The organism is Bacillus sp. UNC125MFCrub1.1 (assembly GCF_000701305.1).
Classification (GTDB): Bacteria; Bacillota; Bacilli; order Bacillales; family Bacillaceae; genus Bacillus; species Bacillus altitudinis.
The window spans coordinates 115,344-171,830 of sequence record NZ_JNIG01000011.1; the positions used below are offsets into that span (position 1 = coordinate 115,344).

Below are 56,487 nucleotides of genomic sequence, written 5' to 3' on the forward strand. Positions count from 1 at the left end.
TCTCCTGTCTCCTTATTCATCTCTAGTTCCCGCTCGTCAGTTACACCACCCTTTGTCTCGATGTTAACCAAGAGGCGGACTAGCTTTTTTCTGTCATCACACCCAATTCGCTTCAACGTCACTCGACCTTCTTCTGTGAAAATTGGGCTCAATGGCTGATCACAAATACGATTTAATTTGTTTGCAGCTTCACTTAGACCTAAACGAAATAACTGCTGTTTTTGATAAAAAGAAATCGTGAGCTCTGCACTTTTCAACTCTTTTTGAAACCCAATGGTCATTGAGCCTAGAATCAATAAAAATAAAAGAATGACAGCAAGTACGTGAGGATAAATAAACCCGTCTTCTCTTTTCACGTTTTAGGAATCACTCCTTTGTAAGTGAAAAAAACAGCTTCATGTACTTGACCAAATACATCTGTGACTTGGAGAGTGGTGGTTTGCTCTTTTGTTCTTACATGGAATTGTTTCACCTTTTGTAATAAAGGGAGATGGCCTGCCTGATCCGTTCGTTTACGAAGCATCTCTTGATACGGCTCAATCGTCACCACTCGCCCTTGATTAGAAATATACTCCAGTGCTGTTCCATTTTTCACCGCTCTTACAGCGACAGCACAATTTAGATCCTCCTCTAATTGCAGGACCGTTTGTTTCCACTCCATTTGCGAAAATTTGTTGATTTCTGCAAACGGATGAGCTTTTTCAACAATTGATAAAAGCAGCATGCAGCCAAAAGAAAGCAGCAAAAATAGCTGCAATTGCCATATTGCTTGAGCGAGTGTAAAGCCTTGTTCATCGCTCCAAATGTCGAAAGCAAATCGTCTTCTTTTTTTGTACTTTGTATGAAACACATCCCTTCTCCTGACCCCAAATGAATTCATATGTGATCTGGCCTCGTTTCTTTGTACTTGTTTTCTTTTGACCTTCTATAAAAGCTTTATTCATATACTCATGTAAAATTTGATAAGCTTCCAGTTTGGCTCTTAATTCTTCTTTCCCTATTGTCAGTTTTTCAAAGGATGGCACGAGCACAAGAGCAGCAAATAGAAAGAGGTGGCAAGAAAAGAGCATCTCAAACGTACTAAATCCTTTATTGTTGCTGAACATGAATCCGCCCGCTCCCTAAGTAAATCGTGAGTTTATATATTTGACTGCCAAATTGAACAATGAGAGAACCACCGCTATTTGGATGTCCGTTTTTATTAAAGTGAAGGCCTTTTTGAAATGTGGATTGCTTGATGATGCCTTTTTTATGTGGATTAGAAGCAATGATCTGCTCACTATTCTGCTCGATGACTTGATAAGATACATTAGGCGGGTGAAACTCAATAGTTACTCGTGTTTTTTTAATAAATGCAGTATAAGATGCCAATTGAAGATCTTGTTTTAGCAAGTTCACTTGCTTTTTTGCTTCAGCACTTTCTAATATTTTGGGAACTTTTCCACCTATTATCGATAATAAGATAGAGAAAATCATGACGATCAAGAGCTGCTCAATGAGTGTAAATCCTTTCTCCTGGAAAAGCGATTTATTCATTTTTCACATCCCCATTTTGAATGAAAATTGCCTTTCCATTCGGACAAGTTAATCCCTTTTTGACATAGCCTTCTTTTTCTAATTCAGCTAAAGATGGCGTCTTGCCATCATGCTCTAATTCATATGCCATTACCTGTGTACTCACCATTGATTTCAGCCCTTCACAGCCCTTTGCTTGAATGCTTTGATGATGCCGAGTGATATTTGGAATGGTGATCAATAAAAGAATGGAGATCACAAGCATAACAATTAACATTTCTAACAGTGTAAATCCTTTATCATTCATGCTTTAGTCCTCCTTTTCACACTTGTTCCATTAGTTGATACATTGGTAAAAGAATAGATAAATACACAATGAGTATAAGAAATGCTGTTAAGCCATAGATGACAGGCTGCAGCCATGAAACCCATTTTTCAATTTTCAATTCTGCATTCTCTAAAAGAAATTGACTATATGTGTACATTTCTCTTGCTAGCATCCCACTTGCTTCCCCATGCTTAATGACAGCCGCAAAATGCCTTTCGAAAAAAGGAGACCGGCTTATTTGATGTTCCATACTCTCACCTTTTCTTAACTCTCCTATCATTTGTTCAGACATTTCTTGAAGGAAGGGTAAATAGGTCTGCTGTTTAAAAGCTTGCAAACTTTCGTAAATCGATAACCCAGCTTGAAGAAGTCCGCTTAGTTGAAGGGAAAAAAGATACGTATGCGTCAGCTGCACCCCTTTAAATAACACCGGCAGCCTGCTGATGACTTTCAGTTTCTCAAGGGTCGATTTTTTCTTAAAAAAGAGCTCATAATATCCAAAAAGACAGATACATATACAACCGATCATGAGCAGCAAAGCGTGTAGGAATTGGAAGAGGCCAAACATTCCTTGAATGAGCCATGACATACTTGTATTCATAGATGAATATAATAAAGAAAATTGAGGGACGATCATTTGCTGAACAATGATGAGCACAACAAAAACCGTAAACATAAGAAAAATCGGATATCGTAACATACGCTTGAATGTGTCTACCTGCATGATTTTTTTCTCTAAAAAACGGGCGCTTTGTTCAAGAGCTCGCGCTAGGCTGCCATGTTTCTCTGAAAAACAAAGAATAGCGACGGCTTCCCGCTGAAAATGAAGTCGCTCAAGTACAACGTAAAAAGGCTCCCCTTCAAGCAGCCACTGAATACCTGGCGTTAATCGCTGTTGCTGTTTTTTTGATAATTGAATATTCACCATCGTTAATGCCTCAACCAATGTATATCCAGCTTGAATCAATTGAGCCAGTTTCGATAAGAATTCAGCTTGTTCTTTTTTAGACCAGGCTTTAGAGGTTCGCTTCTTCATAAACCCAGCGATGATATGTGCTTTTTGATAAATAGCCGAGTGCCACTCCTTTCCGAATTAATCTTTGCAGTGTTTCGTATGACGAATGAGCGTATTCTCCTTTTGCCTCTTTGATACACTCACCAAGCTCCTTTCCGTAAAGCAATTCAAATACATTTGTTCGTCTGACTGGCCGATTTAGTTTGCAATAAAGCTCACACGTTTCGCCGCAAAATGGACATGCGAGTTCGATTAACCGCTGAGCAGCAATGGCAACCATTGTTTGTTCGAGTTCATTCATCGTCACACCAAATTCCAGCATTCGATAAAGAGCTCCTTTTGCATTTTTTGCATGCAGTGTGCTCATGACTAAATGGCCTGTCAAAGCTGCTCTAATAGCTGTTCTGGCTGTTTCCGCATCTCTTATTTCTCCAAGCACAATCATATCTGGATCATGTCTTAAAATAGCGCGTAAACCTGCCGCATACGTGATACCAGCTTTTTCATTTACTTGAACCTGCAACACTTCTTCATTTCTTGTTTCCACAGGATCTTCAAGGGTAATAATATTCCGATTAAAATGTTTTTTGGCAAACTGAATCAATGAATAAAGTGTTGTCGTTTTCCCTGAATTTGTTGGTCCTGTAAATAAAATGAGCCCATGCGAATGATTCAGAAACGATAATAATCTCGTTGAAGCTTTCGGGAACAGTGACAAATACTTTGTTTTAGGCACATGATCCTGCGGTAAAATCCGAATCACTAGACTTTCATCATTTACAGTTGGTAGTGTAGAGAGCCGAACAAACACTTGACCACGTCTTAGCATCACAGCCAATGATCCATTTTGTGGTCTCCTTCTTTCACCAATATCCATAGAAGATAAAAATTTGAAATGAGCAATGAGCCGCTCTCCGCTCTTTTTGTCAATGATCCGCTGCTGAATGAGGTCAGCGTCTACACGAAAAGAGACTGAAGCTTCCTTTTCTCTCGGAACAATATGCACATCAGATGCTCTCATTCGGCACGCCTCTTCTAACAGCTCTTGCCCCAAATATTCAATACCATACAAGTGGTTCACTCCTTTCAGTGACCATATTGTATGATGGCGTAACGTGCCTGACAAAAGCGTATTTCATGATTTTCATGACTGAAAAAGGTTAAAAATGTTCAATTTGAGGTGTATTTCATCTATAAATAACAGAAGGACATATCAAAAAATCTGACTTTTACAACAACGGGTTCCGTTCAGAGGAGAAAATAAAAAAGAAGTGCTATTGGCACCTCTTTTTGATGATTATTTCATTTGGTTCTTTCATTATGGATAATCTGTTACAAGGAGGTGTCTCCAAATTTAATCCTCCTTAATAGATTACTGATTTGAAGATAAAGAATATCCTTTCGTGTCTGATTTATGGGTAAAAAAAGAGACCAAATCTGTATGCGAATTGGTCATCTCATTCATATGCTCATTATATTGTTTCTCCTTGTCAATGGACCCGTTACTTTTACTAGTAACATTTTTTGGTTCACGTTGCTTCTTGCTGCTGCTCTTCAAAGATACGAAATCCTCTTTTTTCTAAAGCTTTTGCAAGGCTGTGTTCAGTATTTACTTTTGAGAAATCAATGCCCAGTTTCACTACAGTTTGAGCGATTTCTGGGCGAATGCCTGATATAATCGTCTCAATTCCTAGCAACTTCGCACTATCAACCACTTTAAACAGCTGATAAGCAACCATCGTATCAACAACGGGAACGCCAGATATATCAATAAATAAATGGGTTAGACGCAGTCTAGATGCCTGTTCTAGTACTGATTCCAAAATGATTTTTGCCCGGTACGTATCAATTTCACCAATCAGCGGCAAAATACCGATCTCTTTTGAAACTGGAATAACAGGCGCACTAAGCTCTTGAATCATTTCTCTTTGTGCATTAAGCTGATTGATCGTCACGCGGTCATACTCTTCTGATAAACGTGCAATCATGTCATCAAATGTTGCGTGAAAATGCTGATTCCAATCGCACACATCTTTGAGTGTCACTTCAAGCTCCGTTTGTTGTGTAAAGGTCTCAATTCTGGAACAAAAAATGTGACGGAACACCTTAAATTGTCCGATGATTTCATATAAAGGTACTTCATGAACAGCTCGATCGCGGGCAATATCAACCGACCACTTTTTTAGGTGGTCTTCTACTTTATCTGATAGCGTGACTAACGTTGCTGCAATGGTTTGGATAAATGCTGTGTTTTGTTCTTTCAGCTTCTTTTCTGTCTCCTCTGAAGCATGTTTGGAGTATAATGAGCCTTCTTCTGTTCTTGTTTTCAGCCATTCTTCGGTCATGACAGGGGCTTCTTTAAGAATAAATTCATATAATTGCTCAGATTTTTCATTTTTCATTTCTGTCGTTCGCTCCTTTTTCACTTACAACTAGTGACAACCAACTTTTTATGTATAAATGACCGCAGATGGTGAACAATAGCATTACACGTTTCATATTGGGCTATAGCCAAGTGGTAAGGCAATGGACTTTGACTCCGTGATCGTTGGTTCGAACCCAGCTAGCCCAGTTCAGCACAAAAACGAAGACGGCTGAAACATCATTCAGCTGATCTTCGTTTTTGATTAGGAAACCGATTGATGAATCGCTTTCTTTTTTGAAATTTTCATGAGTTCTCCTGGATTATAGCCGACCACTAATTTATTTCCATCAATGATAATAGGTCTCCGGAGCAGCTTTGGCTTTTCAATGAGAAGCTGAAGTACCTCATTTACTTTTAGATCATTAATATTTAAGTTTAAGCTTTTAAAAGCTTGGCTTCGAGTAGCTAAAATTTCATCCATTCCTTCTGTTGTTAAGGAAAGGATTTTTTTCAATTCGTCTAGAGTTGGCGTTTCTCTGAAAAGGTGACGCTCTTTAAAATCAATTTGATTCGCCTTTAACCAATGTTTTGTTTTGCGGCAAGACGTGCAGCTTGGGTATGAATAAAAAGTAATGTCACTCATTAGTCTTCCTCCTTAGGTCGTTAACCTTTTCTCTTATGGACTAAGTACCCTCATAAATTTAGGCATAAACACTTTTTCATCACTTTTTCAAAAAAATTTTTTCTAACGAAAGAATGAATGTTCACACGTTGTCAAAAATGTAAATGTTTACATAACAAGTGATCATCAGCTATAATATGAATCAAAGGGGTTTTTTAAGGGGAGGGAAAGAAATGAATCGCATGTTCCGCGTTCTTGGGTTTTGGACGGGTATTTTTGCTGTCATGTTCTATTTAGGACATATGAAAGATGCATCCTTGCTGTTCTTCGGTCAAACCGTTCTTTTTGTATTTTTATCCTACTTGAATTTATCCGAAAGAATGTATATTTACATTTTCGGAGCGTACTTGACGATTTTCTTTGCCGGATTTACATATTATTCGATTTTCATCATGGTTCCCGGTACCGGACATTAATAGAAAAAAGCATCTCCTTTGAAAGAGATGCTTTTTTCGTGCGTGCGATTATAAAGAAAACCCATTGATAAACGGATTTTGCTCCTGTTCTGTAAGCACAGTTGTTTCCTCGCCATGTCCACTTAACACAAGAGTTGATTCTGGCAATGACAACAATTTGTCATGTATCGATTGAAGTAGCACGTCTTGATTACCGCCCGTTAAATCAGTTCTCCCGATACCGCCTTGGAATAAAGTATCACCAGAAATCACAAATCCCTCTTCCGCTGAATAGTAAGACACACTGCCAGGTGAATGACCTGGTGTGTGGAACATTTCTAATGTAAACGATCCAATTTGAAGAGGTCCTTCTGACGTAATCAATTGTTCCGCTTCTTTGACCGTAATTCCGTTACCAATTAGTCGAGCTGAACCGTTTAGCTGAGCATTTGTCAGCCATTCTTTTTCCTTTTCATGGACATAAAGCGGAATTCCCCATTCTTGACGCACCTCATCTGCTGCACCAATATGATCAAAATGGGCATGTGTCAGTAAGACTGCAAGTGGTTTCAGCTGTTTTTCTTTCACATAAGAAATTAGCTTTTGCGCTTCGCCGCCTGGATCAAAAATTAAACATTCTCCTTGTTCATTTTTCCAAATATATGCGTTCGCTTGCACATAGCCTAGTGGCATTCTTCTCCAATTCATTTTCATCACCTACTACTTTTTTCATTCTTTTTTATTATGAAGGCTATTCAATAAAAATTCAAACAATCGTCAACTTGAATGTACTCGACAAGCTTTATGAAAACGGTTAAAATGAAAAGAAAGGAAATCAAGGGGATTGATGACAAAGGGGGACTTTCATATGATGCTCGTCATTATTTTTGGTCTAGTCACGATTTTAGCCGCTCTCGGCATCTATCGCTCACTCAAAAAAGTGAACGTACTGGCCATTGCTTTCGCTGGCGCCACATTTTTGGTTTTTGGATGGTTTACCGTCATGACCATCATCTATAGCGGTTATCCAACTGCACATTAAAAGCCTGCAATCAGCAGGCTTTTTCTATTGATTCAAATGTTTATTCACGCTTTCTAATTTGCTTGAAAGGGTGGTCGTTTGATCTCTTCTGTCATCTATGCGGATATTGGTTGCTACTCGGTGTAAACCCTTTTCAAATGGAGCTTCATGAATACGCTGAATGACCTCAAATAAAACGGATAGCTCCCCTTCAATTAATGTATTCATTGGTGTGAGCTGATATTTGATTTTCCCTTCTTGTTGAAAGCCCTCTAACAGTCTTTGTACGTCTGCTACATATGCACTCACGCTTGGTGTATCAGTGCCTATTGGAATGATGGTGACATCTGCTATCGCCATGGTTCTTGCTCCTTTCAATGACATCCTATTTCTTTCTCGTTCTCATTGTAACCCATCGTGATTCAAAAATGCCATGATCATGTGGCGTTTAAGCTTGGTTTGTCCCGTTCTATCGTCAAATCTGCTCTCTCTACCTTCCCAATATTTGTGAAAAGGAGCAAGCATATACCTGAAATAGCCTCTATCAGTCCTCCTGCTGCAATGACATAACCTGAACCGAATAACGTCGCCATATAACCACCAATGAGAGCGCCTAACGGTATCATTAAATACGAGATCATGTTAATAATCGCATACACTTGCGGCTGATCCTCCGCTTTTGCTGACAATTGAATCATCGTATGTTCAGGTACATTGACTGCACTGATGGCTGCACCTAAGGCAAATGCAGATATAAACACAAGTGGTAATAAAGCATTCATCCCTGTAATGAAAAATGCAATTCCATCAACGATCCCTGCCCCGATAAACAACAGACCGTATCGATTCACTTTCACCTTTGTTAAAACGAATCCCATCAAAAATGCACCTAATGCCGTGGTCACTTTGATGAATGAATATACTACTGGTCCACTATGTAAATCTTCTGTTAAATAAATAACCGACAATGCCTCCCACGGTGCCGCAGCAAAATTGGAGCAGACACAAAAAATGGCTAATGGAAACAAAATATGATGACTTTTCACAAGTGAAAATCCTCTTATTAATCGTTTTCCGTATGATAATCCTTTTTTTCCTTTATCCATGATCGCTTCCGTTTTATATGTAATCAGCAAAACCAGCAAAGCAGACATGAGGTAAAGAGGAATAATGACAAGCATTGTATATCCTACCCCTACAAATGCAATCATGACACCACAAATCGTCACAGTCACAAGCCTGACCACATGACTGGCTGATTGAATGGTTGCATTCGCCTTTTGTATCACATCTTCATGCACAAGCTTTGGAATAATGGACACGGAAGCTGGTTCATAGGAACCACCAGTCGCTGAATGCAGCAACATACCGGCAATGATGAGTGCCAAAGGAGAAAAATCATAAAAGTAACTCACCACAATCACAAGTATAATCGCCGCCCGAGTTAAATCAGCAAAGCACATCCAAAATTTCAATTGATGCGGCTTCATCATTGGGGTAATAAACGGCCCAATAATGGCTTGAGGGACAAAACTAACGGCAATAAAAAATGCTGTTCCAATTGCTCCTTTTCCCCCTAGCACTAAAAGCCACAAAATGGTGTTAAAAGATAAACTATCAGCAGTAATTTTACACATTTTAGAAACAAATAGATAAGTAAAATTCCGTTTCCACAGGCTTTGAGCATTCAATCATCGACATCTCCCTAATTCATATCCTTTTTTTTACAACCACTCTTTCACAATAGCTTACAGGGATGCTCTCGTCAATCACATCAGCACGGTTTTTATTGACCATAAGAAATTGATTGGTTTGAACGGATTAAAAGATTGTTGACAAAGGGCGAAAATGAACTTAATTTTAGCCCTTTGTCTTCTTTTCAGCGTGATAGAAAACCTTTGCAGCCCTAGGAAGGACGAGTACTGGTGCGGAGAGACTTTTACCTTCGTGAGCACCGGCACGCAGGACTGACAAAGAATGCGAGGGTTTGTCTACACGCTGAAAGCACCAATTAGGTGCTTTTAATACTTACATGCTTCCCACAATAACCGCTTTGTTTTTTCATAGATCGAATCAAATTGACTCATAGAAAGCGGGTTCTTTCCTCGCCCAAGTTCCACCGTATAGCCCTCACTTTTACATTGATAAATAAACCAATCTCGATAACCTGCATAGCTATCAAGATATTGAATCGCTTTGTAACCGCTCACCCGTTCTAACCGTTCGACCGTCTCTTTTGAAATGGCCGGTTCGTGGCCAAGAAACCCCCAGTATATCTCTTCTCCTTGTGTATGAAGGGCAATTAGCCGGTCAAAGCGTTTTCGTAAGGCGAGATGTGCCATTGCTTTCGCTTCTGGTTCTGTTAACGGCTGATGCCCTGGGAAATCCCTATAAGACGGTGCCTTCGGCTTATTACGATAATATTCGATTTCCCAATAGGCAGGAAATTGATTGTTTAAATCAATTCCTCGAATATTCGCCTTCCATTCTCGATAATCGGAAAATCCACCATTTAGCGGCGCGAACTCCTCACGGCACAGACCTAAAGATTCTGGGCCATTGCGAACCAAATCAACACCGTCTGGATTTACCATGGGTACAATAGACAAAGCAGTGGTCTGCAATATACGAACCGCTTCATGATGTCTTGCTTGCACTGGGTCCGAGGCCGCTAAACAAAGTGATTTAAGCCATTTTAATAAAACAGAGGTCGTGATCCATTCATTTGCATGAAAAGAGGCATTAACATGTATGGAATGTAAATGTTGTACAGGCTCCGTACGGATTTCATAAATGGGCGTATTAAGCACTGATTGACCAATCACACTCATCTGAAGAAAAGGAAAAACAGCTTTCAAATATTGAAGCTCTCCTTCTAAGTGAGCGCTATCATATTCAAATGTTCCGCTGATCCATTCATCTGATTGCTGGAGCCGGTAAGGCGCAATGAAGCTTTGCACATCACCTACCGATTGAAATGAATGGGTCCCTTCTGGAAGTCTATACCCCGGTAAAAGGAGGTGATCCGTATTTGACTGATTGGATAAACGGAAAGCTTCTTTCCCTATACCAAGCTGCTTTGCCACATCCTCCTTCCTTGCCTCATCCAGATGCCATTCAATTGTGCCAAACGACTTTTTCATTTACATCCCTCCCCTCTCACACTATATGAACCAGTAAGTAAAAAAAGAAAACCTCTGCATGTAAATAGCAGAGGTTTCTGTTAAATTAAGACGCCTTTTTTAGCTCAGTGTCATCTTCTTTTTTAGATGGTGAATGGTCCGAGTTGTTTCGGTCATAAAATCTAAGGAGATCTCCATAGATAATTTGATCAGAGAATTGAAGCTCTTGTTTTGCCTTTTCTTCATAAGACTGACAACCAGACTCATCTTCTCTCGGCTCACCCGTTTCTTTGTTGTAGCACACACCAGCTGTGAAAACACTGTCCTTCGTAATAAAACTTCCATCTCGAAGCACTGTGAAGTCATTTGTATCTTTTGATAATAGGTCATGACCAAATTGAATTTGCTTACTTGTATCGATTCCTAGAAGGTTCATGACTGTTGGACGGATATCCACTTGGCCGCCAACTGTATCAATCTCTTTTGGATGTTTATCCGTGATACCAGGAATGTGTACAACAAATGGTACTTTTTGAAGCTGAACTTCTTCAAAAGGTGTAATGTCTTTGTTTAAGAATTGTCCCATTGCTTCGTTATGGTTTTCAGAAATCCCGTAGTGATCCCCATATAACACAAAAATGGAGTTATCGTATAACCCTGCTTCCTTCATTTTTTTAAAGAAAAGCTTGAGTGCCTCATCTTGATAACGCACTGTAGGGAAGTATTTGTTCAACGTTTTGCTCTTTGAGTCATATTCATCAATGAGCTTATCTTCTTCATCTAAGTCGAATGGAAAATGGTTCGTTAATGTAATCAATCTCGTATAGAACGGCTGCGGGATCGTTTTCATTAAATCCACTGACTGCTCAAAAAACGGACCATCTTTTAGTCCCCAGCCAACTGAATTTTCTTCATTTACATCGAATGATTTAATATCAAAAAATTTGTCGTAGCCAAAGCTGTCATAGATCAGGTCACGGTTCCAGAAACTTTTGTTATTCGCATGAATAACAGAAGAATGATAGCCTTCCTCTTTTAACAACTCAGGTGCGGCTTTGAACTCGTTGCTTGGATTTGTGAAAAATACAGCTCCTCTTCCAAGCGGATAGAGTGAATTATCAACAATAAACTCGGAGTCGGATGTTTTCCCTTGACCCGTTTGATGATAGAAATTACTGAAATTGTAGCTTTTCTTGATCAATTTGTTTAAGAACGGCGTGATCTCTTTCCCATTCAATTTTTCATTGATCACAAAGCTCTGAGTAGACTCAAGCGATACTAGAATGACATTTCGTCCTTTTGCTTGACCAAACGTCTTTTCATTACGGTCTGTTTGATTTGCGCTTACATAGTTTTCAATTTCAGTTAAGCTATTGCTGTCGGCAAGTGCTCGCTGAGCGGATTGCTTCGATTGCAGAACCCCATCATAAATATGGAAGTTATATAAGCTGATGTTTTTCACTAGCATCTCACGGTCAAATGAACGAGTTAACAGCTCTGGTCTTTCTGTTTCAGCCAAACCAAGGTTAAAGAAGAAAGTGGCTGCCACAAATAAATAATAAGCTGCACGTCCCTTACGTGAAATCGTTACATCTGTTCTAAAGGAAGGCTGTTTTTTATAGAGCCAAATTAAAATGATGATATCAACAAACATCAGAAAATCAACTGGTTCAATTAAAGAGGTAATACTTGACCCGAGGTCACCCATATTGTTTGTTTGAAATAGGACGGGGATGGTTAGAAAATCACTGTAGAATCGATAAAATACAATGTTAGCTAACAAAATAAATGTCAGAACAAAACTCGTCACGATGATATATCGATTGCGATTTTTTTCTTTAAAGAATAAACCGATACCGAAGATAAACAAGAGAAAGCTAAGCGGATTAATAAACAGGATAAATTCCTGCATGAAATTTTCAATTTTGATATTAAAACTAGATTTATAGATAACATAGGTTTTCACCCACATTAACAAAGTCGCAATCAGTAAAAATGAAATCGCCTTTAATCTTTTCTTTCGCATTGTAACCTCCTTATGCTAAAAACGCACTCAGGTTAGGGACATCCCCAATTATTGGTGCTTCTTCAAAAATAACTAAAGTATATCTTATCCTGTCTATGCTGGAAAATCAATGTCTTTTTCCCCATGACAAACTTATGAATATGCTAAACATTCAATTTCATGCCTATCTATCGCTGATTTTAATAAAAATGACATCATTATGACATTTTTGTTCAAGACAGCCACTTGTTTTTTGCCATCCATGCACCGCCGATCACGCCTGCATCGTTTCCTAGTGAGGCAATTACCACTTCAACATCCTCAGCACATGGCGGGAAGGCATGATGTTTGACGACACGCTCTACTTTACTGCGAAGAAGCTCGCCCGCTTTAGATACACCCCCGCCAATGACGATTTTTGTTGGGTTTAAGGCACTAGCCAGATTCGCAAGGACAAGACCAAGATGGGTTGTCACTTCATCTACGACACGCATCCCCAGTTCGTCTCCGTTTTCTGCTGCCTCAAATACATCCTTTGCAGACAGCGAAGTAAGTGAGCCAAGTGATGATGTATGGCTCTTTGTTTGTAATGAATCCTTTGCGATTCGGACGATACCTGTGGCAGACGCAATGGTTTCAATACAGCCTGTTCTCCCGCAGTTACATGGTGCTCCTTGAAATGGAACGGCACAAATATGACCAATTTCTCCACCAGCACCTGTTTCGCCTTGAACCACTTCTCCATTGACAATAATACCGCCGCCAACCCCTGTGCCCAGTGTAACCATCAGGATGTTTTTGGCGCCATCACCTGCACCCTTCCACATTTCACCGAGTGCAGCAATGTTTGCATCATTTTCGATGACAGATGGAAGTCCTGTCTCTGCCTCTAAATGGTCTTTCAAGGGATAGTTTGTCCAGCCCAGATTCGTTGTTTTATAGACAATTCCGGATACTTTATCCACTGGTCCAGGTGCCCCCATACCGATCCCAATTAGGGCTGATTTCGGCATGCTGATCTCAACTAGTTTATGGTCAATTGACTTGGCAATGTCGACTGTAATTGTCTGCCCAGATTTATCCGTAGGAATCTCCCACTTATGCTGAATTTCACCATAAAGATTAATAAACGCAAGCTTAATTGTCGTACCGCCAAGATCAACTCCTACAAACCAATCCCCTGTCATATGTCCTCCACCTTCACATTGTTTTTCGGTTTAATTTGGCTAGTTCCATTTGAAGGATGGTCATTGCGTTTGACCATTCAGTTCGATCGATGATGCCCGATGTGTACATTTCCTTCAATTCATCTGCCATAAATTCTAATTCCACTTCACGATCTCCGAAATACACGTAATTTCCAAATCTCATGAGCAGCTGCTGTACATCATATAACGTTTTCATTACTTTCACCATTTCTCTAAATCAACAGATAGGATAAGCGTATTCATAAATACGCTTTCAGTCAAGTCATTCAACGTGTTTGAGTGTTTTCAATATATTGTTTCAACTTTAAAAATTGGTCATTTTGCGGATCTTGTTTTAATGCTTTTTCGATGAAGTCGTCTGCCTCCGCTGTCTCGCCTTTTTCTACATATAACAACGATAAGTGATACAATTTATTCGGCTCATTAGGATCTTTTTCAAGCGACTTTTGCAAATACTCAATGGCCTTGTCAAGATGTCCAAGCTGCGCTTCGGAAAGCGCATAAATATGAAGTGCTTCAGCTGAGGCATCCTTTTGCTTTACATATTCCTCTAGACGCTGACTTGCTTCGCTATAGTTCTTTTCATCAAATAAACTCGCTGCCTCGCTAGTTGCCGCCGCTTCTTTTTGATCGTCTGAATGAAACCCTGTATACAATCCAAAGCCGCCAATAAGGAGGAGAAGAAGACTAGCAAGAAGCATTTTGACAGGCTGAAACTGTTTAGGAAGACGGACCGCTAAAGCGGCTAAAAATCCGCCAGCAAGCCCCCCAAGATGCCCTGCATTATCAATCCCTGATACAGTGAAACCTATCCCTAAATTGATGAGGATAATAACGATAATATTTGTCCCCATCGTACGAAAGAAGAGCTTCCGGTTAGAAATCGCTAAATATAACAATGCGCCTAAACAGCCAAAGATCGCACCTGATGCTCCTGCTGCGATGGCTGTATTAAACACAAAGCTCGCTATGGAGCCAAAGATGCCGGAAATTAAATAAATGAGCAAAAATCTTCCTGAACCATAAATTCTCTCAACAGCCGCTCCAACGGACCAAAGAGCAAATGTATTAAAGAGTAAATGCGTCAAACCAATGTGTAAAAACATAGGTGTCACAAAACGCCACCATTCACCCTCTAAAATCAGCATATTATTTTTCGCACCAAATGCTGTTAAAGTGGCTGTATTGGTACTTCCACCAGATAATTCAAGTAAAAGAAACATCACCACTTGGACTGCGATTAACATATAGGTAAAAATCGGTCTGCCATTTTGAAAAACGGCCCGTTCTCGTTCACGCTGCTTTTCCTGATCTTGAAATGCCTGAAGCACGTTCATTTTAAGCTGCATCACATCTTCGGCTGTATCTGCTTTCGCCTCTTCTACATCAATCGAAAGTGATGTATTCAGCCATTTTTGCAGCTCGTGTCCATCGTTTTGAAGGGTTTCTTCATTCAGTAAAACAGGTGTCACCGTCACCTTTTGCTGTTTTTGCGGTTGACCGTTTATGTCTTCCCAATCATCTACTGGATGATCAGCTGTAAATTGTAGCTGCAGGAGATGGAGAGAACGTTTACGCATGGCTTCTCTCAACTGATTCATCCGAAAAGCCTGCTCTTCCATATCTCGAACGATCTCCTGTCTAAAATTCACATCTCTTCTATATAGACGGATGAGATCATATCCTGAGTTTCGTGGTGCTTCAAAAAAGATTTCATCTTCTGGGTACGGGCTTTGAATCATCTCGTATCCTTTTTGTCTGAGTTCATCAATCACTCGCCAAAATAGACTATCTATGACATTCATTCATTCGCGCTCCATTTTTTACATTATTATAGCAAGAATTACTCTTATACGCATTTCTCAACAAAAAAATCCCGGCTTTTGCGGGATTAGAATGCTTGGCGAATAAATTTCGTCCGAAAATATGGGATTTTCATCAGCCATTTAATAAAAAAGTGACGCACTTGGTTTTGACCTAAGATCAAATTCATGAGCCGATAACGATTTTGCACAAGAACGAATGCAAACAGTGTGAACACAATGCTCCAAATCATTTTATTCATCATATTCCCTCCTATGTTCGTATCGTGGCTTAAATAGGATTTGTTTATGCATGAACCATCATTTTTATCTCTTACCATGCGATCTACTTTCACACTCTAATCCCTTGTTCTTTTGATTGGATATAATAGACCTCTTCACACTCTGATTGATCATAAGAACCGCCAAATTGATGAAGGTCGATTAAATCTTTGAACGCTTTGATATACTCTCTTCTTATTTTTCCGACTCCAAAAAAATCAAGGTGTGTATGCCAAAAATAAACCCATGAATCATGTTCGAGTTGTAAGTCAAAAGTATTCACTTCCTCCCACAAATTACGGAAGTATCTTTTCTTTCCTCGAAATTTTTTCAATATATGACTCCTACTAGATAAAATGCCCTGAGCTAATGAAAAGATCTCAACACAAAAAGCCCGTTTTTGGACAATGAGCGGGCTTTCACTTTTGATATAACGTACCTTTTTCACTGACAATCATAGATACCGGTATGTCGTGCGCTTCAGCCGGAATATGCCTCGTCTGCTGTAAAGACAAACAAAGGGCAATGGTTACGCCGTGGTAGTCCGCTAAGTAGCGATCATAATAGCCCCCACCAAACCCAATCCGGTAGCCGTTCTGATCGAAGCACACCCCAGGAACAATGATCAAATCAATGGCTTCTTTATGTACAGCTGTAGACTCAAGAGGGTCTGGCTCCAATAGTCCAAAGTAGCTGGATGTCATCTTTGTTTCAGGTGTATATTCATAAAACACCATCTCTTTTGTTTTCGGAAAACAGGTGGGAATACAAACTGTTTTTCCTTCTTCCCACGCTTTTTCAATCAGAGGCATTGTCGGTATTTCTTTTCCCCTAGACATAGTCAAAGCAATCGTTTTCGCCTGTTTCCATTCTGACAGCTGCAGCACGTGTTCATGAAGTAGAGAAGCATAGCGATTGAACTCTTCAGTGCTTAACTGCTCAAGCATGGCCAATGTTTGAAGGCGGAGCTCCTTTTTCATACAGGTTCATCTCCCATCATAAAAAAACAGCAGGAAAATTCCCTGCTGCTTACTTTGTTTCACGATGTAAAGTTTGTTTTTTATCACGTGAGCAATACTTTTTGAATTCAACGCGATCTGGATTGTTTCGCTTATTCTTTTTAGTAATATAGTTACGCTCACCGCATTCAGTGCAAGCTAGAGTAATATTTACGCGCATGTTTTTCCCTCCAAACTAAAATCAATTCACATTCAGACCTAACTATAATACCACTTCTAGCTAAGGAATGCTAGAATGTTTTTTCACCAATTTCATTTTTCAATGCATTCCACCCGCATCCTGATCCATATTGTCTGGTCATGTGATGAAAAATCGCCTTCTCCCCTATAAAAACACGTTCTTTGTCGTACTGTATACATGAGAACCCCTTCTTTGTTCCACAGCTTTTTTTCATCTGATCCGTCTTCTTTTATTTTAACAGCGGGCAAGGTTTTCATACTTGGTTTCCCTATAAAAAGAAAAATGATGAAAAAAAGGTGATTTTTTCAGCAATTCCTTTTGAAACTAGCTTTTTTATGGTATAAAAAAGAAGGGTCGAAAACTGTCTGAAACAATCATGAGAGCCTTTTTTGGCTTTCAGCATTAAAATATGAATAAAAGGTGATGAAACATGGAAATTGCAATTATCGGATTGCTTGTTGTCAGTATTGTACTGATCGCATTCTCATATTTTCAAAGAGAGCCGATTAAAGAAGTCGAACAGGAACTTGAAACACTTCAACTATCTGCAATGCAAGAAATCTATAAACTGAAAAAGAAAATGAAGGTTCTTGAAGAAGAATTGCTTGAAACAAACATCGTTGTCCGCAAGCATTCAGAAATTGATCCATCTATTGCAAGACAAATCATTTCAAAGCATCAAAATGGCATGTCTCCTGAGGCGATTGCGCGCGCTGAACATGTATCTGTAGAAGATGTGAACATGATCATTAAAGACAACGAGAGGGTGCTTGTATGACGAAAAAAAGCATCCAAACGTTTGCAGCAGGTATGATTCTTGCAACTGGTGTTCTGGCGATCGTCTTTTTCCTTACTGGAAAAGATGAAGCGGCAGCTGATTCTACAACAAAAGAAACCCTCGCAGCAAAAGTGACAGACACTGACGTGAAAAATTACTTAGACTCTAAAAAAGAAGTCTCCGTCAGCCGTGAAACATATCAACAACTTCTTGATTATAAAGAAAAAGCGCTGAAAGCAAATGAAGACGGCGATTCTCAGAACGATAAAAAAACAACGGACAAGCCAAAAGGCAAAACGGTTAAATTCGTGATTAAAAACGGTATGAGCACAAGTGATGTTTCAGACATGCTTGAAAAGGACGGAATCATCAACTCGTCTAAAGATTTTAATGATTATGTGATAGACGCAGGCTACCATAAAGAAATTCGTGCCGGCAAATTCAATTTAAAAACAGGTATGACATTCAAACAAATCGTCAAAGCCTTAACAAAATAACATCAAAAACCCCCTGGCGGCATTGACCTCCAGGGGGTTTTTGATTATCCAAATCGTCCTGATATATAATCATTTGTTCTTTGATCATTTGGCTCTGAGAACATCACATTCGTATCATTGACCTCAACAAGCTCGCCCATCAAGAAGAACGCTGTTCGGTCTGATACCCTTGCCGCTTGCTGCATATTATGCGTCACAATGGCAATCGTATATTTCTCTTTCAATTTCATGATTAATTCTTCAATCTTTAATGTTGAAACAGGATCAAGCGCAGATGTTGGTTCATCCATTAATAGAATATCCGGGCTTGTGGCAATGGCTCTTGCGATACAAAGACGCTGCTGCTGACCGCCGGAAAGACCTAATGCAGGCGCACTTAATCGATCTTTCACTTCATCCCAAAGGGCAACATCACGAAGCGCTTTTTCAGCGATTTCTTTCAATTGCTGCTTGCTCTTCACCCCGTGAATTCTTGGCCCGTAGACGACATTATCAAAGATAGATTGAGGGAATGGGTTTCCTTTTTGAAAGACCATCCCGACGTTTTTACGCAGTTCCACTAGATCGACACGACCTTTTAAAATATTGTCACCGTTATACATCATATCCCCGGTGATTTTCACACCTGGCACTGTTTTGACCATGAGATTTAAGGTCTTTATAAAAGTTGACTTTCCGCAGCCGGACGGACCGATAATCGCTGTGACCTCATGCTCTTTAATGTCTAAATCAATATGCTTCAGTGCGTGATGCTGTCCGTACCAAAGGTTCATATCATTCACACGAAACACTTCTTTTTTGGCTGTTTCAGTTGCTACTGCATTCATCAAAATCCACCCGCCTTATCCGAATCGACCATTAATATAGTCTTCTGTTTTTTGCTGCGCAGGACGTGTAAAGATACGTTCAGTCGCATCGTATTCCACTAGATCACCATTCAGGAAAAAGGCTGTATGATCAGATACACGTAACGCTTGCTGCATATTGTGTGTGACAATGACAATCGAATAATCATGTTTTAATTCCGATAATAGCTCTTCAATTTTTGCATTTGAGATCGGGTCTAAGGCAGAAGCCGGTTCATCTAATAAAAGCACGCTAGGTTTCATCGCAAGGGTACGTGCAATACAGAGGCGCTGCTGCTGGCCGCCTGATAATGATAAGGCAGATCGGTGCAAGCGATCCTTGACCTCATCCCATAGTGCTGCCTTTGTTAAGCTTTCTTCTACCGCATCATCAAGCACTGATTTCCTTTTTTCACCCGCATATTTTAGCGCATGCGTAATGTTGTTGTAGATGGATTTAGGAAATGGATTTGGCTTTTGGAAGACCATCCCGATTTCTCTTCTTAAATTCACCACATTAATACGATCATCCAAAATATTTAACCCTTCGTACATGATCGCCCCTTCACTTCGTGCACCTGGAATTAGGTCGTTCATGCGGTTAATACTGCGTAAAAAAGTCGATTTTCCGCACCCTGATGGGCCGATTAATGCAGTGATTGCATTTTTTTCAATTTCAAATGAAATTTGATTGACCGCTCTTTTTTCACCATAATAAATACTTAAATCCTGCACCTGTAGAATCTGTTCCGCTTGAAGTGGAGCCTTTTTTGCTGCAATCTCTTTTTTTTCTGCTAGCATTTGAACCATATCCCCTTCACACCTCTCACTATTTATTTTGACGTAAGCTTCTTATGAATAAATGAACCAAGCCATCTAGCTGCTAAGTTGAATACTAATACAGAGAGCACAAGTACGGCTGATGCACCATTTGCAATGGCCTCTGCATCTGGAATAATCCCCTGTGTATTGACGTTCCATATATGAACGGCTAATGTTTCTGCCGGTCTAAAAATATTCAGTGGTGACGTATCGGAGAAAGGACTCCAGTTTGTAAAATCAAGACGCGGTGTTGAAAGACCTGCTGTGAAAAGAAGAGCAGCCGCCTCACCGAAAACTCTTCCCGATGCTAAAATCGCTCCTGTAATAATGGATGGAATCGCACCTGGGATCAGAACCGTCTTCACTGTATGCCACTTTGTCACACCGAGCGCAAGCGATGCTTCCTTTTGATCCTTCGGTACAGATCGAAGTGCATCTTCTGTCACCCTGACCATCACTGGCAGATTAAAGACAGTCAGCGCAAGGGCTCCTCCGATGATCGTATAGCCCCATCCTGTTAAATTAACAAACATCAGCAAACCAAACATACCGATGACGATCGATGGCAGAGACGATAACACTTCAATACATGTACGAATAAAATCAGTCACTTTGTTTTGAGGTGCATATTCTGCCATGTACACCCCACCGCCCACGCCAAGAGGCACAGTAAACAGCATCGTAATAAATAGAATGTAAAACGAGTTAAACAGCTGATCCCTGATACCGCCGCCAGAGCCAATCGCACTTGAGCGGGTAGTCAAAAAGTCAAAATTTAATTCTTTGGCACCGTTGAAGATGATATAAGAAAACAAGCCAACAAGTATCGCCGTAATAATGACGGCACATAATCCAAAAACGATTGTGGCAAAACGATCGGTCATTTTGCTATTCATTAAATCTTCCTCCTAGATGACAAGTATCTGATAATGAGTATGAACATAAATGATACAACTAGAAGGACAAGTCCCATTGACCAAAGTGTATTGTTTTCAACACTTCCATACGTTGTATGTCCCATGTTTAACGTAATAATGGTAGTTAATGTACCAGCTGTGTCCATAATACTTTCTGGTAGATTACGCGTGTTTCCAATGACCATCTGAACGGCAAGGGCTTCTCCAAATGCTCTTGCCATTCCAAGCACGACCGCTGTCATTAATGTCGGAAGCGCTGCCGGTACAAGAACACGTCTGATCGTTTGCCATCTTGTTGCGCCTAATGCATACGATCCCTCACGTAAACTTTTTGGAAGTGAAGCCATTGCATCAGTTGCAATGGATGTAACAGTCGGCAGAATCATAATAGACAGGACAATCGTTCCTGCTAAAACACTGTGCCCTGAACCGCTTAACTTGAAGTGTCCAATAAACGGCACCAATACTGTAAGACCTATGAATCCGTAAACAACGGATGGAATCCCTACAAGCAGTTCAATCACTGGCTGGAGAATTTTCCGTCCCCATGCAGGTGCAATTTCTGTCATAAAGATCGCTCCTGCGATGCCTAGCGGTGCTGCTATGAGTGCTGATAGAAGCGTGACAGCGATTGAACCAAAGATAAACGGAAATGCGCCGTATTGCGGATTTTCTGCTGTAGGGTTCCAATTGATACTGGTTAAGAACTCAATTGGGCTTACACCATTTACGATGAAAGATTGTAAACCCTTAATACCAAGGAAGATTGTGATGGCAATTGATACAGCAATCATTAAGAATGCGCAAAATTTCACCAAAATACTTCCTCTTACTTCATCCATTTGCCTATTTTTTTTCGAGCTGATCAGTCGATCGCTCGCTTCTGTATGTTCTATCTGTTTCATCTTTTTCTACACTCCTATGAATGTCATAAAAGGAAAAGTGAAAAGCTCCACTTTTCCTTCATCATCAATTCAAGACCTTTTACTTATCTGTTTGTTTGCCTGTTGCGTCTCTTTCTACTTTCATATTAGAGACTGAGATGTAGCCTTGGTCTTTAACGATTTCTTTTTGTACTTCGTCACTCATCAAGTAATCTAAAAATTGTTTTGCTAAACCGTCTGGCTCACCTTTTGTATAAGAGTGCTCATATGCCCAAATTGTATATTTACCGCTTTCTACATTGCTTTCTTCTGGTTTCACACCATCAATGCTAAGCGGTGTAATTTTGTCATCTGTTAAATAAGAGAATGCTAGGTACCCAATCGCACCTGGTGTTTCTGCAATCAACTTTTTCACTGTGTTTGAAGAATCCTCTGTGATTCCTTCTGCAGGAGTCGCGCCGTCAAGTGCATATTTCACAAATGTTGCACGAGTTCCTGATGAGTCAGGTCTGTTCACAAGTGTGATTTTTTGGTCTTTCCCGCCAAGCTCTTTCCAGTTTTTGATTTTACCAGTGAAGATTTTTTTCAATTCGTCCTTTGTGATGTCTTTGACACCAACTTCAGGGTTAACAGCTGCCGCCATTCCAACAACTGCTACTTTGTGGTCTTTTAAAGCTTTTGCGTCGATTCCGTCTTTCTCTTCTGCGAATACATCTGAGTTCCCAATTTGTACAGATCCTTCTGATACTTGAGAAAGTCCTGTTCCTGAACCGCCGGCTTGTACTTGAATATCGGCTTTTGGATGTTTATCCATGAATTTTTCTGCTGCCGCAAGAACTAAAGGCTGCATCGCAGATGATCCTGAGATGGTAATGGAACCTGATGCCTCATCTTTGTTTGAAGCATTTCCTTTACTGTCTTTTGAATCTCCGCTTGAGCTGCTGTTTCCGCATGCTGTGACGAATGCTAACAATGCGATAGTAAGGAAAGTAAGCAGCCATAATTTGTTCTTTTTCATTTCAAGAATACCCCCTGAATAATTTGTCCTACGAGTAATACATTAAAGGTTCTTTATTAATTTCGTTTAAATGGAATGTTAAGGTTTTGTAAATGTCGAAGATTTGTAGAGAAATTGCGGGGTTTTTTATGATTTTTGTCAATTTATATCGAAAAGTTTGAAGAAAATATAAAAAAACGCCCACAAAAAGTGAGCGTTTTTACCTAGAATAGGTCTAGTTATTTGTTTCTGCTTCATTTTCAATTTTGTTTTTGTTCTTCGCTTGTGTATCATTGCTTTCCTGTTTCGATTTCAGTTCAAAGTACTTGTCTAATACTTGTTCACCAATATCATTTGTAATCGGATAGCGCTGGTTGTAATCTTGATACACCCAAGGCACGACAACTGAAATCGCTACTTCTGGATTATCAGCAGGCGCATACGCAACAAGTGTTGTGTTATACGTCGGTGTGCCGCGTTTGCTTTTAATCGGGCCGTCATAGAATGATTGAGCGGTCCCTGTTTTGCCAGCTGGATTGTATTTTTTGTTGCCAAAGTTCGAATATGCTGTCCCTCTTGGGTTCTGCATCACAAGCTTGAATCCTTGCTGTACGCGTTTGATCTCATCACTTGTCATATCGAGCTTATTCAGTACATCCGGCTTGACGGACTCCGTTACAGCCCCAATGCCTCTTTGCGGATCTGGCTCTCTCACTTCTTTTACGAGCTGAGGACGTAAACGATAGCCGCCATTGGCAATCGTTGAGACGTATTGCGCCATTTGTAGCGGTGTAAACGTGTCATATTGTCCAATCGCATAGTCAAGTAAAAGACCGGATTGTGTAGACGTTCCACGATAGCCAGTTGCTTCGTTTGGCAGGTCAATACCTGTCTCCACTCCAAGACCAAATTTACTAAAATTGTAACGGAACGTATCAAACGCCTTTGTATCAATTGGGAGCGGCTGATTCTTACGATATTCCCCTTTCCCAATTGCAATCGCTGTTTTAAACATATACACGTTTGATGAACGTTCTAGTGCGGTTAAATCATTAATGAGTCCCATATTTTGATAGGATTTTTTCGGCGGTGACTGAGCGATATAGAGCGGTTCATCGTATTGGGTGCTTCCAATATGAAGGACGCCTGTTTTATAACCTGTCAGCACAGTTGCCCCTTTTACTGCTGATCCCATCGCATATGATGATGTCATCGTTCCTAGTGCATAGTCATCAAATTTGTATGTCCCATTCTTATTGGAAATCTGTTTACCCGCAATCGAGAGCACTTCCCCATTTCTCGGGTCCATCATGACAACAAACGCACGATCAAGAAGTTCTGTGCCGCCTCTTTGCTTCGCACTTTTCAAGTTCTTTTCGATGATTTTTTCCACCGCTTTTTGCAGCTGAATATCAATCGTCAGCACAAGGTCTTTCCCGCTCTTTCCTTCTGTTAACACTTTAGAGCTTGTGACATTGCCTTCTTTATCTGTTGTACTTTGTTCTTTTTCTTTTTGACCTTGCAGGACATCTTCATATTGATATTCAAGATAGCTTTTTCCTACACGATCATTTCGGCTGTAGCCGAGTGATAGATAATGTTCAAGCAGTGACGACGGAAGACCTTCATCACTTGAAGTCACACTGCCGAGCATACTGCGGAGAAGTCCTTTATAAGGATAGCTGCGTGACCAGTCTGTTGTGACATCTACACCTGGCAGCTCGTCCAAATGCTCAGAGACGTAAGCAATTTCACTTGGTTTTACATCTTCATTTTTAATGAATTGAGGCGTAAGTGCATAGCCTGCATCCATTTGTCTTTTAATCGCAAGCACTTGCAAATCTTTTTTCGTCAGTTGATTTAATTCCTTGTCTGTGATGCGTTTCAGCTGGAGCTCGTATAGTTTATCATCAGAGACCTTATCGTCACCCTTTAAATCGGCTTCTTTTTGAACAAGCTTTTTCGCTTCATTCGGATGGGTTAAGATCCAGAAATCTTTTTTATCACGATCTGTGATTTTCTTCGTACTTACGTGAATCATATCCGCTAATTTTGTTGCCACTTTGAGCCGCTCTTCTTGTGAAGTCGTCGAGGTTCTCGTATATGTAATGGCATTTAGCGCTTTATTGCTGACAATCGTGTTATAGTTTCGATCATAAATTTTTCCTCGCGGAGCAGACGAGCTGACATTCACGTCTTCTTGTTTTTCTGCCTGCTTTTTATAATCTTCTCCATTCACAATCTGCACAAAACCGAGTCTGACCACAACACCGGTAAAAATAATGAACGCAGCTAAAAATAATAAATTCAGCCGGATCGGAAGTGTTTTGCGCCCTTCCTTTGCGTCTTTTTTGTTTTTCTTGTTTCTCATCACATCACCTTTTCTATCAAGAAAGAAATGGCACCCCTTTTTGTGTATAAAAGGTGCCATCATCATTTTAGCGGTTTTTCTATCATTTATCTAGAAATTTGATGTTCCATTGGTAAGAAATTTTACCTTTCTCCCTTCATAAGGTTCGTTTGAGAAACAGGCTTTTGACCGTCAGCCTCTTCTATATCAGCTGTTTTCTCTTTTAAATGAATGTCCTTTACAAAATAATAAATAAGGGTGTGCCCCGCTCCGAGTACGACAAGTGAAGCAGGAATCCCAAGCCGATCGCCCAGTAAGGTGACAGATAAAAGAAAAAAGACAATCGAACAAATACGCCCTGCATTTAAAAATAGTTCTCTGACGACAATATATTCAATTCGGGCTTTTCTTGCATATCTGGCATGACCGATGACATCGTAAGTTAAAGAGACATACGGAACAAGCAGAAGCGGGTAGCCGATCGCAATGGCTACAGCGTACATAAGCAGTGATACATAGGACAAGTGAAAGACGATTAAAAATAAAGCGCCGTATAAAATAAGCCCGCCAAACATAATCGCTTTTTTACGCCATTTTTTCTTAATCAAACGAGTAGCAAAAAAATAGGCAAAAAAGGCAACACCTGAATTGACTAGACCAAATGTGCCTAAAGCAAGCTCACTGTTTGTTGCAATAAACACAAAGACACTGATTAAAAAGACAAACACGCCTTCACGGAGCCCCTGAAAAAAGTGAGCAGTTGTGATCTTACGCCAATTCTCGTCCGCATGGCGCTCTTTCCAAATTTGCTTAATGATAAATTTTCCTTTTGATTGTCTCCTCTTGAGGAAAAAACTCATCACAACCGCTAGTGAAAACAAAAAAAGCGATAAAGTGAAAATCACTGTATAGCCTGTATCATCCGTTAATTGAGAAATCACAATTCCTGCAATGAGCGGCCCGATCATACCGGCTGTAGAGGTAAGCACTCCTAAAAATCCATTAAAGAAATCCCTTGTTTCAGGTTCAGTAATCTCAAAAGTGAGCACGTTAAAGGCAAGCCAGTAAAAACCATAGCCGATTCCAAGCACACTGCCTAATAACACGAGCCGAGCTGCCGCTTGCTCTCCTGCCATGAGAACAATTAAGTAAAAAGCGGCTAAGAAGATGACACCGAAACGAAGGACAAATGCACGATCTATTTTTTTAGCGAGCCGTCCAGCAAATAAAAAGGTAATGGGCTGAAGGACAACAATTGCCAAGTTATAAATCGCAAGGTCTGTAAATCGCCCAGACTGTTTCCATAAATACACGTTCACAAACGTATTCGAAAGCGCAATCGCAAGTGCGTATAATCCGCCAATCGTGAGGAGGAGCAATAAATCTCTTGTGACATCCATGTCCCCGAACATTTTCTTTAATCTGCTCATATCATTCATTCTCCTTTTCTACACAATAGTCTGTCTCATCAAAAGGCAGATATGTAAAAAAAGGAGGGAAAATATAAAAAGACCCGCTCTCAGAGAGAAGCAGGCCTTTTCAAATCAAATCATTTATTTAGCTTCGCTGTAAAGGCGAGCCACTTCATCCCAGTTCACAACATTCCAGAATGCTGAAATGTAATCAGGACGACGGTTTTGGTAGTTTAGGTAGTAAGCATGCTCCCAAACGTCTAGTCCTAGGATTGGTGTTTTTCCTTCAGTTAAAGGAGAATCTTGGTTTGGTGTGCTTGTGATTTCAAGTTTGCCATTGTTCACAACAAGCCATGCCCAACCAGAACCAAAGCGTCCTGCAGCTGCTGCAGCGAAATCAGATTTGAATTTTTCAAATCCGCCTAATTCTTTTTCGATCGCATCTGCAAGTTCACCAGTTGGTGCGCCGCCACCGTTTGGTGAAAGAAGCGTCCAGAATAATGAGTGGTTCGCATGTCCTCCGCCATTGTTACGTACAGCTGTACGAATGTTTTCAGGCACAGAGTTCAAGTTAGCCACTAGCTCTTCAATTGATTGATCTTCAAGAGCTGATACACCTTCGATTGCTTTGTTTAAGTTTGTTACATAAGTGTTATGGTGTTTTGTGTGGTGAATCGTCATTGTTTCCTTGTCGATATGTGGTTCTAATGCATCGTAAGCATATGGTAATTCTGGAAGTTTAAAAGCCATGGTTAAATTCCTCCTTAGAAATGTATGTACTGAAATGCTTCCTTAGTAAGCAAGCAATTCACCCTAATCAAAGAGTATCAAAAGAAACGGCTTGTTTCAACGTTATTGCTCATGATCTGAAACATTTCAGTGTTTATTTTGTATTTAACCCTTCAGAAAGAGTGTTAAACACCGATTTTCCATTTAGCGAAGCACATAAAACAAAAAGATTCCCAGCATCAGTGCTTGAATCAACCCTTTTGCAAATACGCCTGACACAAAACCAATTAATGAGCCAAGCCCAACTTTCACACTTGTCTTCAGATCTTTTTGATGAACGAGCAGCTCTGCGATGACACTGCCGATAAATGGACCAATGATAATTCCAGCAATCGGAATCACAAAAGGACCGGCTAAAAGCCCAATGGTACTTCCCCAAATGGCCGCCCGGCTGCCGCCAAAGCGTTTCACCCCAATCAGATTGGAGACATAATCCGCGGCAAATAACACAGCTGTAAACATGGCTTGAATGAGCCAAAAGGTGAGCGTCAATTTCTCAAAGCTAAAAAAGAGCCCATATAAAATAAACCCAAGAACCATGAAAACCACACTAGGAATGATTGGATAGACAAGTCCCACAAACGCAATGATAAATGCACAGCCGATCAAAATCCAATACAGCACGTCCAATCCGCAGCCGCCTCCTTTTTATATGCTGTATACATTATGCCTCATTCCTTCTATCTTAACCAGCAATGAAGGCCGTACTTGTACTGGATGGATAGACATTGATACAATGTGAGAAATAGAAAAGAATGTAGGAAGTGAATCGGTTGAACGTATTTAGTTTATTGTTAAAAGGAATTTATTCACCAAAAGATATTGCCAGAGCACGTTTTACTGGGATTGGAAAGGCTATTTTATTCATCTTTATCCTTTCGATCATCGCAGCTGTCCCCCAGGGCTATCATATGAGCAAAGAGATTTCAAATGCGATGTCAGGATTTCAGCATGTGATAAAAAAAGATTTACCCGACTTTTCCATTGAAAAAGGAACGCTTCAAGCGGATCAAAGCACGCCGATCGAAAAAGAAGAAAACGGCATCACGATTATTTTTGATCCCGCTGAAAAAATAAAATCAAGTGAGCTTGAATCAAAACAAACAGCCATTGCGTTATTGAAAGAAAAAGCAGTGATTGCCATTGACGGACAAATGACAGATATTCCATACCAGCTGCTTGGCGGAACACTCACAAAAGATGAACTTGCCAGCGTCACAAACCAGAATCAAGCGATCATTATCCCTGTCATTTGTGTCCTGCTGTACCTATCTACTGCTGCTCTCATGTTCATCAGCGCAACATTCCTAGCCATGCTTGGTACATTTATTAAACGAATGCAGCAAAAAGAGCTGTCCTTTCAAATGCTTTGGAAGCTCTCTGCCTATTCACTCACATTAACAACCGTCTTTTTCGCCATCATGAGTGCATTAAACACGCCGGTTGCGAACTCATTTTTATTAAATTGGGTGATTAACTTTATTTTCTTATATCTTGTCGTTAAAGAAATACCTGCAAAAAAATAAGCTCCCTCATTTCGGGGAGCTTTTTTATTTGTTTTGACCCTATGACTCATCTGGATGGATGATCGCAAACATATAGTGATCCTCCCACTGATCATTGATCTTTACTTTTTTACGATGAAGTCCCTCATTTTCAAACCCTGTCTTCTCAAGCACACGAATGGAACCAATGTTAGATGGTTTTACGCCAGCCTCAATGCGGTGAAGGTACAATTCATAAAAGGCATAATCGATAATCAAACGAATCGCCTCTGTCATATACCCCTTCCCGCCTTGCCTTTCATCAAGCACATATCCAAGCAAAGCCCCTTGAATCGGTCCTCTTTCAACAGAATGGAGTGAGATCGTTCCAATTAATGCATCTGTTTCATTTAAGAAAATACCGTGCATATAGGCTTCATCTTTTGCACGCCTTTGCATACTGCGGTTAATCCGTTCCTTTTGACGAGGTACAGTAAAAAAATCATCCTGAACCAAAGGTGTAAATTGCTGAAAATAAGTGCGATTCTCTCGTTCAAGTGTTAATAGAGCTTCTGCATCACTTTCTGTTAGTGTTCTTACATATATATTCTGACTGATTTTCTTCATATACTCTCCCCCTTTTTTTATTTTATCATAATAAAGAAAGGGCTTAGGCTTATCAAAGATTTTTCCGATTACAAGTCATAATAGAACTCACTAGAACCACCCTTCCTAGCTTTTTCACTCTTTTTGTTCTATCAACTCAGGGACAAACATACACTGAAGTAAACTCTTAAAAGCGGTGAGTAAAATGCGGCGAATTATTTTTTTACTAGTCAGTTTGTTTGTCCTCTTTATTATCTTTTTTGATTTGAAAAATGGAACGATCCCCGTTCAGGAAGGACCTGCTGTTCCCGCCAGCGCCTTTCAAACAGCTGAAAAACAGGCATATAAAACTGTCACTGTTAAACAAGGTCAAACCGTCGTCTCTATCGTACATACAAGTAAGCCATTAGATGAAGTGATCGAAGACTTTGAAGCACTGAATCAAGGCGTCAAAGCGAACGAAATTCGGGCAGGCAGCACATACAAGTTTCCGGTCTATAAGAGATAAAACGTTAATTCCTTGTCATTCATATAAAGAGACTGTTACAATATGAGATGTAAAACACGTCGTACACTGCAAACGAATTGCATGTACACTAAGGAGCGATTGACAAGTGAGTGAAGTCACACATCGTACAAAAACGCGTCCCGTCAAAGTGGGACCTTTAACTATAGGTGGAAACAATGAAGTCGTCATTCAAAGTATGGCGACAACCAAAACACATGATGTCGAAGCGACAGTAGCTGAAATTAAACGTTTAGAAGAAGCTGGCTGTCAAATCGTGCGTGTCGCATGCCCAGATGAGCGTGCAGCAAATGCGATTGCGGACATTAAAAAACAAATCAACATTCCCCTTGTTGTCGACATTCATTTTGACTACAAGCTTGCACTGAAAGCGATTGAAGCAGGTGCAGACAAAATTCGTATCAACCCAGGAAACATCGGAAGACGAGAAAAAGTCGAAGCTGTTGTGAAAGCGGCAAAAGAAAAAGGCATTCCAATTCGTATTGGGGTAAACGCCGGTTCACTCGAGAAAAAGATTCTTGATAAATACGGCTATCCAACAGCAGATGGTATGGTTGAAAGTGCACTGCATCACATTAAAATTTTAGAAGACCTAGATTTTCATGACATCATTGTCAGTATGAAAGCATCTGATGTAAACCTTGCGATTGAGGCATACGAAAAAGCAGCAAAAGCCTTTGATTATCCTCTTCATCTTGGGATTACAGAATCAGGTACGTTATTTGCAGGTACGGTCAAAAGTGCAGCTGGTCTTGGCGCAATCTTGAATATGGGGATTGGTAACACACTCCGTATTTCATTAAGTGCTGACCCGGTCGAAGAAGTCAAAGTGGCACGTGAATTATTAAAATCATTTGGCCTTGCATCAAATGCAGCAACACTCATCTCTTGTCCAACTTGTGGACGAATTGAAATTGACCTCATTAGCATTGCAAATGAAGTCGAAGAATATATTTCTAAAATTAAAGCACCGATCAAAGTAGCTGTTCTCGGATGTGCTGTAAACGGTCCGGGTGAAGCGCGTGAAGCTGATATCGGCATCGCTGGCGCTAGAGGTGAAGGCCTTTTATTCCGCAAAGGTGAAATCGTTCGGAAAGTGCCAGAAGAAACAATGGTCGAAGAACTGAAAAAAGAAATCGATAAAATCGCTGAAGAACATTATGCAAAAATGGAAGCTGAAAAAGCAAAACAAGCGAACGCATAACAAAGAACGCCTGACATCACTGTCAGGCGTTTTTCTGTTCCTGTCCTGTTAAAAGAACGGGGTGATAAAGATGCCGAGGATGACGGAAACGATTCCGATCCCGATTGACCACGCGCCAAGCGCATGTGCTCCTTTTCTTCTTGCAATATAACCAACGACAATTGCCGCTACCCCTAATAGCACCGGCAAGACAAATAATGAGATAATCGCAATCGCGAGTGCTGTATAGCCTATCCCCTTACTGCCTGAATCGTCACCTACATGGTCACGTTCTCTTCTGTCTTCACGATCTCTTGATGCTTGATATGGCTCTGCTATTTCAGCAGCTGTTTCCTCTAAATAGCCATCATCATTACTAAAGTGTGTGTCGATTTCACGATCATTTCTTCTGAAATCTTCGTCTCTTTCCATGATCAATTCCCCCTTTTGGTTAATAGAAAGGAGCTTTTTTAGTATGAGCAAAAATGTCTGTTTCATGTTTGCTAAAACTTGCTGGAATTGTGAATTGATTATGTTACACTTTAAGAGGATAAATATGAGGAGTGTGGGCATGTTACGTTTAGGAATTGATATCGATGGCACAGTCACGGCGCAGGACACCTTTGTCCCCTACTTAAATGAGTCGTTTCAATGTGACATCACACTAGATGATATGACGGAATATGATTTGACGAAGCTTTTAAAGATTTCAAATGAAGAATTTTGGGGCTGGATGAATGAGTATGAGCCTCTTATTTATAAACAGGCAAAGCCTGCCGAGGGTGCAAAAGAAATCCTCAATCAAATGAAACATCATCATCAATTGATTTATATCACAGCCAGAAGGCAGCATCACTCAGACATCACCTACAAATGGTTTGAGGAGAATCATGTCCATTATGACGATATCGAGCTTGTTGGCGGACATCATAAGGTGGAAGCTGTTCAAAAACATAAGATCGATGTGTTTTTTGAAGATCATCATGGCAATGCCACAATGATTGCAAAAGAAGCTGACATTCCAGTGATTCTGTTTAACTCACCGTATAATCAAATGCCAATTGATGAACGGATCATTCGCGTGAATAATTGGCAAGAAGCATCCCAATGGATCAAACAGTATGAAAAGCGTCTGCAAACTGCTTACTAAAACAGATCAAAAGCCGATACGTTTAATGTATCGGCTTTTTGATTGTACGATGATGTCCTTCTTTTATTAAAAAATGATAAAGTGCACCCATCATACCTGCCTGATTGAAGTAATAGCACGTTTCCAGTGTCACCTGTATGTTTTTCCATGCATGCAAAGTATGTAAATGTTTCTCAATGTTTGGAATCAAATCGGGCCTTGCACTCACGCCCCCGCCAATGAGGATTTTCTCTGGATTGAGAACTGTTGCCACATTGTAAATGCCAATTGCGATTCGCTTGTACCACTTATCGATCATCTTCTCAATGGCCGGATCTTGCTTGGCTTTTTCAAAGATTTCTTGACCGTCGATTTGCTGACTTTGTGGAATTCCTTGCTGCTCTTTGTAGCTTCGTATCAATCCAGCTGTCGAAGCACTGCTGTTGAGTGTGGTAAACTGACCGTTTTCTGTTTCTGTCAGCATCATGCCAAATTCACCGCCGCGAAAAGAGGCACCGCGCACAAGCTCGCCACCAGCAAAAATACCACCGCCGACACCAGTCCCAAGCGTCATACATATAAAGCTGTCACACTCTTTCGCATGACCACTAAATTTTTCAGCCAGAGCTGCACAGTTCGCATCATTTTCTACTTCTACACGAAGTGATGTTTTTTCTTCCAAAAGTGTTTTGACATTTTGGCCATTTAAAGCAATAATCGCTCCTGCAAATTCCGTATAACCCGTTTGACTGTCAACAAACCCCGGAAGACTCATCGCAATCCCTTTGATATCCCAAGTCCTTTGATACTCTTTCACCACGTTCTCCATGTCCTCTAAAAACCGCTTAAGCTGCCGGCAGTTTGTTTCGTAGTCGCCGCTCGTGATCAGCTCACCATTTCGATTCATGACCCCGTGCTTTGTTTTTGTCCCGCCTACATCGAATACGATATAATACGCCACTTTTGACCCCTCCCCCTATTTCTAAAGACTCAAATCTGCTTCTATAGATGATCTGTTGTTCTCATTTTAATGAAACAGCTATCCTTTGTAAAACGTTTTCAACATGACAAAACAAAAAGCCAGCCCATCGGCTGGCTTCTTTCATGAATGAACTTCCTTCGGTTCGCAAGAAGGACACGTTCCGTAAATCTCAAATTTATGTCCGCTAATGTGATAATCCTCTAGATCAGCATCAAGCTTGTCCATAGGGCAAGCGTCGATTTCCTTTGTTTTACCGCATGTCAAACAAATAAAGTGATGATGATGATGGGAAAACGAACATTTAAAACGGAACAGTTTCTCCCCTGATAATTCCGTTGTCTCTAATATCCCAAGATCTTCATATAAAGACAGGTTTCGATAAATCGTATCAAAACTAAGCCCTGGGTAATCTTCACTTAATGCTGTTAATACATTTTTAGCGGTCAAGTATTTATCAGAATCAGAAAACAATTGAAGCATATCTTCACGTTTGCTTGTATATTTATAGCCTTTTTCCTTTAATAAATCAAGCGCTTCTTGTACGTTCATGATGATTCCCCCTTCTGAATTTCCCAATACTAATACACCCGATTAAAATCAAGATAGACAGCATCACAATGGTTCCACCCGGCGCTAAATCAAGATAATAACTTAAAATCAAGCCGACCATGACAGACAATTCCCCAAATAAGATGGAAAGGAAAATCGCCTGTTTAAACCCTTTGGCAATCCGAATACTTGCCGCAACAGGCAGTGTCATGAGTGCGGACACTAGGAGTGTACCAACAATACGCATCGATGCTGCGATGACAAGTGCAACGACTAAAATAAAAATAAAATGAATCCACTTAGCTGAAATACCAGAAGCCTTCGCATGTTCTTCATCAAAAGAAAGCAAAAACAATTCTTTATACAAGAGCACAACCACTAATACAACGACAAGTGAGATCCCAACAATGATCCAAAGATCGAGCCTTGAAACCGCACTGACACTTCCAAACAAATAGCTGAACAAATCTGTATTAAAACCATTTGCAAGTGAAATGAAAATAACAGAGATCCCAATACCACCTGATAAAATAATGGGAATCGCCAGCTCCTGATAATGTTTATACACAGAGCGCAGACGTTCAATAAACAACGAGCCAGCCACAGAAAAAGCCATTCCTAAGTAAAGCGGGCTAACCCCTGTCAAAAGTCCAAACTTTTTATCAAGGAATAAACTTGCCGCTATCCCAGCAAGTGATACGTGACTAAGCGCATCTGCGATGAGAGAGAGCCTTCTCACGACAATAAATACACCAAGTAAGGGCGCAATAAAGCCGATCAGCATACCTGCGATAAACGCATTTTGTAAAAATTCATAATGAAAAAATGGAAATAGCATTATTCATGTCCCCCATGATGGTGATGATCGTGATGAATCACTTGAATGTCATGCCCGTAAAACTGAGAAAGCGCCTGATCATCCATCGAATCAAACGTTTCCGCATCTCCATGAAAATGAAGTGTCTGATTTAAACAAGCCACATGCGTGACTTTGTCAGAAACGGTTCCTACATCATGTGTAACGAGAATTAAAGACATTCCTTTTTCTTTGTTCAATGTTTCTAGCAGCTGATAAAAGCCCTCTACTGTTCTTTGGTCTACACCCACAGTCGGCTCATCTAAAATAAGCAGCTTCGGCTGACTGACGAGTGCACGGGCAATAAATGTACGCTGCTGCTGACCGCCTGAAAGCTCACCAATGTTTTGGTGTTTTAAGTCTTGTATGCCAACTGAACGTATGGCCTCATCTACTTGAAGCTTATCCTGCTTACTCATGCGTTTGAATAAACCAATCTTCGCCGTTAAACCACTTGCCACGACCTCGTATACAGAAGCAGGAAAACCTGTATTAAAGCTATTCGCCTTTTGAGAAACAAATCCAATTTGATCCCAGTCTTTAAATTTTTGAGCAGGTGTGCCAAAGAGCTTCAATTCTCCCTGCTGTGGTTTAATCAAGCCAAGCAGGCATTTTAATAAGGTTGTTTTACCAGATCCATTCGGTCCAACAAGTGCTAGAAAGTTTCCTTCCTCTACTGTTAAATGAATGTGATCGATGACATTTCGCTGTCCATATGAATACGAAATGTCCTTCATTTCAATAATTGGCTTTGCCATAAATCTTTCCACCTTTAATCCAATATAAAAAGAATGATTACGATTTATACAACAAAAAGAAAATGGCAAAAGCCATTTTCTTTGTCCATACATACATTTCATTATATAAAAGAAAGATAAAAAAGTAAAATAAAAGCTAATGAATGGCTGTTTTGAATTTACCGCCTTTTGTTTCATGCGTATCCATAATCGTAATAAAAGCTTGACCATCAATTTCAAACACAATAGATTTCAGCTTCGTAATTTCAAGTCTTGTCACGACGGCGTAAATGACATCTTTTTCTTCATCGGTATAACCGCCTTTTCCTCTAAGCTTGGTCGTTCCCCTGCCGAGACGATGAAGGATCGCATCTGAAATTTCATCATAATAATCCGAAACGATAATGACAGCTTTTGTTTCATCTAGTCCTTGAATGACAGCATCAATTGTTTTCATTGCCAAATAATATGTCATGACAGAATACATAGCTTGCTCCGGTCCGAAGACAAAGCCCGCCCAAATAAAAATGAACACATTGACAATCATGACAAACTCACCGACGGAGAAAGGAATTTTTTTCGTCAGAAGAATTCCTAAGATTTCCGTTCCGTCCATTGAGCCTCCATTCCGTATCACAAGCCCAACGCCAAACCCGAGTAACAGCCCCCCAAATACAGTAGCTAAAATCGGCTGCGTCGTAAATGCTTCTACATGATGGAGTGAAGATTCAATCACGGCCAAGCTGACAATCCCAATCACAGTGGAAATCAAGAAGGTTTTCCCAATATGTTTGTATCCTGATATCATAAATGGAATATTTAAAATGACAACAATCGTCGCGAAATTAATGAATGGGTTATCCGTAAAAAGATAATCCAAAATAAGCGAAATACCGATGATGCCTCCATCAATAATATTGTTTGGCACTAAAAATAATTCAATGCTGACTGCTGCACATGCAGCTCCTACTAGAATCAGAAAAATTCTCAAAATAAAATGAGGCACTGATTCCTTTCTATGCTGTTTACTATTTGCCATACGTTCTCCCTTCTACACATGTTTAGTTTTCAATGAACATTTTATTCACTTTACTATTTTATCATTTCACAGAGTAAAATAAAATTTTTTGCACATTTTCCGTTTTCGCCCATACATTGATACAGAGGGGAGGAATGGAATTGATTTTAATTCAAAAAATTGTGTTGCAGCGTCTGAATCAGATCACAGCAAATGATTTGTTAAGGTATGCGAAACAGTACGGGGTCAGTTTAACATCCAATCAGGCTGCTGAGGTCGCCAAACTCATGAATGGGAAAAACGTCAATATTTTTAATGATGCAGAGCGCAACCGGCTGCTTAAGCAAGTAGAAGCGATTACGTCTAAACAAACTGCACAGACCGTCAACGATCTGTTTAATCAGTTCACAAATTAGGCAAAAAAGGGCCGCATTTAGCGGCACCTCATCACATTGCATGCACTTTTTATTGACCCGTAATCTTATCTAGTAAACCTTCATCAAATTGCTTTTCTTTCAGCATCGCAATTTCGAATTTATAAGGTGGTTTCTTGTTCTTTTTATCTTCACCTACATAAGGCGTTTCTAGAATCTTCGGCACATCTTGAAGCTGTGGATGATGAACGATATAGCTCAGGGCATCAAAACCAATTTCTCCGAAACCGATATTTTCATGTCGGTCTTTTCTTGCGCCTTGTACATTTTTACTATCATTAATATGAAGAACTTTGATTCGGTCGATCCCAACAATTCGATCAAATTCTTCTAATACTCCATCAAAATCACTCACAATGGGATAACCAGCATCGTGCGTGTGACACGTATCAAAGCAGACAGAAAGTGCTTCGTTATGTGTCACACCGTCAATAATTTGAGCAAGCTCTTCAAAGCTTCTTCCGCACTCTGATCCTTTTCCCGCCATTGTTTCCAGCGCAATTTGAACCTCCTGCCCCTTCACAATGACTTCATTGAGACCTTCAATGATTTTTTGAATTCCAGCATCTGCACCTGCTCCGACATGCGCACCTGGATGAAGAACAATTTGTCTTGCACCTAGCGCTTCTGTACGCTCTATCTCAGAGCGAAGGAAATCCACTCCAAGCTCAAATGTCGCTGGATTCACTGTGTTCCCAATATTGATAATATACGGTGCATGAACGACGATATCTGTCATACCATGCTCTTTCATATGCGCTTGTCCAGCTTCAATATTGAGATCTTCAATTTTTTTACGGCGCGTATTTTGCGGTGCACCTGTATAAATCATAAAAGTATTTGAACCATAAGAGGCAGCTTCCTCACTCGCTGCAAGTAGCATATGTTTTCCGCTCATGGATACATGTGATCCAATCTTCAACAATGTGTCCCCCTACTTTCCGTTACGCTTTGACTTTCTACGTTCTTGTCTTTTGATCTTATCCATCTCACGTGTCATTTTCTTTTTATATCCAGGTTTGACGGCTTTCGGTTTTCTGACAAGGCGTTTTGCTTTTTCTTCAATTTCATTTGGTGCTTTTTTACGTCTTTGACGCTTCAAACGATCATCTGCATCTCGCCATTCGCCATGAACAATCGTTTTGTTTTCAAACACAACACCCATTTTTTCAATTTGAACGAGTGCATCCTCATCAGCGAGATCATAAATGGTCATTGCAATGCCAGATGAACCAGCGCGAGCCGTTCTTCCCACACGGTGAACATAAAAATCAAGATCGGATGGGAGCTCATAGTTAATCACGTGGCTGACGCCCTTAATATCAATACCGCGGGCAGCAAGATCAGATGCCACAATATAGGTGAACTCCAAATCTTCAATTTGTTTCATCACTTTTTTACGTTCACGAGGCGTTAAACCACCATGAAGTACCCCAATGTTCATTCCTTTTTCCTGTAGGAATGCGGCAATTTCATCAACAGTTGATTTCGTGTTGGCAAAGATGATCCCTAAATAAGGCTGTACATTCGTCACCATTTCATGAAGTAATTTTAATTTATCACGCTGTTTAGATGGAACTAAAATATGCTGAATGTTTTCAGCCGTAATGCGTTTCGGTTCAACATGTGCATATTTCGGATTATCCATATATTTTTTGAGGAAAGGTTTTAATTTTTCTGGAATAGTTGCTGAGAACACGAGCATTTGCAGCTGTTCTGGCATTTGTGAACCAATACGATCCACATCTTCTAAAAAGCCCATATCCAGCATAAGGTCTGCTTCATCAATGACAAGAGATGTTGCTTTGTACACATTCAGCGCTTGCTCATGAATAAGATCAGCAATACGTCCAGGAGTGCCGACCACTAAGTGCGGCTGATTCTTTAGCTTTTGAATGGATTTCTGCTTGTCCGTTCCGCCAATGTAAAGCTTTGCCTTGATTTCTTCTTCTGGAGTCGTATTTTTTAAGATCGTTTGTGCTTCTTTAAAAATTTGATTCGCTAATTCTCGTGTTGGTGCAGTAATGACCACTTGTACTTGCTCTTTGCTTGGATCAATTGAATGAATAAGCGGCAATAAATACGCATGGGTTTTCCCTGTCCCTGTTTGAGACTGTCCAATCACGCTTTCACCTTTTAAAACAGCAGGGATGATTCTCTTTTGAATATCAGTCGGCTCATAAAAGCCCAGTTCATGAATAGCATCTATAATAAAAGACTTTAATTCATATGTCGTAAATTTCGTTTCTTTCATGTTTTCACTCCTTAAGGCAATGCCTTTTTGCTCATCTCCTCATTATAGCTGATTTTCAGCAAAAAAACCATGTCCGCTTTTCTCACAGGAAACCAAATGATACTTCCTTGCATAACCTATGAAGAGAAAGAGAATGCAGTAAGGGAGGTACAAGTATGTTAGGGCAAAGGCCTATGGGCGATTTTCAGCCGCATCGCCCCTCACGCCGGCACCTTGGAAATGGCGGACAGCCCGGGATTTTTCAACGGAGACAGCAGGCTCCGATCGAACAGCCTTTTCAAGGGCAAGGCAACCAATTTCAACAAATGATGCCTCGCTCTCCGTCTGTACAAGGCGGCGGTCTACGCGGGATGGGTGGCATTCCTGGAGGCGAAAGCCGTGCACTAGGCGGCGCCGGAATTAAGGGCATGCTGGCAAAATTTCTTCCTGGAGCTGGAGGTGCAGGAATCTCTGGAGCTGGAGGTGGTGCGGGATTACAAGGAATCCAGAGCTTCGCAAACCCTGCGAACCTTTCAAGCATGTTAGGAAATGTTCAAAAAGTACTCGGAATGGCGCAGCAATTCACGCCTATGATTCAGCAATACGGTCCTTTAGTCAGAAATTTGCCTGCCATGATTAAACTCTATAGCCAGCTTGGCAGTGCGGATGATGATGAAACAAATACGAATGATGCAGACGAAGAACCAAAAGAAATCACTGCAGAAACAGACGTTCCGCACGAACAAGCAGCACCGGTTGATGATGAAATAGAAGAAGGAAAAGAAGAAGAACCAGAGGACATCCTTGTCAAAAAAACCACTGTACACACATCAGCTGCTCCTGAAGCAAAACCGAAAAAAAGATCGGGCAGTTCAATTCCGAAACTATATGTCTAGTGATCTTTTATAGGCGAAGTGTTTCCCATGTATAACAATCTTTGATATATGCGCTTACTTTGGCTATAATGAAGGAAGAGAATGATCAAAAGCCGTTTTTCACGGCTTTTTATATTGTTCTTCTCTAGCAGCACTTCCCTACAGGAGGACGAATAAATGAATGTAATTAAAATTTCGCCGCGTGGCTATTGCTATGGCGTTGTAGATGCAATGGTCATTGCTAAAAATGCCGCACTTGATAAAAACTTGCCACGCCCAATTTATATATTAGGTATGATTGTGCACAACAAACATGTCACAGATGCCTTCGAAGAAGATGGAATTTACACACTGGACGGACCAAACCGTCTGGATATTTTAAAACAGGTTGAAAGTGGCACAGTGATTTTCACCGCTCACGGCGTATCTCCTGAAGTCCGTCAAATTGCAGAAGAAAAAGGCCTTGTCGCCATTGATGCGACCTGTCCAGATGTCACGAAAACACATGAACTCATTTCAGAAAAAACAGCTGATGGATATGACATTATTTATATCGGGAAAAAGGGTCACCCTGAGCCAGAAGGAGCCGTCGGTGTTGCACCTGACAAAGTCCACCTTGTCGAAACAGAAGCTGATATTAAAGCGCTCGATTTAACGTCAGATAAACTACTCATCACCAATCAGACGACAATGTCTCAGTGGGATGTTCATGATCTGATGGAGCTCATTAAAGAAAAATATCCTCACGTCGAGTACCATCAAGAAATCTGCCTTGCGACACAGGTACGTCAGGAAGCTGTGTCACAGCAAGCAGGCCAAGCCGATCTGACCATTGTGGTCGGCGATCCAAAAAGTAACAACTCAAATCGTCTGGCGCAAGTGTCAATGGAGATTGCAGGAACGCAGGCTTACCGAATTGGTGATCTCAGTGAGTTAAAGCTTGAATGGCTCCAAGGGGTAAAAACAGTTGCCGTTACTGCAGGTGCTTCCACACCAACACCTATTACAAAAGAAGTCATTCGTTTCTTAGAAAACTACGAACCTGATGATGAATCGACATGGAAAATTGAACGGACGGTTCCTCTTTCTAAGATATTACCTCGCGTGAAAACAAAGAAATAAAAAAACGTCAGAGCTGCTATGCTCTGACGTTTTTATTTACACAAATTGAAACGGATTTGTGTTTGATTCTGATACAAAGAATCGCACATCATATTTTTTATCTGTACATAGCGATTCTAGCTTTGTCTTTACGCCTTCTTTCATGATCTTTTCTGCGTAATGACCTGGGTCCACTACATTCAGTCCGAGCATCATGGCATCGTGAGCGACATGGAAATAAAGGTCGCCAGTCACGTACACATCTGCACCCATTCTTTTCGCTTGATGGATATATTTATTTCCGTCTCCTCCAAGCACAGCTACTTTTTTCACGACCGCTTCCTGATCTCCTACAAAACGCGCTCCATTCACATCTAACTTCGTTTTCACAAATTGAGTGAAGTCTTTAAGTGTCATAGGTTCTTTTAATTCTCCAATACGGCCAAGGCCTTTTTGAATAGGAGGAAGATCTGTCGTGTGTACACTGTAAGCCACTTCTTCATAAGGGTGTGCTTTGATCATTTCACGAATCACTTGTTTTTCAATACTTGCTGGGAAAATGGTTTCGATTCGTACTTCTTTCACAAATTCCAATTTACCCGTCTCACCAATAAATGGCACAGCTTCTTCTGATGGCAGAAAACTGCCTGTCCCTTCATTTGAAAAAGCGCAATGACTGTAGTTGCCAATATGGCCAGCTCCCGCATTTCCTAAAGCCGTCCTGATGGCCTCTTCAAATTCCACTGGGACATACAAGGCTAGCTGCTTAATTGGATCTTCGTATGTTGGAACTAGCACTTTTGTTTCCCCGAGCTCTAAAGCGTCTGCAAGCAAGTCATTGACTCCTCCATCAGCCACGTCCAGGTTTGTATGTGCTACATACACCGCAATATCATGTTTGATGCATTTCTCAATGATCCGTCCCGCCGGCTGATCTGTCGCCACATGTTTTAATGGACGGAAAATTGGCGGATGGTGGGCAATAATGAGATCCACCTTCCGCTCAATTGCCTCATCTACCACATTTTCTAATACATCTAAGGTGATCATGACATTGGTCACTTTTTTATTCAGCGTTCCGATCTGGAGCCCAATTTTATCACCTTCCACCGCATATGCCTTTGGTGAGAATTGCTCAAATAATTGGATGATTTCATGCCCGTTCACTGTTTTAGCCAACAGTCAAAACCTCCTTTAGCATTTTTATTTTCGCATTCAGCTCTTTGAGACGTTCTTTGTTCTCTTCCGTCGGCGCTGCTTGTTGAATCTGGCCTTCTATATGCTCCATGTGCTGAAGCTCATTCATCCATTTGCGCCGGAAGACATCATTTTGCTCTTTGGCGAGAAACGGACCAACGAGCATGCCTTTTTCAATCGACATGCCTTCATAGGCTTTATCTTTGTCGCCAGTTTCGGCAATGATGATTTCGTATATTTTGCCATCCTCTTCTAAAATCACTTCATCCATCAATTCATACCCCTCTTGATAGAGCCATAAACGAATATGGTGGGCATGAATATTAGGCTGAAGAATAAGCCTCTCCTGCCCTGTGAACTTGTGCTTACCTTCATTTAGAATGCTTGCAATAAGTGCTCCGCCCATCCCTGCAATCGTGACAGCATTTACCTCGCCTTTTTCAATCACTTCAAGGCCATTTCCTTTTCTGACTGAAATTTGCTCATCTAATTCAAGCCTATGTACTTGCTGCTTCGCAGATTGAAGTGGTCCATCAGTAATTTCACCAGCAATGGCTTTCAATGCTTTATGATGTAATATCGCATAACATGGCAAATAGGCATGATCTGAGCCGATATCAGCAAAGACCGCCTCTTTTGGTAAAAAGTCTGCGACTCTTTTTAATCGTTTTGACAAATTCATTTCATTCATCCATATCACTACTTTTCTTTAATGTTCATACTTGTCTATCTTATATAAATTATGGACTTTTTAAAAGTCGTTTTCAAATGAAAAAAGCTCTTCTGATGAAAAAGAGCTTTTTGCACTTTATTATTTAATTTTGGATACCCATTCTGACATTTCATCGAGCTTTTCATTCGGGATTAGCCCGCCCGGCATCCCATTTCCGCCTTCTTGAATTTTCTTCTTGATGTCTGCTACTTCAAGCTTGTCGCCAACACCTTTTAATGCAGGACCAGCGCCACCTTCGTAGTTTTCCCCATGACAGCTAATACAGTTCTGCTTATACAATTCTTCCGGCGTTGCATTTGCGGTCTCTTCTTGCTTTTGCTCTTTGCCCCCAGAGGCAATTTTGTCTTCATCTTTCAGCCCCTTCATTGATAAGAAAAAAGTGAGTCCAATACCTAAAATGGCAATCAATAAGAATGGTATAAGTGGATTCCGTTTCATTTCTTTCATCCTCCCCTTTGTGAAAAACCCCTTTGAGACTATGCAAACAATTCTAATTCTACTTTAATTTTACAAAAAGTAAACGAATTATGATACAAAACTTTGGTCAAGTTCACAGATTAGACAAAAATGATTCAAAATGAGAAAAGAAGCCTTCAGCACATTTAGATGTATTTTTTATACATCTTTTCTCTAAGAACGTTGCAAATTCATTTGTTATTCAGTAAAATATAATCAGATCAAAAAAGCGTTTTCATTTTGATGAAGAAAGAACGGATCTCTCTCAAGATCCGTCCGGTTTCTATTCTAAGAAGTCTTTTAATCGTTTACTTCTGCTTGGGTGTCTTAATTTACGAAGAGCTTTCGCTTCAATTTGGCGAATACGCTCTCTTGTTACGCCAAACACCTTTCCTACCTCTTCTAATGTGCGTGTTCTTCCGTCATCTAGTCCGAAACGCAGTCTCAGCACATTTTCTTCACGGTCCGTTAGCGTATCTAATACATCTTCAAGCTGCTCTTTTAAGAGCTCATAGGCAGCATGGTCTGATGGAGAAGTCGCCTCTTGGTCTTCGATAAAATCACCAAGATGCGAGTCATCTTCCTCACCAATAGGTGTTTCTAAAGATACTGGCTCTTGCGCAATTTTAAGAATTTCTCTTACTTTCTCTGGTGTTAAATCCATGTCTTCCGCAATTTCTTCTGGCGTTGGTTCTCTACCTAGATCTTGTAGAAGCTGTCTTTGAACACGGATTAATTTATTAATGGTTTCCACCATATGAACCGGGATCCGGATTGTTCTCGCCTGATCGGCAATCGCACGTGTGATCGCCTGTCTAATCCACCAAGTCGCATATGTTGAGAATTTGTATCCTTTGCGGTAATCAAACTTCTCAACCGCCTTCATGAGCCCCATGTTTCCTTCTTGAATCAAGTCAAGGAACAGCATACCACGACCAACATAACGTTTCGCAATGCTGACAACAAGACGAAGGTTCGCTTCCGCTAATCTTCTTTTTGATTCCTCATCGCCTTCTTCAATCTTTTGAGCATACGTAATCTCTTCTTTCGCAGATAGCAAATTGACGCGCCCGATCTCTTTTAAGTACATACGAACAGGATCATTAATTTTGACACCTGGTGGTACGCTTAAATCATTCAGGTCAAATTCCTCTTCTGCCTTAGCCAGCTGCTGAACATTTGGGTCTTCAGTCTCTTCGTTTTCACTGATGAGTTCTACACCCTGTTCGCCTAAGTATTCATAGTATTCATCCATCTGGTCTGATTCAATTTCAAAGCTAGACATACGCTCTGCAATTTCTTCGTATGTTAAAACGCCCCGTTTTTTACCCGTTTCAGTGAGCTTATCTCTCACCTGTTCAAAGGTTAATTCAGTTTCAGTTTCGTGGGCTTGTTTATCAGCCATTATGGATCCCTCCTTCCAAAGCTTGCAACGAATTCTAAAGTAACTTGCGATTTGCTTCTGCTCTGCCTTTCTCTCTCTATCAAACAGAATGAGCAAATAGGAATAAAATAAATAATGATGAAGGCAAGATGCTTGCGGTCTTATGCTCCTCCCATTAAAGGATTCATTGCCAGCCGTAAGTCTTGTCATAAATAGTAGACGTATTACTTCAGCGAACGGTTCAACTGAATAATTTCTTTTGCAAGTGTTGCCGCTTTGAAGAAATCTTTTTGCCTCTCCGCCTCTGCACGTTCTAGTTCTTTTTCCTTTATCATTGACAAATTCCGATGATTCAACACTTTTTTTACATAATCACTTAATTCAGCTTCACTTAGTTCGTCTCCAACTTGAATCATGAAAATATCCGTCAGGAGCTGATTGATCACATCATCTTCTATACGGTTCATCAGATGCTGCGGGGTCGGCTCCTTGCCTTCTTCATACAATGCATAAATGTATGTTGCCAGCGCTCTGTGCGAATCTATATTAAATTCAAACCCTATCCTATCAAGCACTTTTCGGATCACGTCATCATTTTTCAACATATGTGCAAGGAGCATTCGCTCTGCGTTTTCATATGCCGGCCTTAGACGTTTTCGTCTTACCTGTGTTGACAGATGTGCACGCCGCTTTTCAAGTCCATTTTCTTCTTGCGAGCTCTTGGCCTCTTGTCGCTGCTGCTTTTCAAAAAGCTCCAATTGCTCCTTTAATGAGTCAAGTGAAATGGAGAACTCCCCAGCCAGCTGCTTCATGTAAATCTCTTGTTCCAAGGAACCGTTTAATCGGCTAATTTCTCGGAGAACCTGCTTCATGTAAGTCAGGCGGTCTCCTTCGTCAGACAAATTCTTTCCTCTTCGGAAAAAGTTCATCTTAAATGTCATTAATGTCACACTTGCATCTATGATGTCATTCCTAAATTTCTCGCCGCCATATTTACGAATGTAATCATCTGGATCAAGTCCATCTGGTATCATGGCAACGCGAACTTTACATCCTCTTTTTCCAAGCAAATCTGATGCTTTCATGGTCGCTTCATACCCGGCCGTGTCAGAGTCATAACATAAAATGATCTCTTCAACGTTCCGTCTAAGAAGCTTTACGTGCTCTTCTGTTAAAGACGTACCCATTGTTGCAACACTTTCGCCAACACCACTTGTGACAGCCGAGATGACGTCAGCAAATCCTTCGAAAAGGACTGCACGTTCGCGTTTTCTAATATGCATACGCGCGTCATGAAAGTGATAAAGCAGCTTACTTTTATGAAAAAGTGGCGTTTCTGGACTATTCATATACTTTGGCTGCTGATCACCAAGTGATCTTCCAGAAAAAGCGACGACCGTCCCGTGATGATCATGAATTGGAAACATGACACGATCTCTAAAGCGGTCAAAAAAACCTGTGCCGTTTTCTCGTTGAATCAAAAGACCAGCCTTCTCCATCATCGCAGGATCAAACCCTCGTTTTTCTAAAAACTTGGTCACGAAATCCCACGAGTCGAGAGCATACCCGATCTCAAACTTGGCAATTGTTTCATCCGTAAAGCCCCTGGACCTTAAATAATCGAGTGCGTTTTGACCTTCCTTTGTATTTACCAGCAAATGGTGGTAAAATTTCTTAAGAAGCTCATGCGCCTCAATCATTTTATGATCTGCTGTATCCTCTTGCTGTGAGGAACTGATCTGCGCATTCGCTACATGATCCGGCAAATCAATATGGTACTTATCAGCAACATGTGAAACGGCTTCAATAAATGAGTAGCCTTCCATTTGTCTGAGGAACGAAAATACATTGCCTCCTGCACCACAGCCAAAACAATGGAAGATTTGCTTATCTGCTGAAACAGAGAATGAAGGAGTATTTTCACCATGGAATGGACAAAGACCGAAGTAATTCCGACCTTGTTTTCTAAGCTGTACGTATTCTCCAATCACTTCGACAATGTCTGCGTTTTTTTGGATTTGCTCCAAAAGTTCATCTGGTATACGTTTGCTCATCCTAATAACACTCCGTCGTACATTATTCGCCTTTTAATTCAAAAATCCTTCATGATTCGACAGGATTTTTTGTAGTTGGGCAATAAATCGCTTTTTATCCTCTTCTAAAAGCTTTTTGGGACCTTTTCCGTATACACCTTTTCTTCGCTGTTTACTGGAAACATGCCTGCGTTCCAAATCAAAATCAATTGTTTCGTTTGTGTACATTCGTCCTCTTTCAGACAGAACAATGACTTGTCTTGGAAGCAGTAAGGAGGACAGACCAATATCCTGGGTGACAACAATATCGTGCTTGACAGCTAAGTTCGCAATGACTAAATCTGCTGCTTCCTTATGTGTATCAACAAACCGCCAATCTTCAAGTGGTGATCGTTTGGTTTGAAAATGCTCATATGAAGCAATGAAAGTCACAGGTACTTGAAATTGAGATGCGACAGAAAGGATTTCGTCTTTTACAGGACAAGCATCTGCATCGACATAAATCGTCCTTTCTTTTTTACGTTCATTCAGGTGACTAATTCTCCATCCCTCCACCTTATTCCTGCTTTAGAGAAGCAAAAAGACCATACTTTTCCCCCATAAAGCAATCAACAGTAAAACTCATTTTGTCGAAAAGTTATGTTCAGAATCACTTGACTTCTGCCAATATTAGTTTATTCGTTCTTGACTTAACTTAAACCTAAAATCAATCATTTTATCACAATTTTTTATTATAATACAAATGCAGCAAATATGCTATTGTTTTTGTTTACCCGTTTCCCACCATAGGAAAAACCCAGGAGGAGCATCCTGAGTTTATTCGGAACCTCTTTTGGTCAGCATTTGATGAATGACATTTGCTGTCTCCTCAACTGCTTTATTCGATACATCAACAACTTGACAGTTAATGCGGTCAACCACTTTTTCAAAATATTCTAGTTCCTCTTTAATCCGCTCGATATTCGCATAAATGGCACGGTCATTTAAACCGAGTGATTTTAAACGTTCTTTACGGATATGATTCAGTTTGTCTGGACTAATTTTCAGGCCGATGCATTTTTTGGGATCAACTGAGAATAACTCCTCTGGCGGATCAACTTCAGGAACAATCGGAACGTTTGCTACCTTCAAGCGTTTATGTGCTAAGTATTGAGAAAGTGGTGTCTTAGACGTACGCGATACACCAATCAGCACAATATCAGCCTTTAGAATACCTCTTGGGTCCCGGCCATCATCATATTTCACAGCGAACTCAATGGCTTCTACCTTTTTAAAATAGTCCTCATCTAATTGACGTACACGACCTGGCTCATGTTTCGCTTCATTTCCATATGCCGTCTCCATTTTATCAATAAGTGGACCGATAATGTCATAGTACACGACGCCATTCGCTTCTGCTTCTTCTATTAAGAATTGGCGCATTTCTGGCACAACAAGAGTAAAGCAAACGATCCCATTATCTGCTTTCGCCAATGAAATCACTTCTTTAATCGTACCGACATCCTCTACATATGGGATTCTTCTAATATTTGAATGGTCGGATGAGCCGCCATCAAATTGGCTAAGTGCCGCTTTGACCACGAGCTCTGCCGTTTCTCCTACTGAATCTGATACAACAAAAATTACGCGATTACTCATAACATCCCCTCGCAGTCTTCTGTAATTAGATAATTTCGTTCTCTGATAAGCTAACAAGTATTTTCGTCATGTTTGTTTTCGTAATTCTGCCGACCACTTCAAAGCCTTTATCCGTATCTTTTATAACAGGAAGTGCATCTATTTGCTTTTCAATCAAGTGCTTGGCCACATCCATAATAAAATCTTCTTTGCGGCAAACGGTAATGTTCGGCATTCTTGTCATAATAATATGGACAGGTATAGATGGAAGCTCTTGTTTCCCAATACTTGCTCGAAGGAGGTCTTTTCTTGATAACACGCCTGTTAAAATAGAGTGATCGTCCACAACGAATAATGTGCCCACATCCTCTAAAAACATCGTACAAATCGCATCATAAACCGAAACATTCTCGTGTATCACGACCGGAATGGACTGAAAATCTTTCACTTGAAGTTTTTTCAGCTTATCTGCCAGAAGCTGCGTGCCTGTTTTGCCTGTAAAAAAGTAGCCGACCCTTGGTCTTGCTTCTAAAAAGCCAGACATCGTTAAAATGGCTAAATCCGGTCTGAGGGTAGCCCTTGTTAAGTTCAGCCGATCGGCGATATGCTCTCCAGTGATCGGACCATTCTCTTTGACAATCTGTAAAATCTGCTCTTGCCGTTTATTTAACTCGATTGTACTCACCACCTTTAAATAGAGAGAGCGAATCCTTACTTTATGTATATCAATTTCATAACTCATCATATTATAGCGCATCTTCGTCCGAATGAAACAAAAATCCACTCAAAAACCGCGAATTAAATGAGTAAAAAACGATTGCCCTTCGAAAAAGGCAACCGTTCTTAGGTATTTATTTTACAATTAAATTGTTCATATTCGCAAATGATTGAATGACTTTTGCAAGTTTGACCATTTGTGCCAAACGATTTTGTTTCAGTTTTTCATCATCGGCATGAACCATGGTATGGTCGAAATAATGAACAATTGGTGCTTTTAATGTATCTAGCGCTTCAAGTGCTGATTGGTACTGACCTTTTGCCATATACTCGTTGACGGCTTTTTCCGCTTGCTGATATGCTTCAAATAGCTTTTGTTCGTGTTCATTTTCAAACAGTTCAGGCTGAATCTGTGCGTCTTCCCCTTTTTTACTGATTGAAATGACGCGGCCTAGTGCCTCAGCCGTTTCTTTGAAACTCTCCTGTTTCACACTCTCTTCAAGAACAGCCGCTTTTTTCACAACCGCATATGGTTCAATATTTTCAACATCAAGGACTGCTTCCACCACGTCATGACGGATATGTTCTGCTTGGAGGACATATTTCAAACGGTGTGTTAAAAATTCAATGAGAGCAGCTTCATGTTTTGTCTCTACTTGAGCTAGTGCTAGAAGCTCTTTAAATGAAAGATTCCATTGGCGGTCGAGCAGGATTTGAACGATACCGCTCGCTTGTCTTCTTAGTCCATAAGGATCTTGAGAGCCCGTTGGAATGACATCAATTGAGAAGAATGAACAAATAGAATCTAGCTTATCCGCCACTGCAACAATCGCCCCAATAAGTGTTGACGGCGCATCGTCACCGGCAAAACGCGGCATATAGTGCTCGTTGATACTCTTTGCCACTTCTTCATGCTCGCCAAGTGCTCTAGCATATTTTTCACCCATGATTCCTTGCAGTTCTGGGAATTCATAGACCATCTGAGTCACAAGGTCAAATTTAGAAATACTGGCTGCTCTTGCAGCGCGTTTAGACGTTTCTTCATCTGCACCCACATGATCTGCTAGGCGGACGGCAATGTCTGTTACTCTTTTCAGCTTGTCGCCAATCGTGCCAAGTTTCTCATGGAATACGACTTTATCAAGCTTTTGAATGTTGTCTTCAATGACGAGTTTTTCGTCTTCTTTATAGAAAAATGCCGCATCTGATAAACGTGCACGAAGGACCTTTTCGTTCCCTCTTGCCACATTTTCAAGTGCCTCACTGTTTCCATTTCTGACCGTAATAAAGTGCGGCAGTAATTCCCCTTGTTCATTTTTCACAGGGAAATAACGCTGATGCTCTTTCATTGTCGTGACAAGCACTTCTTCCGGCAGCGCAAGAAATTCTTCTTCAAAAGAACCAAATAGAACGGTTGGATATTCAACGAGATCGTTCACTTCTTCTAGAAGCTCAGGATCAACTGGAATGACCCAGCCTTTTTCGGAAGAAAGCGCATGTAATTGCTCAGTAATTAATTGTTTTCTTTTATCTGAATCTACAATGACAAATTGATCTCTTAATGTTTGCTCATAAGAAGCTGGTGTGTCAATGCTGGCTGTCGTTCCTAGGAAACGATGTCCTCTAGTCTCCCGTCCGCTTTTCACTCCTGCAATTTCGACAGGAATGATCTCTTGACCAAATAAACAAACAATCCATTTAATTGGACGGATATAGCGTAAATCCTCGCTTCCCCATCTCATGTTCTTTGGAAAACTCAATGAAGCGGCAATGTCACCCAATGCTGGAAGAAGGTCTTTGACTTGCTTACCTTCTTGAAACTTTTGGACATGGACATAATCCAGACCTTTGATGTCTTTGAAATAAAGATCTTCTGTTGAAGCGCCTTGTCCGCGGGCAAAACCTTCGGCAGCTTTTGTCCAATTGCCTTCAGCATCTTGAGCAATCTTTTTAGCCGGTCCTTTTGCTTCTTCTTTGATGTCCTCTTGTTTTTCTGCAACACCTTTGACGAGTACAGCTAGACGTCTTGGTGAATTAAATAAAGCAACGTCTTCGAATGAAATATTTTGCGCTACGAACCAAGCTTTTACTTTGTCACCTAGCTGCTTTGTGCTTTCTGGCATGAAACGAGCCGGCATCTCTTCTAAGCCGATTTCAAGTAATACATCTTGTTTATTCATGAGAAGCCGCCTCCTCTTTTAGCATAGGGAATCCTAGTTTTTCTCGTTCTTCGTAATATGTTTTGGCTACTTTTCTCGCTAACTGACGTACTCTTCCGATATAACCTGTTCGCTCAGTCACAGAAATCGCGCCTTTGGCATCAAGCAGGTTAAATGTGTGAGAACATTTGAGTACATAATCATATGCCGGGTGAACAAGCCCTTTGTCCATTTGGCTATGTGCTTCTTTTTCATATGTTGTAAATAAATCGAACAGCATATCCGTATTAGATGTTTCAAACGTATACACAGAATGCTCGTATTCAGCCATTAAGAATAAATCTCTTACAGTAAAGCCATCTGTCCATTCAAGGTCAAACACATTTTCTTTGTCCTGAATGTAAGAAGCAAGGCGCTCAATTCCGTATGTGATTTCAACAGAAACTGGCTTACATTCTAAACCGCCGACTTGCTGGAAATACGTAAATTGCGTAATTTCCATTCCATCAAGCCAAACTTCCCAGCCAAGTCCTGCGCAGCCAAGAGATGGGTTTTCCCAGTTGTCTTCAACAAAACGAATATCATGTTTCAGCGGGTCAATGCCAAGCGCCTTCAATGATTCTAGATACAGTTCTTGAATATTGTCAGGTGATGGCTTAATGATCACTTGAAATTGATGATGTTGATACAATCTGTTTGGGTTTTCTCCATATCTGCCGTCAGCCGGGCGTCTTGAAGGTTCTACATAAGCTACCTTCCATGGCTCTGGCCCAATGCTTCTGAGGAACGTGTATGGACTCATCGTTCCAGCACCTTTTTCTGTGTCATATGCCTGCATTAATACGCAGCCTTCATTTGACCAATGCTTTTGCAGTGTCAAAATCATGTCTTGAATATTCAATGATCGCACCTCCATCTTTTTTACACCATCCGCTATGTATGGCGGTGGGGCCTAGAACCTTTTTGCAAAACACAAAAACTCCCGTCTCTATGCTCACAAGGTTCCTTGCAAACATAGGGACGAGAGTTTTTCCCGCGGTTCCACCCTATTTGCTGGTGTCGTAGCACCCAGCCGCTTTGTTTTACGTTGCTCAAGAATGCCTTTCGTTACGTGTCCATCCTTAGCTCACACCGCCCTAAGGTCGCTTTTATGGCTGATACGTAAGTACTTCTTTCTGTCAATGCAACATATTTGATCTTAGATGATCTTACAAAAAGTCACGAGAGATGTCAACTTTTGTTTTCACCGTCCATTAGCTTTTTCATGGATTCCATTTGATTCATGAATTTTTTTGATTTTAAATAAAGACCTGAATACTCTTCATAATAATGATCGAGCACTTGACGAATTTCTTGTTTCGTCTGTGGTTTCACGTCAACCTGACCAAGCCTTGATAAATCAAAATAATGAAACAAACGGAGCAGTCTTGCTGCTGCTGGGGATAAGGGCAGTTTATATGGATCTTTAGAAAAGCATTGCCTACAGATGAATCCGTTATCTCTAATTGAGAAATGGAACTGCCCTTCTTTTTGACCGCAGTGTACACATTGGTCCAGTTCAGGCTTCAACCCCATCACTGACAGCATTTTAACCTCTACGATAAATAAAATAATATCAGCATCTGTGCCTTCATTGAGATGGCGTAAAGATTGAAGAAGAAGTTCAAACAAGTAAGGGTTTGGCTTCTTTTCTTCTGTTCCTTTATCAAGTAATTCTGTCATATATGCGGCATATGCAGTCAGAAATAAATCTTCCCGAATGGTTCGCATGCTTTCCATCATTTCACCTTGCTGGAGCGTTCCAAGTCCTGTTGATGATTGGATCAGGAAGGTTCCGTATAAAAACGGCTGGCTTATGGCTGACAGGCGGCTGTTCGATTTCTTAGCGCCTCTTGCCATCACACCAATTTTCCCATGTTCTCTAGTGAGCAGCGTGACAATTTTGTTTGTTTCGCCATAATCTGTTGTTCTAAGGACGATTCCTTCACTTTTAATGAGCATTTGTCTACACTCCGAGCATTGGAGGGGGTCAAGAATTATAAGATTGGAAAATCAAGTCGTGCTATTTCTTCTTCAAGTACATCGGGTCTTTCCAGGTTCTCCTTTTCTAACTCTTTGAAAAGCAGATACGTGTCAACGCTTCCTGTTTGTGAAAATACGTTCCATGTAAAATTCAACATAAAAACCCCACCTTTCTTTATTAGAAGCAGCAACGCTACATCCAACATATTAATTTTATCTTGACCAGGCTACCTCCATTTCATGATAAACAATTTTTACTAATCGAACCGCACCATTGTCAGATCTACTAACAACTGTATCGGTTTTTAATATTCGTCTTCTCTAAATCCGAAATCACGAAGATGTGTGGATTTATTACGCCAGTCCTTCTGCACTTTTACCCAAAGCTCTAAATACACCTTTGAGCCTAAAAGTGCTTCAATGTCTCTGCGCGCTTTTTGTCCCACTTCTTTTAATAAGCTGCCGCGCTTACCAATCACAATCCCTTTTTGTGAATCACGTTCTACGACGATGGTCGCTGCAACATGAATCTTGCCGTTTTCATCTGGCTTGATCGATTCAATCGCAACCGCAATACTGTGAGGGATCTCTTCTCTCGTTAAATGCAGCACTTTTTCACGAATTAATTCAGAAATAATAAATCGCTCTGGGTGATCTGTTACTTGATCTGCCGGATAAAATTGAGGGCCTTCTGGAAGATAACCTTCAATTTGCTGAAGAAGCGTATCAATGTTGTTGCCTTCAAGTGCTGAAATTGGCACAATTTCCTTAAATGGGTAACGTGTACGGTATTCATCAATTAAAAGGAACAGTTCATCCGGATGAATTTGGTCAATTTTATTGACGACAAGGAACACCGGTGTCGATGTTTGCTTTAGTCGTTCAATGATGAATTCATCACCTTTTCCATAGCCTTCCTGTGCGTTGATCATAAACAAGATCAGGTCGACTTCCTTGAGTGTATTTTGAGCCACCCTCATCATAAAATCGCCAAGTTTGTGCTTCGGTTTATGAATTCCTGGTGTATCGATAAAAATCGTTTGTGACGTGTTCGTTGTCAGAACACCTTGCACTTTGTTTCGAGTCGTTTGGGGCTTATCACTCATAATCGCAATCTTTTGTCCAATTACACGATTAAGAAAGGTCGATTTCCCTACATTTGGTCTTCCAATAATTGATACAAATCCTGATTTGAAGCTTTCGTTAGTCATTTAAATCCTCCGGTGAAAATGCGCCTGGCAATAGTTCGTTTACTGTCGTTTCGTATATATGACCTTTTAAGTTCGTTAGAATCACTGGCATATCAGGTGCACATAGCTCTGAAATGACCTGTCTGCATGCGCCGCATGGTGAAACAGGCCGATCTGTATCAGCCACTACTGCAAGCATTTGAAAAGATGTGATGCCCTCTGAGTACGCTTTAAAAAGTGCTGTTCTTTCCGCACAATTACACATACCATATGCTGCATTTTCAATATTGCAGCCGCCATACACTTTTCCGTCATGCGATAATAATGCTGCACCGACTTTGAATTTAGAATAGGGTACATATGCAAAATCTCTTGCTTTGACTGCTTCTGAAATCAACTCTTGTTTGTTCATTCTAGTTCCCACTTTCAGAAGAAATGGTACCACTGTCACATTTATATTTTACATAATTCACGTGACATTTTCACGCCCATTTCTAAAAATGTTAATAAATAGTAATATTGTTCTATTGCATGATCTTCGGTAAGAAGATGATCAACCCAATCATAACCGAAATGGCGGCGTAAACGCAAACAGCGCCTGCTGCCGCGTCCTTCGCTCTCTCAGCAAGAGGATGCTTCTCTTCTGTGAAAAGATCTACTGTATGTTCAATCGCTGTATTCACAAGTTCTAACGCAAACATCCCGCCGCATAAAAGCAGAATGATCATCCATTCAACCGGATGAATGTGAAACCAAAAGCCGCAAATCACCACGATGATGGCTGCGACTGTGTGAAACCGAAAATTCCGTTCATTCAAGAAAGTTCGCCATATTCCTCTAAATGCATAATAAAAACTCCGAAAAAAACGGACAAGCGGCGTTCGCTTCTTACGATGATCTCGAAAGGCCATAATCATCCAAGATTTTTGTCTGTTTGGCGAACATTTCTTTTTCATCTTCTTCTGTCATATGATCATAGCCAAGCAAATGAAGAAAACCATGAATCGTTAAAAATCCTAGCTCTCTCATGAAGGAATGTCCATATTCCTCTGCTTGCTCTTTCGTACGATCAACACTAATGATAATGTCACCAAGTACAGGCGGAATGTCATCAGCTCCAATGATTTCAATTTCCCCTTCGCCTTCTTCCTCAAGGGCAAATGAAATCACATCTGTTGGTGCATCTTTTCCTCGGTATTCTTTATTAATTTGATGAATTTCTTCATTTGAAACGATCGATACTGATACTTCCGCTTGATCTTTTACCTCAAGGGCATCCGCAGCAAATTGAAGAAGCTTTTCCACTTCTTCAAGCTGCTCTTTCGATACTTGTCCTGTTTCATCTATTAAATCGATTAACAATGTCATTTACTTCACCTTCTGCTTCGGGGCATCTGGATATTCAATCCGAGAATGGAAAATCCCCTTTAATGTTGTACAAATTGTTTGGCTAATAATATTTAATTCTTTAAATGTCAGATCACATTCACTAAATTGCCCATCCTGCATCTTATCTGAAATAATGCCTTTGACAAGCTTTTCAATCCGCTCAGGGTTTGGATTATGCATCGAACGAACCGCCGCTTCCACGCTGTCAGCTACAGAAATAATGGCCGCTTCTTTCGATTGCGGTTTTGGACCAGGATAACGAAATTCTTCTTCTGTCACCTGATCATCCCGTTCTTTTGCCTTATAGTAAAAGAACTTCAGCAGGGACTTTCCGTGATGCTGTTCTGCAATGTCCACAAGTTCCTCTGGAAACTTCTTTTCTCTCAGCATTTCAGCACCATCTGTCGTATGGGCAATAATAATATTCTTGCTCAGCTGAGGAGAAAGCTTGTCGTGCGGATTATCAATGTTCATTTGGTTTTCAATAAAGTATTGTGGTCTTTTCGTTTTTCCAATGTCATGATAATAAGCTCCAACCCTTGCTAACAATCCATTTGCACCGACTGCTTCACATGCAGCATCCGCTAAATTCGCCACCATGACACTATGATGATATGTACCTGGCGTCTCTGTTAAGATCTTTTTC

67 protein-coding genes and 1 tRNA gene (2 of these 68 running past the window's edge) are annotated in these 56,487 nt (G+C 40.5%); 12 read left to right on the plus strand and 56 right to left on the minus strand.

Annotation, left to right across the window (positions count from 1 at the left end):
- From N521_RS07980 to N521_RS08015, 8 genes are all read right to left on the minus strand, one after another.
- Positions 1–356, minus strand: partial view of a competence type IV pilus minor pilin ComGG gene (locus N521_RS07980; RefSeq protein ID WP_008342190.1) — the 5' portion only. Its footprint begins 28 nt before the window's first position; only the first 356 of its 384 coding nucleotides appear in the window; it begins with the start codon at positions 354–356; its stop codon lies off the left edge, out of view.
- Entirely contained in the window at positions 353–850 is a 498-nt protein-coding gene (gene comGF / locus N521_RS07985) for a competence type IV pilus minor pilin ComGF (protein WP_019743636.1), read from the minus strand. The genes N521_RS07980 and comGF overlap by 4 nt, the downstream gene beginning before the upstream one ends.
- Positions 792–1,106, minus strand: coding sequence for a competence type IV pilus minor pilin ComGE (gene comGE / locus N521_RS19885; protein ID WP_008342188.1), 315 nt, complete (start codon positions 1,104–1,106; stop codon positions 792–794). Before comGE ends, comGF begins: the two co-directional genes overlap by 59 nt.
- On the minus strand, positions 1,090–1,536 hold the full coding sequence (gene comGD, locus N521_RS07995) for a competence type IV pilus minor pilin ComGD (protein WP_008342187.1): 447 nt from the start codon (positions 1,534–1,536) through the stop codon (positions 1,090–1,092). The genes comGE and comGD overlap by 17 nt, the downstream gene beginning before the upstream one ends.
- Positions 1,529–1,822 carry a competence type IV pilus major pilin ComGC gene (comGC, locus tag N521_RS08000; RefSeq protein ID WP_008342186.1) on the minus strand — a complete coding sequence of 98 codons (294 nt, stop codon included), beginning with the start codon at positions 1,820–1,822 and terminating at the stop codon, positions 1,529–1,531. The genes comGD and comGC overlap by 8 nt, the downstream gene beginning before the upstream one ends.
- Positions 1,823–1,838: 16 nt before the next feature.
- A complete protein-coding gene (gene comGB, locus N521_RS08005) occupies positions 1,839–2,879 on the minus strand; it encodes a competence type IV pilus assembly protein ComGB (RefSeq protein ID WP_035390815.1) in 1,041 nt (346 codons plus the stop codon).
- Positions 2,860–3,930 (minus strand): competence type IV pilus ATPase ComGA, encoded by a 1,071-nt coding sequence (gene comGA / locus N521_RS08010; protein ID WP_035390817.1) that lies wholly within the window; start codon positions 3,928–3,930, stop codon positions 2,860–2,862. The genes comGB and comGA overlap by 20 nt, the downstream gene beginning before the upstream one ends.
- Positions 3,931–4,387: 457 nt before the next feature.
- Positions 4,388–5,260: an STAS domain-containing protein gene (locus N521_RS08015; RefSeq protein ID WP_035390819.1), complete on the minus strand. Its 873-nt coding sequence runs from the start codon at positions 5,258–5,260 to the stop codon at positions 4,388–4,390.
- A gap of 99 nt (positions 5,261–5,359) precedes the next feature.
- On the opposite strand from N521_RS08015, the gene N521_RS08020 reads away from it, so the two are divergent.
- A tRNA-Gln gene (locus N521_RS08020) sits at positions 5,360–5,430 on the plus strand.
- Between the two features lie 55 nt (positions 5,431–5,485).
- On the opposite strand, the gene N521_RS08025 is transcribed toward N521_RS08020, so the two are convergent.
- Complete coding sequence (locus N521_RS08025) at positions 5,486–5,866, minus strand: Spx/MgsR family RNA polymerase-binding regulatory protein (RefSeq protein WP_007501232.1); 381 nt, start codon at positions 5,864–5,866, stop codon at positions 5,486–5,488.
- 212 nt (positions 5,867–6,078) lie between these two features.
- On the opposite strand from N521_RS08025, the gene N521_RS08030 reads away from it, so the two are divergent.
- Positions 6,079–6,321 (plus strand): DUF2626 domain-containing protein, encoded by a 243-nt coding sequence (locus N521_RS08030; protein ID WP_003217440.1) that lies wholly within the window; start codon positions 6,079–6,081, stop codon positions 6,319–6,321.
- Positions 6,322–6,369: 48 nt separating this feature from the next.
- Here the strand turns inward: N521_RS08030 and N521_RS08035 are convergent, their stop codons facing one another.
- The gene (locus N521_RS08035; RefSeq protein WP_017357989.1) at positions 6,370–7,008 is read right to left on the minus strand and encodes an MBL fold metallo-hydrolase; all 639 of its coding nucleotides are present in this window, start codon (positions 7,006–7,008) and stop codon (positions 6,370–6,372) included.
- A 160-nt stretch (positions 7,009–7,168) separates the two neighbouring features.
- On the opposite strand from N521_RS08035, the gene N521_RS19145 reads away from it, so the two are divergent.
- Positions 7,169–7,342, plus strand: a complete 174-nt coding sequence (locus N521_RS19145) for a DUF2759 domain-containing protein (protein WP_003217333.1) — start codon at positions 7,169–7,171, stop codon at positions 7,340–7,342.
- Between the two features lie 24 nt (positions 7,343–7,366).
- Here the strand turns inward: N521_RS19145 and N521_RS08045 are convergent, their stop codons facing one another.
- The 11 genes from N521_RS08045 to rpmG form a co-directional block, all read right to left on the minus strand.
- Positions 7,367–7,681, minus strand: coding sequence for an MTH1187 family thiamine-binding protein (locus N521_RS08045; protein ID WP_008342314.1), 315 nt, complete (start codon positions 7,679–7,681; stop codon positions 7,367–7,369).
- A gap of 77 nt (positions 7,682–7,758) precedes the next feature.
- On the minus strand, positions 7,759–9,012 hold the full coding sequence (locus tag N521_RS08050) for an MFS transporter (RefSeq protein ID WP_035390820.1): 1,254 nt from the start codon (positions 9,010–9,012) through the stop codon (positions 7,759–7,761).
- A 330-nt stretch (positions 9,013–9,342) separates the two neighbouring features.
- Positions 9,343–10,464 carry a M14 family metallopeptidase gene (locus tag N521_RS08055; RefSeq protein ID WP_035390821.1) on the minus strand — a complete coding sequence of 374 codons (1,122 nt, stop codon included), beginning with the start codon at positions 10,462–10,464 and terminating at the stop codon, positions 9,343–9,345.
- 85 nt (positions 10,465–10,549) lie between these two features.
- Positions 10,550–12,469, minus strand: coding sequence for an LTA synthase family protein (locus N521_RS08060; protein WP_025207626.1), 1,920 nt, complete (start codon positions 12,467–12,469; stop codon positions 10,550–10,552).
- A gap of 212 nt (positions 12,470–12,681) precedes the next feature.
- A complete protein-coding gene (locus N521_RS08065) occupies positions 12,682–13,635 on the minus strand; it encodes an ROK family glucokinase (RefSeq protein ID WP_035390822.1) in 954 nt (317 codons plus the stop codon).
- Between the two features lie 13 nt (positions 13,636–13,648).
- Complete coding sequence (locus N521_RS08070) at positions 13,649–13,852, minus strand: YqgQ family protein (protein WP_008342322.1); 204 nt, start codon at positions 13,850–13,852, stop codon at positions 13,649–13,651.
- A gap of 70 nt (positions 13,853–13,922) precedes the next feature.
- Entirely contained in the window at positions 13,923–15,461 is a 1,539-nt protein-coding gene (locus tag N521_RS08075) for a rhomboid family protein (protein WP_035390823.1), read from the minus strand.
- Between the two features lie 86 nt (positions 15,462–15,547).
- Positions 15,548–15,721 (minus strand): hypothetical protein, encoded by a 174-nt coding sequence (locus N521_RS19655; protein WP_017367602.1) that lies wholly within the window; start codon positions 15,719–15,721, stop codon positions 15,548–15,550.
- Between the two features lie 89 nt (positions 15,722–15,810).
- Positions 15,811–16,074, minus strand: coding sequence for a hypothetical protein (locus tag N521_RS08080; RefSeq protein WP_008342327.1), 264 nt, complete (start codon positions 16,072–16,074; stop codon positions 15,811–15,813).
- An 85-nt stretch (positions 16,075–16,159) separates the two neighbouring features.
- Positions 16,160–16,720 carry a 5-formyltetrahydrofolate cyclo-ligase gene (locus N521_RS08085; protein WP_035390824.1) on the minus strand — a complete coding sequence of 187 codons (561 nt, stop codon included), beginning with the start codon at positions 16,718–16,720 and terminating at the stop codon, positions 16,160–16,162.
- A 49-nt stretch (positions 16,721–16,769) separates the two neighbouring features.
- Positions 16,770–16,919 carry a 50S ribosomal protein L33 gene (gene rpmG / locus N521_RS08090; RefSeq protein ID WP_008360061.1) on the minus strand — a complete coding sequence of 50 codons (150 nt, stop codon included), beginning with the start codon at positions 16,917–16,919 and terminating at the stop codon, positions 16,770–16,772.
- A 451-nt stretch (positions 16,920–17,370) separates the two neighbouring features.
- Here rpmG and N521_RS08100 point away from each other — a divergent pair, with 451 nt between their 5' ends.
- Both N521_RS08100 and N521_RS08105 read left to right on the plus strand, forming a co-directional pair.
- Complete coding sequence (locus tag N521_RS08100; RefSeq protein WP_003217285.1) at positions 17,371–17,718, plus strand: hypothetical protein; 348 nt, start codon at positions 17,371–17,373, stop codon at positions 17,716–17,718.
- On the plus strand, positions 17,715–18,215 hold the full coding sequence (locus tag N521_RS08105; protein ID WP_035390825.1) for an endolytic transglycosylase MltG: 501 nt from the start codon (positions 17,715–17,717) through the stop codon (positions 18,213–18,215). The genes N521_RS08100 and N521_RS08105 overlap by 4 nt, the downstream gene beginning before the upstream one ends.
- A gap of 44 nt (positions 18,216–18,259) precedes the next feature.
- On the opposite strand, the gene pstB (N521_RS08110) is transcribed toward N521_RS08105, so the two are convergent.
- From pstB (N521_RS08110) to N521_RS08150, 9 genes are all read right to left on the minus strand, one after another.
- Positions 18,260–19,042, minus strand: a complete 783-nt coding sequence (pstB, locus tag N521_RS08110) for a phosphate ABC transporter ATP-binding protein PstB (RefSeq protein WP_017367606.1) — start codon at positions 19,040–19,042, stop codon at positions 18,260–18,262.
- 15 nt (positions 19,043–19,057) lie between these two features.
- Complete coding sequence (pstB, locus tag N521_RS08115) at positions 19,058–19,870, minus strand: phosphate ABC transporter ATP-binding protein PstB (RefSeq protein WP_007501258.1); 813 nt, start codon at positions 19,868–19,870, stop codon at positions 19,058–19,060.
- A 23-nt stretch (positions 19,871–19,893) separates the two neighbouring features.
- A complete protein-coding gene (gene pstA, locus N521_RS08120; protein ID WP_035390827.1) occupies positions 19,894–20,778 on the minus strand; it encodes a phosphate ABC transporter permease PstA in 885 nt (294 codons plus the stop codon).
- Positions 20,778–21,704 (minus strand): phosphate ABC transporter permease subunit PstC, encoded by a 927-nt coding sequence (gene pstC, locus N521_RS08125; RefSeq protein WP_017367608.1) that lies wholly within the window; start codon positions 21,702–21,704, stop codon positions 20,778–20,780. The genes pstA and pstC overlap by 1 nt, the downstream gene beginning before the upstream one ends.
- 79 nt (positions 21,705–21,783) lie before the next feature.
- Positions 21,784–22,701 carry a phosphate ABC transporter substrate-binding protein gene (locus N521_RS08130; protein WP_007501261.1) on the minus strand — a complete coding sequence of 306 codons (918 nt, stop codon included), beginning with the start codon at positions 22,699–22,701 and terminating at the stop codon, positions 21,784–21,786.
- 214 nt (positions 22,702–22,915) lie between these two features.
- The gene (locus N521_RS08135) at positions 22,916–25,051 is read right to left on the minus strand and encodes a peptidoglycan D,D-transpeptidase FtsI family protein (RefSeq protein WP_035390829.1); all 2,136 of its coding nucleotides are present in this window, start codon (positions 25,049–25,051) and stop codon (positions 22,916–22,918) included.
- A gap of 122 nt (positions 25,052–25,173) precedes the next feature.
- Positions 25,174–26,460 carry an MFS transporter gene (locus N521_RS08140; protein ID WP_008342348.1) on the minus strand — a complete coding sequence of 429 codons (1,287 nt, stop codon included), beginning with the start codon at positions 26,458–26,460 and terminating at the stop codon, positions 25,174–25,176.
- 123 nt (positions 26,461–26,583) lie between these two features.
- Positions 26,584–27,192 (minus strand): superoxide dismutase SodA, encoded by a 609-nt coding sequence (sodA, locus tag N521_RS08145; protein ID WP_007501264.1) that lies wholly within the window; start codon positions 27,190–27,192, stop codon positions 26,584–26,586.
- 183 nt (positions 27,193–27,375) lie between these two features.
- A complete protein-coding gene (locus N521_RS08150) occupies positions 27,376–27,861 on the minus strand; it encodes a DUF456 domain-containing protein (RefSeq protein WP_007501265.1) in 486 nt (161 codons plus the stop codon).
- A gap of 143 nt (positions 27,862–28,004) precedes the next feature.
- On the opposite strand from N521_RS08150, the gene N521_RS08155 reads away from it, so the two are divergent.
- The gene (locus N521_RS08155) at positions 28,005–28,757 is read left to right on the plus strand and encodes a DUF1189 domain-containing protein (RefSeq protein ID WP_035390831.1); all 753 of its coding nucleotides are present in this window, start codon (positions 28,005–28,007) and stop codon (positions 28,755–28,757) included.
- Between the two features lie 39 nt (positions 28,758–28,796).
- On the opposite strand, the gene N521_RS08160 is transcribed toward N521_RS08155, so the two are convergent.
- On the minus strand, positions 28,797–29,342 hold the full coding sequence (locus N521_RS08160) for a GNAT family N-acetyltransferase (RefSeq protein ID WP_035390833.1): 546 nt from the start codon (positions 29,340–29,342) through the stop codon (positions 28,797–28,799).
- Positions 29,343–29,526: 184 nt separating this feature from the next.
- Between N521_RS08160 and N521_RS08165 the strand changes: the two genes are divergently transcribed.
- Both N521_RS08165 and ispG read left to right on the plus strand, forming a co-directional pair.
- Positions 29,527–29,829, plus strand: a complete 303-nt coding sequence (locus N521_RS08165; RefSeq protein WP_007501268.1) for a hypothetical protein — start codon at positions 29,527–29,529, stop codon at positions 29,827–29,829.
- 106 nt (positions 29,830–29,935) lie between these two features.
- A complete protein-coding gene (ispG, locus tag N521_RS08170) occupies positions 29,936–31,051 on the plus strand; it encodes a flavodoxin-dependent (E)-4-hydroxy-3-methylbut-2-enyl-diphosphate synthase (RefSeq protein WP_008342357.1) in 1,116 nt (371 codons plus the stop codon).
- A 48-nt stretch (positions 31,052–31,099) separates the two neighbouring features.
- Here the strand turns inward: ispG and N521_RS08175 are convergent, their stop codons facing one another.
- A complete protein-coding gene (locus tag N521_RS08175) occupies positions 31,100–31,462 on the minus strand; it encodes a DUF308 domain-containing protein (RefSeq protein WP_008342359.1) in 363 nt (120 codons plus the stop codon).
- Between the two features lie 139 nt (positions 31,463–31,601).
- On the opposite strand from N521_RS08175, the gene N521_RS08180 reads away from it, so the two are divergent.
- The gene (locus N521_RS08180; protein ID WP_008342361.1) at positions 31,602–32,180 is read left to right on the plus strand and encodes a 5' nucleotidase, NT5C type; all 579 of its coding nucleotides are present in this window, start codon (positions 31,602–31,604) and stop codon (positions 32,178–32,180) included.
- Positions 32,181–32,202: 22 nt separating this feature from the next.
- Here the strand turns inward: N521_RS08180 and N521_RS08185 are convergent, their stop codons facing one another.
- The 5 genes from N521_RS08185 to N521_RS08205 all read right to left on the minus strand — a co-directional run bounded on the left by N521_RS08185 (position 32,203) and on the right by N521_RS08205 (position 36,322).
- Positions 32,203–33,120 (minus strand): ROK family protein, encoded by a 918-nt coding sequence (locus N521_RS08185; RefSeq protein ID WP_008342363.1) that lies wholly within the window; start codon positions 33,118–33,120, stop codon positions 32,203–32,205.
- A 141-nt stretch (positions 33,121–33,261) separates the two neighbouring features.
- Positions 33,262–33,690 carry a zinc uptake transcriptional repressor Zur gene (locus N521_RS08190; protein WP_003217433.1) on the minus strand — a complete coding sequence of 143 codons (429 nt, stop codon included), beginning with the start codon at positions 33,688–33,690 and terminating at the stop codon, positions 33,262–33,264.
- Complete coding sequence (locus N521_RS08195; RefSeq protein ID WP_007501274.1) at positions 33,668–34,528, minus strand: metal ABC transporter permease; 861 nt, start codon at positions 34,526–34,528, stop codon at positions 33,668–33,670. Before N521_RS08195 ends, N521_RS08190 begins: the two co-directional genes overlap by 23 nt.
- Complete coding sequence (locus N521_RS08200) at positions 34,528–35,304, minus strand: metal ABC transporter ATP-binding protein (RefSeq protein WP_008342368.1); 777 nt, start codon at positions 35,302–35,304, stop codon at positions 34,528–34,530. Before N521_RS08200 ends, N521_RS08195 begins: the two co-directional genes overlap by 1 nt.
- Positions 35,305–35,440: 136 nt before the next feature.
- Positions 35,441–36,322 carry a YitT family protein gene (locus N521_RS08205; protein ID WP_008342375.1) on the minus strand — a complete coding sequence of 294 codons (882 nt, stop codon included), beginning with the start codon at positions 36,320–36,322 and terminating at the stop codon, positions 35,441–35,443.
- Between the two features lie 140 nt (positions 36,323–36,462).
- Here N521_RS08205 and N521_RS08210 point away from each other — a divergent pair, with 140 nt between their 5' ends.
- On the plus strand, positions 36,463–36,717 hold the full coding sequence (locus N521_RS08210) for a DUF2624 domain-containing protein (RefSeq protein ID WP_008342377.1): 255 nt from the start codon (positions 36,463–36,465) through the stop codon (positions 36,715–36,717).
- Between the two features lie 49 nt (positions 36,718–36,766).
- Here N521_RS08210 and N521_RS08215 read toward each other — a convergent pair whose 3' ends face one another.
- Together N521_RS08215 and N521_RS08220 are read right to left on the minus strand one after the other, a co-directional pair.
- A complete protein-coding gene (locus N521_RS08215; protein WP_017358005.1) occupies positions 36,767–37,660 on the minus strand; it encodes a deoxyribonuclease IV in 894 nt (297 codons plus the stop codon).
- A gap of 9 nt (positions 37,661–37,669) precedes the next feature.
- Positions 37,670–38,989, minus strand: a complete 1,320-nt coding sequence (locus N521_RS08220) for a DEAD/DEAH box helicase (RefSeq protein WP_035390836.1) — start codon at positions 38,987–38,989, stop codon at positions 37,670–37,672.
- 155 nt (positions 38,990–39,144) lie between these two features.
- On the opposite strand from N521_RS08220, the gene vrrA reads away from it, so the two are divergent.
- On the plus strand, positions 39,145–39,864 hold the full coding sequence (vrrA, locus tag N521_RS08225; RefSeq protein WP_035390838.1) for a VrrA/YqfQ family protein: 720 nt from the start codon (positions 39,145–39,147) through the stop codon (positions 39,862–39,864).
- Positions 39,865–40,020: 156 nt separating this feature from the next.
- Complete coding sequence (locus N521_RS08230; protein ID WP_007501283.1) at positions 40,021–40,965, plus strand: 4-hydroxy-3-methylbut-2-enyl diphosphate reductase; 945 nt, start codon at positions 40,021–40,023, stop codon at positions 40,963–40,965.
- Positions 40,966–41,001: 36 nt separating this feature from the next.
- Here N521_RS08230 and N521_RS08235 read toward each other — a convergent pair whose 3' ends face one another.
- The 17 genes from N521_RS08235 to N521_RS08310 all read right to left on the minus strand — a co-directional run.
- Complete coding sequence (locus N521_RS08235) at positions 41,002–42,123, minus strand: Nif3-like dinuclear metal center hexameric protein (protein ID WP_017358008.1); 1,122 nt, start codon at positions 42,121–42,123, stop codon at positions 41,002–41,004.
- Positions 42,116–42,832 (minus strand): tRNA (adenine(22)-N(1))-methyltransferase, encoded by a 717-nt coding sequence (locus N521_RS08240; protein WP_017358009.1) that lies wholly within the window; start codon positions 42,830–42,832, stop codon positions 42,116–42,118. The genes N521_RS08235 and N521_RS08240 overlap by 8 nt, the downstream gene beginning before the upstream one ends.
- Positions 42,833–42,952: 120 nt before the next feature.
- Positions 42,953–43,312 carry a cytochrome c550 gene (gene cccA, locus N521_RS08245; protein ID WP_008342390.1) on the minus strand — a complete coding sequence of 120 codons (360 nt, stop codon included), beginning with the start codon at positions 43,310–43,312 and terminating at the stop codon, positions 42,953–42,955.
- Positions 43,313–43,613: 301 nt separating this feature from the next.
- The gene (gene rpoD, locus N521_RS08250; RefSeq protein WP_008342392.1) at positions 43,614–44,735 is read right to left on the minus strand and encodes an RNA polymerase sigma factor RpoD; all 1,122 of its coding nucleotides are present in this window, start codon (positions 44,733–44,735) and stop codon (positions 43,614–43,616) included.
- A gap of 203 nt (positions 44,736–44,938) precedes the next feature.
- Entirely contained in the window at positions 44,939–46,768 is a 1,830-nt protein-coding gene (dnaG, locus tag N521_RS08255) for a DNA primase (protein ID WP_008342393.1), read from the minus strand.
- 33 nt (positions 46,769–46,801) lie between these two features.
- The gene (locus N521_RS08260; RefSeq protein WP_035390840.1) at positions 46,802–47,302 is read right to left on the minus strand and encodes a YaiI/YqxD family protein; all 501 of its coding nucleotides are present in this window, start codon (positions 47,300–47,302) and stop codon (positions 46,802–46,804) included.
- 261 nt (positions 47,303–47,563) lie between these two features.
- Complete coding sequence (locus N521_RS08265) at positions 47,564–48,385, minus strand: pyruvate, water dikinase regulatory protein (protein WP_008342399.1); 822 nt, start codon at positions 48,383–48,385, stop codon at positions 47,564–47,566.
- Between the two features lie 25 nt (positions 48,386–48,410).
- On the minus strand, positions 48,411–49,049 hold the full coding sequence (locus N521_RS08270; protein WP_024423017.1) for a transcriptional regulator CcpN: 639 nt from the start codon (positions 49,047–49,049) through the stop codon (positions 48,411–48,413).
- A 166-nt stretch (positions 49,050–49,215) separates the two neighbouring features.
- A complete protein-coding gene (glyS, locus tag N521_RS08275; RefSeq protein ID WP_035390841.1) occupies positions 49,216–51,261 on the minus strand; it encodes a glycine--tRNA ligase subunit beta in 2,046 nt (681 codons plus the stop codon).
- The gene (gene glyQ, locus N521_RS08280) at positions 51,254–52,141 is read right to left on the minus strand and encodes a glycine--tRNA ligase subunit alpha (RefSeq protein WP_003217487.1); all 888 of its coding nucleotides are present in this window, start codon (positions 52,139–52,141) and stop codon (positions 51,254–51,256) included. Before glyQ ends, glyS begins: the two co-directional genes overlap by 8 nt.
- 329 nt (positions 52,142–52,470) lie before the next feature.
- The gene (gene recO, locus N521_RS08285) at positions 52,471–53,241 is read right to left on the minus strand and encodes a DNA repair protein RecO (RefSeq protein ID WP_007501304.1); all 771 of its coding nucleotides are present in this window, start codon (positions 53,239–53,241) and stop codon (positions 52,471–52,473) included.
- 35 nt (positions 53,242–53,276) lie between these two features.
- Entirely contained in the window at positions 53,277–53,420 is a 144-nt protein-coding gene (locus N521_RS19155) for a YqzL family protein (RefSeq protein WP_008342408.1), read from the minus strand.
- A gap of 147 nt (positions 53,421–53,567) precedes the next feature.
- A complete protein-coding gene (gene era, locus N521_RS08290) occupies positions 53,568–54,473 on the minus strand; it encodes a GTPase Era (protein ID WP_007501305.1) in 906 nt (301 codons plus the stop codon).
- Positions 54,466–54,864 carry a cytidine deaminase gene (locus N521_RS08295; RefSeq protein ID WP_008342410.1) on the minus strand — a complete coding sequence of 133 codons (399 nt, stop codon included), beginning with the start codon at positions 54,862–54,864 and terminating at the stop codon, positions 54,466–54,468. The genes era and N521_RS08295 overlap by 8 nt, the downstream gene beginning before the upstream one ends.
- Positions 54,865–54,976: 112 nt before the next feature.
- Positions 54,977–55,363 carry a diacylglycerol kinase family protein gene (locus tag N521_RS08300; protein ID WP_008342413.1) on the minus strand — a complete coding sequence of 129 codons (387 nt, stop codon included), beginning with the start codon at positions 55,361–55,363 and terminating at the stop codon, positions 54,977–54,979.
- Complete coding sequence (gene ybeY / locus N521_RS08305; protein ID WP_007501310.1) at positions 55,341–55,820, minus strand: rRNA maturation RNase YbeY; 480 nt, start codon at positions 55,818–55,820, stop codon at positions 55,341–55,343. Before ybeY ends, N521_RS08300 begins: the two co-directional genes overlap by 23 nt.
- Positions 55,821–56,487, minus strand: the final stretch of a protein-coding gene (locus N521_RS08310; protein ID WP_370648338.1) for an HD family phosphohydrolase. Its footprint extends 1,448 nt past the window's final position; 667 of the gene's 2,115 nt are visible here — the last part of the coding sequence; the start codon falls outside the window, past its right edge; it ends in the stop codon at positions 55,821–55,823.

Excerpts from the sequence above, each read along its gene's own strand:
- comGE (WP_008342188.1), bottom strand. The coding sequence starts at position 1,106 with ATGTTCAGCAACAATAAAGGATTTAGTACGTTTGAGATGCTCTTTTCT.
- comGD (WP_008342187.1), bottom strand. The coding sequence starts at position 1,536 with ATGAATAAATCGCTTTTCCAGGAGAAAGGATTTACACTCATTGAGCAG.
- comGC (WP_008342186.1), bottom strand. The coding sequence starts at position 1,822 with ATGAATGATAAAGGATTTACACTGTTAGAAATGTTAATTGTTATGCTT.
- comGB (WP_035390815.1), bottom strand. The coding sequence starts at position 2,879 with ATGAAGAAGCGAACCTCTAAAGCCTGGTCTAAAAAAGAACAAGCTGAA.
- N521_RS08015 (WP_035390819.1), bottom strand. The coding sequence starts at position 5,260 with ATGAAAAATGAAAAATCTGAGCAATTATATGAATTTATTCTTAAAGAA.
- N521_RS08025 (WP_007501232.1), bottom strand. The coding sequence starts at position 5,866 with ATGAGTGACATTACTTTTTATTCATACCCAAGCTGCACGTCTTGCCGC.
- N521_RS08030 (WP_003217440.1), top strand. The coding sequence starts at position 6,079 with ATGAATCGCATGTTCCGCGTTCTTGGGTTTTGGACGGGTATTTTTGCT.
- N521_RS08035 (WP_017357989.1), bottom strand. The coding sequence starts at position 7,008 with ATGAATTGGAGAAGAATGCCACTAGGCTATGTGCAAGCGAACGCATAT.
- N521_RS19145 (WP_003217333.1), top strand. The coding sequence starts at position 7,169 with ATGATGCTCGTCATTATTTTTGGTCTAGTCACGATTTTAGCCGCTCTC.
- N521_RS08045 (WP_008342314.1), bottom strand. The coding sequence starts at position 7,681 with ATGGCGATAGCAGATGTCACCATCATTCCAATAGGCACTGATACACCA.
- N521_RS08055 (WP_035390821.1), bottom strand. The coding sequence starts at position 10,464 with ATGAAAAAGTCGTTTGGCACAATTGAATGGCATCTGGATGAGGCAAGG.
- N521_RS08060 (WP_025207626.1), bottom strand. The coding sequence starts at position 12,469 with ATGCGAAAGAAAAGATTAAAGGCGATTTCATTTTTACTGATTGCGACT.
- N521_RS08065 (WP_035390822.1), bottom strand. The coding sequence starts at position 13,635 with ATGACAGGGGATTGGTTTGTAGGAGTTGATCTTGGCGGTACGACAATT.
- N521_RS08070 (WP_008342322.1), bottom strand. The coding sequence starts at position 13,852 with ATGAAAACGTTATATGATGTACAGCAGCTGCTCATGAGATTTGGAAAT.
- N521_RS08075 (WP_035390823.1), bottom strand. The coding sequence starts at position 15,461 with ATGAATGTCATAGATAGTCTATTTTGGCGAGTGATTGATGAACTCAGA.
- N521_RS19655 (WP_017367602.1), bottom strand. The coding sequence starts at position 15,721 with ATGAATAAAATGATTTGGAGCATTGTGTTCACACTGTTTGCATTCGTT.
- N521_RS08085 (WP_035390824.1), bottom strand. The coding sequence starts at position 16,720 with ATGAAAAAGGAGCTCCGCCTTCAAACATTGGCCATGCTTGAGCAGTTA.
- rpmG (WP_008360061.1), bottom strand. The coding sequence starts at position 16,919 with ATGCGCGTAAATATTACTCTAGCTTGCACTGAATGCGGTGAGCGTAAC.
- N521_RS08100 (WP_003217285.1), top strand. The coding sequence starts at position 17,371 with ATGGAAATTGCAATTATCGGATTGCTTGTTGTCAGTATTGTACTGATC.
- N521_RS08105 (WP_035390825.1), top strand. The coding sequence starts at position 17,715 with ATGACGAAAAAAAGCATCCAAACGTTTGCAGCAGGTATGATTCTTGCA.
- pstB (WP_017367606.1), bottom strand. The coding sequence starts at position 19,042 with ATGAATGCAGTAGCAACTGAAACAGCCAAAAAAGAAGTGTTTCGTGTG.
- pstB (WP_007501258.1), bottom strand. The coding sequence starts at position 19,870 with ATGGTTCAAATGCTAGCAGAAAAAAAAGAGATTGCAGCAAAAAAGGCT.
- pstA (WP_035390827.1), bottom strand. The coding sequence starts at position 20,778 with ATGAATAGCAAAATGACCGATCGTTTTGCCACAATCGTTTTTGGATTA.
- pstC (WP_017367608.1), bottom strand. The coding sequence starts at position 21,704 with ATGAAACAGATAGAACATACAGAAGCGAGCGATCGACTGATCAGCTCG.
- N521_RS08130 (WP_007501261.1), bottom strand. The coding sequence starts at position 22,701 with ATGAAAAAGAACAAATTATGGCTGCTTACTTTCCTTACTATCGCATTG.
- N521_RS08135 (WP_035390829.1), bottom strand. The coding sequence starts at position 25,051 with ATGAGAAACAAGAAAAACAAAAAAGACGCAAAGGAAGGGCGCAAAACA.
- N521_RS08140 (WP_008342348.1), bottom strand. The coding sequence starts at position 26,460 with ATGAGCAGATTAAAGAAAATGTTCGGGGACATGGATGTCACAAGAGAT.
- sodA (WP_007501264.1), bottom strand. The coding sequence starts at position 27,192 with ATGGCTTTTAAACTTCCAGAATTACCATATGCTTACGATGCATTAGAA.
- N521_RS08160 (WP_035390833.1), bottom strand. The coding sequence starts at position 29,342 with ATGAAGAAAATCAGTCAGAATATATATGTAAGAACACTAACAGAAAGT.
- N521_RS08165 (WP_007501268.1), top strand. The coding sequence starts at position 29,527 with ATGCGGCGAATTATTTTTTTACTAGTCAGTTTGTTTGTCCTCTTTATT.
- N521_RS08175 (WP_008342359.1), bottom strand. The coding sequence starts at position 31,462 with ATGGAAAGAGACGAAGATTTCAGAAGAAATGATCGTGAAATCGACACA.
- N521_RS08180 (WP_008342361.1), top strand. The coding sequence starts at position 31,602 with ATGTTACGTTTAGGAATTGATATCGATGGCACAGTCACGGCGCAGGAC.
- N521_RS08190 (WP_003217433.1), bottom strand. The coding sequence starts at position 33,690 with ATGAACGTACAAGAAGCGCTTGATTTATTAAAGGAAAAAGGCTATAAA.
- N521_RS08195 (WP_007501274.1), bottom strand. The coding sequence starts at position 34,528 with ATGCTATTTCCATTTTTTCATTATGAATTTTTACAAAATGCGTTTATC.
- N521_RS08200 (WP_008342368.1), bottom strand. The coding sequence starts at position 35,304 with ATGGCAAAGCCAATTATTGAAATGAAGGACATTTCGTATTCATATGGA.
- N521_RS08205 (WP_008342375.1), bottom strand. The coding sequence starts at position 36,322 with ATGGCAAATAGTAAACAGCATAGAAAGGAATCAGTGCCTCATTTTATT.
- N521_RS08220 (WP_035390836.1), bottom strand. The coding sequence starts at position 38,989 with ATGAAAGAAACGAAATTTACGACATATGAATTAAAGTCTTTTATTATA.
- vrrA (WP_035390838.1), top strand. The coding sequence starts at position 39,145 with ATGTTAGGGCAAAGGCCTATGGGCGATTTTCAGCCGCATCGCCCCTCA.
- N521_RS08230 (WP_007501283.1), top strand. The coding sequence starts at position 40,021 with ATGAATGTAATTAAAATTTCGCCGCGTGGCTATTGCTATGGCGTTGTA.
- N521_RS08240 (WP_017358009.1), bottom strand. The coding sequence starts at position 42,832 with ATGAATGAAATGAATTTGTCAAAACGATTAAAAAGAGTCGCAGACTTT.
- cccA (WP_008342390.1), bottom strand. The coding sequence starts at position 43,312 with ATGAAACGGAATCCACTTATACCATTCTTATTGATTGCCATTTTAGGT.
- rpoD (WP_008342392.1), bottom strand. The coding sequence starts at position 44,735 with ATGGCTGATAAACAAGCCCACGAAACTGAAACTGAATTAACCTTTGAA.
- dnaG (WP_008342393.1), bottom strand. The coding sequence starts at position 46,768 with ATGAGCAAACGTATACCAGATGAACTTTTGGAGCAAATCCAAAAAAAC.
- N521_RS08265 (WP_008342399.1), bottom strand. The coding sequence starts at position 48,385 with ATGAGTAATCGCGTAATTTTTGTTGTATCAGATTCAGTAGGAGAAACG.
- glyS (WP_035390841.1), bottom strand. The coding sequence starts at position 51,261 with ATGAATAAACAAGATGTATTACTTGAAATCGGCTTAGAAGAGATGCCG.
- recO (WP_007501304.1), bottom strand. The coding sequence starts at position 53,241 with ATGCTCATTAAAAGTGAAGGAATCGTCCTTAGAACAACAGATTATGGC.
- N521_RS19155 (WP_008342408.1), bottom strand. The coding sequence starts at position 53,420 with ATGTTGAATTTTACATGGAACGTATTTTCACAAACAGGAAGCGTTGAC.
- era (WP_007501305.1), bottom strand. The coding sequence starts at position 54,473 with ATGACTAACGAAAGCTTCAAATCAGGATTTGTATCAATTATTGGAAGA.
- N521_RS08295 (WP_008342410.1), bottom strand. The coding sequence starts at position 54,864 with ATGAACAAACAAGAGTTGATTTCAGAAGCAGTCAAAGCAAGAGATTTT.
- N521_RS08300 (WP_008342413.1), bottom strand. The coding sequence starts at position 55,363 with ATGGCCTTTCGAGATCATCGTAAGAAGCGAACGCCGCTTGTCCGTTTT.
- ybeY (WP_007501310.1), bottom strand. The coding sequence starts at position 55,820 with ATGACATTGTTAATCGATTTAATAGATGAAACAGGACAAGTATCGAAA.